This window comes from Streptomyces sp., from assembly GCF_031181555.1.
Taxonomy (GTDB): domain Bacteria; phylum Actinomycetota; class Actinomycetes; order Streptomycetales; family Streptomycetaceae; genus Streptomyces; species Streptomyces fimbriatus.
The window spans coordinates 1-45,477 of the sequence record NZ_JAPSKQ010000036.1; the positions used below are offsets into that span (position 1 = coordinate 1).

At 71.8% G+C, this 45,477-nt stretch carries 35 protein-coding genes, 2 pseudogenes and 1 riboswitch; of the genes and pseudogenes, 25 read left to right on the forward strand and 12 right to left on the reverse strand.

The annotated features are described in order from the left end of the window. The coding region (locus RIM90_RS10630; RefSeq protein ID WP_309060370.1) for a vitamin B12-dependent ribonucleotide reductase at nt 1–1,831 on the forward strand (1,831 nt) is incomplete at its 5' end. Nucleotides 1,832–1,936: 105 nt separating this feature from the next. Here the strand turns inward: RIM90_RS10630 and RIM90_RS10635 are convergent. Next, the gene (locus tag RIM90_RS10635) at nt 1,937–3,157 is read right to left on the reverse strand and encodes a hypothetical protein (RefSeq protein WP_309060371.1); all 1,221 of its coding nucleotides are present in this window, start codon (nt 3,155–3,157) and stop codon (nt 1,937–1,939) included. 417 nt (nt 3,158–3,574) lie between these two features. After that, nucleotides 3,575–4,108, reverse strand: a complete 534-nt coding sequence (locus tag RIM90_RS10640; RefSeq protein ID WP_309060372.1) for a TerD family protein — start codon at nt 4,106–4,108, stop codon at nt 3,575–3,577. Nucleotides 4,109–4,264: 156 nt separating this feature from the next. On the opposite strand from RIM90_RS10640, the gene RIM90_RS10645 reads away from it, so the two are divergent. From RIM90_RS10645 to RIM90_RS10655, 3 genes are all read left to right on the forward strand, one after another. Beyond that, nucleotides 4,265–4,870, forward strand: a complete 606-nt coding sequence (locus RIM90_RS10645; protein ID WP_309060373.1) for a YdbC family protein — start codon at nt 4,265–4,267, stop codon at nt 4,868–4,870. A gap of 118 nt (nt 4,871–4,988) precedes the next feature. Next, nucleotides 4,989–5,648, forward strand: coding sequence for a histidine phosphatase family protein (locus RIM90_RS10650; protein WP_309060374.1), 660 nt, complete (start codon nt 4,989–4,991; stop codon nt 5,646–5,648). Nucleotides 5,649–5,660: 12 nt separating this feature from the next. After that, entirely contained in the window at nt 5,661–6,569 is a 909-nt protein-coding gene (locus tag RIM90_RS10655) for an ADP-ribosylglycohydrolase family protein (protein ID WP_309060375.1), read from the forward strand. 436 nt (nt 6,570–7,005) lie between these two features. Here RIM90_RS10655 and RIM90_RS10660 read toward each other — a convergent pair whose 3' ends face one another. Then, nucleotides 7,006–8,553: an MFS transporter gene (locus RIM90_RS10660; protein ID WP_309060376.1), complete on the reverse strand. Its 1,548-nt coding sequence runs from the start codon at nt 8,551–8,553 to the stop codon at nt 7,006–7,008. A gap of 184 nt (nt 8,554–8,737) precedes the next feature. On the opposite strand from RIM90_RS10660, the gene RIM90_RS10665 reads away from it, so the two are divergent. The 3 genes from RIM90_RS10665 to RIM90_RS10675 all read left to right on the forward strand — a co-directional run bounded on the left by RIM90_RS10665 (nt 8,738) and on the right by RIM90_RS10675 (nt 10,842). Next, nucleotides 8,738–9,361, forward strand: coding sequence for a TetR/AcrR family transcriptional regulator (locus tag RIM90_RS10665; protein ID WP_309060377.1), 624 nt, complete (start codon nt 8,738–8,740; stop codon nt 9,359–9,361). A gap of 81 nt (nt 9,362–9,442) precedes the next feature. Then, nucleotides 9,443–10,144, forward strand: a complete 702-nt coding sequence (locus RIM90_RS10670; RefSeq protein ID WP_309060378.1) for a ribonuclease HII — start codon at nt 9,443–9,445, stop codon at nt 10,142–10,144. 68 nt (nt 10,145–10,212) lie between these two features. Further along, nucleotides 10,213–10,842, forward strand: coding sequence for a hypothetical protein (locus RIM90_RS10675; protein ID WP_309060379.1), 630 nt, complete (start codon nt 10,213–10,215; stop codon nt 10,840–10,842). Between the two features lie 232 nt (nt 10,843–11,074). Here the strand turns inward: RIM90_RS10675 and RIM90_RS10680 are convergent, their stop codons facing one another. After that, on the reverse strand, nt 11,075–11,689 hold the full coding sequence (locus RIM90_RS10680; RefSeq protein ID WP_309060380.1) for a hypothetical protein: 615 nt from the start codon (nt 11,687–11,689) through the stop codon (nt 11,075–11,077). 356 nt (nt 11,690–12,045) lie between these two features. Here RIM90_RS10680 and RIM90_RS10685 point away from each other — a divergent pair, with 356 nt between their 5' ends. The 8 genes from RIM90_RS10685 to RIM90_RS10720 all read left to right on the forward strand — a co-directional run bounded on the left by RIM90_RS10685 (nt 12,046) and on the right by RIM90_RS10720 (nt 23,682). Continuing rightward, a complete protein-coding gene (locus tag RIM90_RS10685; protein ID WP_309060381.1) occupies nt 12,046–14,205 on the forward strand; it encodes a DEAD/DEAH box helicase in 2,160 nt (719 codons plus the stop codon). Between the two features lie 128 nt (nt 14,206–14,333). Beyond that, the gene (locus RIM90_RS10690; protein ID WP_309060382.1) at nt 14,334–14,657 is read left to right on the forward strand and encodes a hypothetical protein; all 324 of its coding nucleotides are present in this window, start codon (nt 14,334–14,336) and stop codon (nt 14,655–14,657) included. Between the two features lie 66 nt (nt 14,658–14,723). Next, nucleotides 14,724–16,460 (forward strand): DUF4192 domain-containing protein, encoded by a 1,737-nt coding sequence (locus tag RIM90_RS10695; protein WP_309060383.1) that lies wholly within the window; start codon nt 14,724–14,726, stop codon nt 16,458–16,460. A gap of 253 nt (nt 16,461–16,713) precedes the next feature. Continuing rightward, the gene (locus RIM90_RS10700; protein ID WP_309060384.1) at nt 16,714–17,472 is read left to right on the forward strand and encodes an NUDIX hydrolase; all 759 of its coding nucleotides are present in this window, start codon (nt 16,714–16,716) and stop codon (nt 17,470–17,472) included. 124 nt (nt 17,473–17,596) lie between these two features. Next, complete coding sequence (locus RIM90_RS10705) at nt 17,597–19,699, forward strand: ABC transporter ATP-binding protein (RefSeq protein WP_309060385.1); 2,103 nt, start codon at nt 17,597–17,599, stop codon at nt 19,697–19,699. Nucleotides 19,700–19,862: 163 nt separating this feature from the next. After that, entirely contained in the window at nt 19,863–20,750 is an 888-nt protein-coding gene (locus tag RIM90_RS10710) for an FCD domain-containing protein (RefSeq protein WP_309060386.1), read from the forward strand. Between the two features lie 426 nt (nt 20,751–21,176). Next, the gene (locus RIM90_RS10715) at nt 21,177–22,706 is read left to right on the forward strand and encodes an RNA polymerase sigma factor (protein WP_309060387.1); all 1,530 of its coding nucleotides are present in this window, start codon (nt 21,177–21,179) and stop codon (nt 22,704–22,706) included. A 154-nt stretch (nt 22,707–22,860) separates the two neighbouring features. Further along, nucleotides 22,861–23,682: a serine protease gene (locus RIM90_RS10720; protein WP_309060388.1), complete on the forward strand. Its 822-nt coding sequence runs from the start codon at nt 22,861–22,863 to the stop codon at nt 23,680–23,682. Between the two features lie 175 nt (nt 23,683–23,857). On the opposite strand, the gene RIM90_RS10725 is transcribed toward RIM90_RS10720, so the two are convergent. Beyond that, nucleotides 23,858–24,088, reverse strand: a complete 231-nt coding sequence (locus RIM90_RS10725) for a hypothetical protein (protein ID WP_309060389.1) — start codon at nt 24,086–24,088, stop codon at nt 23,858–23,860. Between the two features lie 442 nt (nt 24,089–24,530). Between RIM90_RS10725 and RIM90_RS10730 the strand changes: the two genes are divergently transcribed. The 3 genes from RIM90_RS10730 to RIM90_RS10740 all read left to right on the forward strand — a co-directional run bounded on the left by RIM90_RS10730 (nt 24,531) and on the right by RIM90_RS10740 (nt 28,800). Continuing rightward, complete coding sequence (locus tag RIM90_RS10730) at nt 24,531–26,654, forward strand: DNA topoisomerase IV subunit B (RefSeq protein WP_309060390.1); 2,124 nt, start codon at nt 24,531–24,533, stop codon at nt 26,652–26,654. Nucleotides 26,655–26,755: 101 nt separating this feature from the next. Beyond that, nucleotides 26,756–27,211, forward strand: coding sequence for a DUF485 domain-containing protein (locus RIM90_RS10735; protein ID WP_309060391.1), 456 nt, complete (start codon nt 26,756–26,758; stop codon nt 27,209–27,211). Then, complete coding sequence (locus tag RIM90_RS10740; RefSeq protein WP_309060392.1) at nt 27,208–28,800, forward strand: cation acetate symporter; 1,593 nt, start codon at nt 27,208–27,210, stop codon at nt 28,798–28,800. Before RIM90_RS10735 ends, RIM90_RS10740 begins: the two co-directional genes overlap by 4 nt. An 80-nt stretch (nt 28,801–28,880) precedes the next feature. Here RIM90_RS10740 and RIM90_RS10745 read toward each other — a convergent pair whose 3' ends face one another. From RIM90_RS10745 to RIM90_RS10760, 4 genes are all read right to left on the reverse strand, one after another. Further along, nucleotides 28,881–29,561, reverse strand: a complete 681-nt coding sequence (locus tag RIM90_RS10745; RefSeq protein ID WP_309060393.1) for a response regulator — start codon at nt 29,559–29,561, stop codon at nt 28,881–28,883. Next, entirely contained in the window at nt 29,561–31,231 is a 1,671-nt protein-coding gene (locus RIM90_RS10750) for a sensor histidine kinase (RefSeq protein ID WP_309060394.1), read from the reverse strand. Before RIM90_RS10750 ends, RIM90_RS10745 begins: the two co-directional genes overlap by 1 nt. Before the next feature lie 69 nt (nt 31,232–31,300). After that, complete coding sequence (locus RIM90_RS10755; RefSeq protein ID WP_309060395.1) at nt 31,301–32,239, reverse strand: sucrase ferredoxin; 939 nt, start codon at nt 32,237–32,239, stop codon at nt 31,301–31,303. A gap of 24 nt (nt 32,240–32,263) precedes the next feature. Beyond that, nucleotides 32,264–33,553 (reverse strand): citrate synthase, encoded by a 1,290-nt coding sequence (locus tag RIM90_RS10760; protein WP_309060396.1) that lies wholly within the window; start codon nt 33,551–33,553, stop codon nt 32,264–32,266. A 110-nt stretch (nt 33,554–33,663) separates the two neighbouring features. Between RIM90_RS10760 and RIM90_RS10765 the strand changes: the two genes are divergently transcribed. Then, nucleotides 33,664–34,821: a citrate synthase gene (locus RIM90_RS10765; protein WP_309060397.1), complete on the forward strand. Its 1,158-nt coding sequence runs from the start codon at nt 33,664–33,666 to the stop codon at nt 34,819–34,821. A gap of 137 nt (nt 34,822–34,958) precedes the next feature. Here the strand turns inward: RIM90_RS10765 and RIM90_RS10770 are convergent. Beyond that, nucleotides 34,959–35,192: pseudogene (locus RIM90_RS10770) on the reverse strand (hypothetical protein); the annotation flags it as partial. A gap of 123 nt (nt 35,193–35,315) precedes the next feature. Here RIM90_RS10770 and RIM90_RS10775 point away from each other — a divergent pair. After that, complete coding sequence (locus RIM90_RS10775) at nt 35,316–36,371, forward strand: GTP-binding protein (protein WP_309060398.1); 1,056 nt, start codon at nt 35,316–35,318, stop codon at nt 36,369–36,371. A 116-nt stretch (nt 36,372–36,487) separates the two neighbouring features. Here the strand turns inward: RIM90_RS10775 and RIM90_RS10780 are convergent, their stop codons facing one another. After that, complete coding sequence (locus RIM90_RS10780; RefSeq protein ID WP_309060399.1) at nt 36,488–38,944, reverse strand: DNA topoisomerase IV subunit A; 2,457 nt, start codon at nt 38,942–38,944, stop codon at nt 36,488–36,490. Between the two features lie 647 nt (nt 38,945–39,591). On the opposite strand from RIM90_RS10780, the gene RIM90_RS10785 reads away from it, so the two are divergent. From RIM90_RS10785 to RIM90_RS10800, 4 genes are all read left to right on the forward strand, one after another. After that, nucleotides 39,592–40,965, forward strand: coding sequence for a pitrilysin family protein (locus tag RIM90_RS10785; RefSeq protein ID WP_309060400.1), 1,374 nt, complete (start codon nt 39,592–39,594; stop codon nt 40,963–40,965). After that, a complete protein-coding gene (locus RIM90_RS10790) occupies nt 40,962–42,350 on the forward strand; it encodes a pitrilysin family protein (protein ID WP_309060401.1) in 1,389 nt (462 codons plus the stop codon). Before RIM90_RS10785 ends, RIM90_RS10790 begins: the two co-directional genes overlap by 4 nt. Nucleotides 42,351–42,548: 198 nt before the next feature. Then, nucleotides 42,549–42,747, forward strand: a riboswitch (cyclic di-AMP (ydaO/yuaA leader). Nucleotides 42,748–42,759: 12 nt separating this feature from the next. Then, nucleotides 42,760–43,533, forward strand: a complete 774-nt coding sequence (locus RIM90_RS10795; RefSeq protein WP_309060402.1) for a M23 family metallopeptidase — start codon at nt 42,760–42,762, stop codon at nt 43,531–43,533. A gap of 213 nt (nt 43,534–43,746) precedes the next feature. Continuing rightward, a complete protein-coding gene (locus tag RIM90_RS10800) occupies nt 43,747–44,451 on the forward strand; it encodes a GntR family transcriptional regulator (RefSeq protein WP_309060403.1) in 705 nt (234 codons plus the stop codon). Between the two features lie 230 nt (nt 44,452–44,681). Here RIM90_RS10800 and RIM90_RS10805 read toward each other — a convergent pair whose 3' ends face one another. Then, on the reverse strand, nt 44,682–44,963 hold the full coding sequence (locus RIM90_RS10805) for an HPr family phosphocarrier protein (RefSeq protein ID WP_030342958.1): 282 nt from the start codon (nt 44,961–44,963) through the stop codon (nt 44,682–44,684). A 178-nt stretch (nt 44,964–45,141) separates the two neighbouring features. Here RIM90_RS10805 and RIM90_RS10810 point away from each other — a divergent pair. Next, nucleotides 45,142–45,477 (forward strand): annotated as a pseudogene (locus RIM90_RS10810) (acyl-CoA synthetase); the annotation flags it as partial.

The window sequence follows — 45,477 nt, forward strand, 5'->3', positions numbered from 1 at the left end:
CGGCCGGATCACCGCGTCGAACCCGTGCAGCGAGTACATGCACCTGGACAACACGTCCTGCAACCTGGCCTCGCTGAACCTGATGAAGTTCCTCAAGGACGACGGCAAGGGCAACCAGTCCTTCGAGACCGAGCGCTTCCAGAAGGTCGTCGAGCTGGTCATCACGGCGATGGACATCTCGATCTGCTTCGCGGACTTCCCGACGCAGAAGATCGGCGAGAACACGCGCGCGTTCCGCCAGCTCGGCATCGGCTACGCCAACCTCGGCGCCCTGCTGATGGCCACCGGCCACGCCTACGACTCCGACGGCGGCCGTGCCCTCGCCGGCGCCATCACCTCCCTGATGACGGGTACGGCCTACCGCCGCTCCGCCGAGCTCGCCGCGGTCGTCGGCCCGTACGACGGCTATGCCCGCAACGCCGACGCCCACAAGCGCGTCATGAAGCAGCACGCCGACGCCAACGGCACCGCCGTGCGCATGGACGACCTGGACACCCCGGTGTGGGCCGCCGCCACCGAGGCCTGGCAGGACGTGCTGCGCCTCGGCGAGAAGAACGGCTTCCGCAACTCCCAGGCGTCCGTGCTCGCCCCGACCGGCACGATCGGCCTGGCGATGTCCTGCGACACCACCGGCGTCGAGCCCGACCTCGCGCTGGTCAAGTTCAAGAAGCTGGTCGGCGGCGGCTCGATGCAGATCGTCAACGGCACCGTCCCGCAGGCCCTGCGCCGCCTGGGCTACCAGGAGGAGCAGATCGAGGCGATCGTCGCCCACATCGCCGAGCACGGCAATGTGATCGACGCCCCCGGTCTCAAGCAGGAGCACTACGAGGTGTTCGACTGCGCCATGGGCGAACGTGCCATCTCCCCGATGGGCCACGTCCGCATGATGGCCGCGATCCAGCCCTGGATCTCCGGCGCCATCTCCAAGACGGTCAACATGCCGGAGACGGCGACCGTCGAGGAGGTCGAGGAGATCTACTTCGAGGCCTGGAAGCTGGGCGTCAAGGCGCTCGCCATCTACCGCGACAACTGCAAGGTCGGCCAGCCGCTCTCCGCCAAGACCAAGGAGAAGGAGAAGGCCGAGATCACCGAGAAGGCCGAGGAGACGATCCGTACCGCGGTCGAGAAGGTGGTCGAGTACCGCCCGGTCCGCAAGCGTCTCCCGAAGGGTCGTCCCGGCATCACCACTTCCTTCACGGTCGGCGGCGCCGAGGGTTACATGACCGCCAACTCCTACCCGGACGACGGTCTCGGTGAGGTCTTCCTGAAGATGTCCAAGCAGGGCTCGACCCTCGCGGGCATGATGGACGCCTTCTCCATCGCCGTCTCGGTCGGCCTCCAGTACGGCGTGCCGCTGGAGACGTACGTCTCGAAGTTCACCAACATGCGCTTCGAGCCGGCCGGCATGACGGACGACCCGGACGTGCGGATGGCGCAGTCGATCGTCGACTACATCTTCCGCCGCCTGGCGCTGGACTTCCTGCCCTTCGAGACGCGCTCCGCGCTCGGCATCCACTCCGCCGAGGAGCGCCAGCGCCACCTGGAGACCGGTTCGTACGAGCAGTCCCTCGACGACGACGAGGTCGACGTCGAGGGCCTGGCCCAGTCGGCGCCGCGGGCCCAGGAACTGAAGGCCGTCGCCACGCCGAAGGCCGGGACCGAGGTGGCCAAGCCCGCCCCGAAGCAGGCCCACACCAGCGCCGAGCTGGTGGAGATGCAGCTGGGCATCCAGGCCGACGCCCCGCTGTGCTTCTCCTGCGGCACGAAGATGCAGCGGGCCGGCTCCTGCTACATCTGCGAGGGCTGCGGCTCGACCAGCGGCTGCAGCTGATCCCGGGCGCGCCGAAGGGGCGCTGACCGAGTGGTGAGGCGGGGAGACCTCGACGAGGTTTCCCCGCCTCGCGGCATCTGTCCCCCGGCGTGCTCTGCGGCGGTCTCACAGCCGTCGGGCCTCTTGCTCCATCTCCGCCTTGAGCTCGGGGACGGGCTCCCTCGCCGCGGCGGCGAGGAGGACCCGGCGGGCCGCAGGAGGAACGAACTCGGTCGGCCAGCCCCTGAGCGCCCGGAGCGCCGTGCGGCGATTCCTGCTCGTTCGGTTGTTGAGGGCGGTTTCTATCAGTTCCCAGCCGTGGCCCGGGTGGCCGCCCAGCCGGCTCACGATGATGTCGAGGATCCCGTCGAGCTCGTACTCCGTCCCCAGACCCAGCCCGGTCGTCGGACCGGTTCGCAGGTCCCGGAGGGGCAGGAGGCGTGCCGCCGCCTCGACGACCGCCGAGATGTCCTCGCTCGGGCAGTCGTCGACGAGCAGGAACCAGAGGGTGCTGTCGTGAGGCTCCGACTCCAGCCCTCGCAGGAGGGCCGGGCGGGCCGGGAGGTTCATCCACCTTGCCGCCCATGCCGCAAGACGACGCGTGCCCGGCTCCTCGGCGGTGAGGCCGGCGAGTACGACGTCCCGTGACGCCGGATCGGCGACCAGCTCCGCGAGTCGGTGCCGAACGCGCCGCCACTCGTCGTTCCCCCGGCAGCTCGCGCCCCCGTGCGTCTCGTTCAGGAACCGGTCGATCGGCAAGAGGCTCCGGAGCCGCCGCAGCGTGATGCCTCCGGCCGTGGAGTGGAGCAGGTAACCGTTCAGCGCGCGTGCCGCGCCGTCGTACGACGTCAGCGCCGGCCCCGGTCCGTCGACATCGGTGAGCGCCCGGAGGATCCTCCCGGCGCCGTCCAGGGTCTCCTCGTCCAATGTCCCGCGGGCCAGGACACCGGCGAGATCACCGACTCTCGCGGCGGTCAGGGCGAAATAGCCGTCCAGCACGTCGCCCGTGCACGCCTCACGGATCAACCACTCCCGGATCTCGGGATCGGACGCCCCTTCGAGCCGACGGACGGCATCGACGCGAGCCCAGCCCTCCGCCTGCCGGGCCAGTTCGAACAGGGCCCGGCAGGGGTCGGTCCGGGAGCGCGCCAAGGCCTCGCGGGCCTCGGACGAGAACGCCCAGAGGGCACCCGGAGTCTTCAGGACGTCGCTGTCGTCGTCGGTCCCGGCCATGCCCAGCAGCAGGATGCCGAACCGGACGGCGTTGGGGTGCTCACCGTGTGTCGCGAACCACCGGCCCAGCCGGCGCACGCGGTCGGAGGGAAGGGACCGCTCGCGCAGGGTCACCCCGAGGGTTCGCTCGTGATCCCGCCACACGATGCGCCGGAGCTGTCTGTCCAGGACGGACGCCGCCCGGCGATCGGGACCGGAACGGATCAGCCGCGTGGCGGTGGCGGCTATCCGCGCGGCAGCGTCCTTCGAGAGGTTGGCGCGGCGGCTCGGCCGGGGCTGCTTGTAAGGAAGCCGATGGCGTGGTTGCCCCGGGTGCTGACGCTCGGCCGCCAGGGCACGGCTGTAGAGGGAAGGCCGGCCACTGAGGGTCCCGCCCAGGTCCCACGACTGCGGGCGGCTCACCGGACGGGGACCCGGGTGTCCTTTCGCTTGTTCATGCGGTGATCTTCACAGGTGGGCCGGGACCGTGCAAGAGCCGTGCCACCGGTGAGTACGGCACGCAGGGGCCGGGCTCGGGCACCAACCGCCGGGTCAGGGCCGGCGCGCCGCTCCCATCACGCGGGCGAAGATCGCCGGGTCGCCCTCGAAGCCCTGGACACCGGGGTGGAAGTCCCAGGCTCCGGAGCCGTCCCGGACGAACTCCGCGACCGTCGCCGCCGTGGCCCCCGGGACACCGCCGAAGTCGTCCTCGGCCAGGACGGTGTACCCCTCGCGGATGCGCAGACCCGGGTTGCCCACACCGGAGAACGTGCGCCGCGCCTGGTGCTGCTGTATGACGACGCCGACCACCACGCGCGCGTACCGCCCGTCGAGGCGGTCCAGCTCCAGCGTCATGACCTCGTCGAAGCCGAAGCCCCTGCCGTCCTTGCTGTCCCGGTTGAGCGTGATGGTGCCGTCGGGGGAGCGGCTGTCGAAGTGCACCACGTAGGCGGGATCGCCGTGCGGGTCGCTCGCCGGATAGGGCGCGGCGACGAGATCCAGGTCGGTCGACGGCTCCCCCGAGGGACTCGGGTCCCACCTCAGCGCGATCTCGACCTTGCGGATGCCCTTGTTGAGGCCGTTCACCAGTTTTCCCCTTCCCCGTGGCCGTCCTGCCGCCCACCCCAACCACCGGGCGGTCCCGGCGGGTTGTCCATCCTGCCACGCACACGGTGGCACGCGCGGGAAAGCAGTCCACCCGAGGGTGACCGACGCCACGCTTCCTGGCCTTACGATGGCGCGGTGCTGGTCAAGTGGATTCGCTGCACCGTGGTGGACCGCCGCGGGTTCGAACGGGGGCAGCGGAAGTGGGCGGGGCTTCTGGGGGAGCCGGGGTTTCGCGGACAGGGCGGGGGCTGGAGCCGGGGGCGGCCGGACGTGGCGCACATCTTCTCCTTCTGGGAGAGCCGTGCCTTCTACGACTCCTTCATGGCGCGCTCCCACGACCGGCTCGCCTCGGCCCAGTCGGGCACCTTCAAGGACGCTCAGGTCAGGCTCTTCGACCACCGCTTCGACGTGAAGACCGGCTTCGAACCGCGCTTCACGGACGCCGACCTGCTCAGAGCGGCGCTGTGCCGGGTCCGCGAGGAGCGGGCGGAACACTTCGTGCTGATGCAGGAGAAGGTCTGGAACCCGGCGATGGCCGGCTCGCCCGGGATGGTCCGCGGGCTGTTCGGCGAGGCGCCCGGGAACGAGTTCCTGGTGCTGTCGATGTGGCGGTCCGCGGCCGAGCACGGCAAGTACCGCACCGAGAGAGTGGAACGCCTCGCCCTGCGGGCGCAGACGGAGGCCGACGTCGTGGCCCTCACGGGGGACGTCGTGGACATGGAACCTGCCTGGACGGTTTGATTCCCGGACGCCCGGAGGCGCGCCCTCGTGCGGCCCGTGACGCGGGACATGTGTGAACTGTGCCGTAAGGGGCCCGTACGAGTGCTCGCCGACGCGTCACCCGATCTAGGGTTTTGGCATGGCACGACCACGGCGCATCGTCCTTGTCCGGCACGGCGAATCAACGGGCAATATTGACGACTCCGTCTACGAGCGCGAACCCGACCACGCCCTGGCCCTGACCGAGCGGGGATGGCGGCAGGCGGAGGACACGGGCAGGCGGTTGCGGGAACTGTTCGGCCGGGAACGCGTCAGCGTCTACGTCTCCCCGTACCGCCGGACGCACCAGACGCTGAGCGCCTTCGGCCTCGACCCGGGGCTCATACGCGTGCGCGAGGAGCCGCGGCTGCGCGAGCAGGACTGGGGCAACTGGCAGGACCGCGACGACGTACGTCTGCAGAAGGCCTACCGGGACGCCTACGGGCACTTCTTCTACCGCTTCGCCCAGGGCGAGTCCGGAGCCGACGTCTACGACCGGGTCGGCGGCTTCCTGGAGAGCCTGTTCCGCAGCTTCGAGGCGCCCGATCATCCGCCGAACGTCCTCATCGTCACCCACGGTCTGGCCATGCGGCTGTTCTGCATGCGGTGGTTCCACTGGACCGTGGCGGAGTTCGAGTCGCTGTCGAACCCGGGGAACGCCGAGATGCGGGTGCTCGTTCTGGGGGAGAACGGCAAGTACACCCTCGACCGCCCCTTCGAGCGCTGGCGAGATCCGGAACCGTACGGGATCACCGGATAGAGTGGCAGGGCGATGACCGCTGATTCCTCTCCCGCCGGGCGCCTGGAGCGCGCCCTGGCCAGCCTGCGCGGACTGTCGGTGGGGGACGCGCTCGGCTCGCAGTTCTTCGTTCCGGTGAACTACCCGCTGCTCAAGCGCCGCGAACTGCCCCACGGACCCTGGCAGTGGACCGATGACACCGAGATGGCCTGTTCCGTCGTGGCCGTCCTGGCCACCCACCACCGGATCGACCAGGACGCCCTCGCGCAGTCCTTCGCCGAGCACCAGGACTTCGACCGGGGTTACGGCCCCGCGGTCGGCCGGCTGCTGCGACTGGTCCGTGAAGGGGGCGACTGGCGCGAGCTCGCCGCCGCGCTCTTCAACGGACAGGGTTCCTGGGGCAACGGCGCCGCGATGCGGATCGCCCCGTTGGGCGCCTGGTACGCGGACGACCCGGAGCAGGCCACTCACCAGGCGGAGATCTCGGCCTACCCCACCCATCAGCACCGCGAGGCCGTGGTCGGTGCCATGGCCGTCGCCGCGGCAGCCGCATTCGCCGCCGCCCCCGGCGGGCCGCCCGGCGCGGAGGCCCTCCTCGACGGGGTCATCGCACTGGTGCCCACGAGGAGCGCGGTCGGCGCCGGGCTGCGCCGGGCCCGGGACATGCTCGACTACGGTGACGCGGCCACCGTCGCCGCCGTGCTGGGCTGCGGACGGCGCACGACGGCCCATGACACCGTGCCGTTCGCGCTCTGGTCGGCCGCCCGGGCACTGGGCGACTACGAGCGGGCCTTCTGGACGACGGCACAGGCGGGCGGGGACGTCGACACGACCTGTGCCATCGTGGGCGGGGTGATCGCCGCCGGGAAGGCGGGGGCACCGCCCGCCGAGTGGGCCGACCGGGTCGAGCCGCTGCCGGACTGGATGCCGACCTCGGTCTGAGGGCCTGTCCACCGGCTCACCCCGGTCGCAGGCCGCCCGAACGGTGCCGGTGAGCTCCGGGACGGCCGGCACGAGTCCCCGGCGTCGAGAACTCTCCGTGCGGTCCCGGGAACTCTCCGTGGCCGCCCGCGCGTTGTCGGGACATCCGCCGTGTGAGCCATGAGGTCCGGCACATGCAGGCGGGGTGCGAGGAGCGTCGTCGAAGAGTGCCGTCGGGGGAATCGTGAAAGCACTGCTCACTGTGTTGCTCGCCCTGAGGGCTGCGGTGGCGCGGTCCGGTGTCCCGGCCGGGGCACCCGGGCGGTGGTGCCGGCCCTCCGGGCGCCGGCGCGGGTCCGGCCGGCGCCGGCCGGACAGGGGGCGGCCCGGCGCTCTCCGACCGATCCCCGTGACCTCCGTCGGTGAGCTGCCGGGCCGGACCCGTGGCGTTCCCCTGTCAGCCGATGCCCGGACCGGCCGAGCCGGAGAGCGCCTCCAGGTCGCTCTTGCGGACCCGGATGACCAGCCACGCGGTGGCCAGGGCGAGCGCGGCCATCGCGGCAGCCGGGACGAAGGCCGTCGAGATGCCCTGCGCGAGCACCTCGTGCCCCCAGGGGGCGGGCAGCTGCTGGGTCTGCGCGAACTCGGCCTTCTGCTCCGGCGTCCCTTCGGCGAGGAAGTTCGGGACCTGCTTCTCCGCCTCGTCCCTGCTGGCCGTGCCGAACACCGTCGTCAGGAGGGCCAGTCCCACCGACCCGCCCACCTGCTGGGTCGCGTTGAGCAGCCCGGACGCCGCGCCGGCCTCGTGCTGGGCCACACCGGAGACCGCGGTGAGCGTCAGTGTCACGAAGTTCAGGCCCATGCCGAAGCCGAAGATCAGCATCGGGCCGAGGACGCCGCCGGCGTAGGAGCTGTCGGAACTGATCAGCGTCTGCCAGGCCAGTCCGGTCGCGGCGAGTGCCGAGCCGATGAGCATGAACGGCTTGGGCCCGAAGACGGGCAGGAACCGCTGCGACAGTCCTGCTCCGAGCGCGATCACGACGGTCACCGGCAGGAAGGCCAGACCGGCCTCGATCGGGCTGTATCCGAGCACGTTCTGCACGAAGAGAACGATGTAGAAGAACATGCCGAACATCGCCGCGGCCAGGCTGAGCATGATCACATACGTGCCCGAGCGGTTGCGGTCGGCGAACATCCGCAGCGGGGTGATCGGCTCCTTGGCCCGGGACTCGATCAGCGCGAAGGCCACCAGCAGCACCACGGAGGCCGCGAACGAGCCGATGGTCACACCGTCCCGCCAGCCCTCCTCCGCCGCGCGGATGAAGCCGTAGACGAGGGATGCCATACCGGCCGTCGAGGTCACCGCGCCCGCGATGTCGAAACGGCCGGTGTGCCGCTCGGACTCGTTGATGTACATCGGGGTGAGTACGGCGATCAGCACACCGATCGGCACGTTGACGAAGAGCACCCACCGCCAGTCGAGCCACTCGGTGAGCATGCCGCCCGCGAGCAGACCGATGGCGCCGCCGCCCGCGGAGACCGCGGCGAAGACACCGAAGGCCCGGTTGCGCTCGGGACCCTCCGGGAACGTGGTGGTGATGAGCGCCAGCGAGGTGGGCGACGCGATCGCGCCGCCCACACCCTGCAGAACGCGCGCCGCCAGCAACTGCCACGGCTCCTGGGCGAATCCGCCGAGCAGCGAGGCGAGGGTGAACAGCAGGATGCCGGTCATGAAGACGCGGCGGCGGCCGAGGATGTCACCGGCCCGGCCGCCGAGGAGCAGCAGGCCGCCGAAGGTCAGGGTGTAGGAGCTGACCACCCAGGTGAGGTCGGTGGTGCTGAACTCGAGAGCGTTTTGAATGTGCGGCAGCGCGATGTTCACAATCGTCGCGTCGAGTACCACCATGAGTTGGCAGGCCGCGATGACGGTGAGCGCGATGCCGGGATGTCCCTCCCGGCGGGCCGCACCTGGCTTCTGGTCCTGGATCAACGGAGAGGTTGTCACTATGGGTCCCCCACGAATGCGTCAGTGAACGCTCGCGTTCACTGTTGCGTCAACGGTAGGAGCCCCCGACAGTGAACGCAAGCGTCCACTAAATGTGATGTCGCTCGGCATGTCCCCCGTAGGTGCCGCGCGGCCCGTGCCCATCCCCGAATGCCCGCTTCCTCTGCTCGTTGGAGAGAGTCAGATGGTTACTTCGAGCTGGGCGGCCGCCCACGCTCAGACGGCCGCCTCCCGTCGGCGCGGTGCCGTGCTGGAACGCGCGATCCTCAATGCCGCCCTGGAGCAGCTCAGCACGGTCGGCTGGAGCGGCCTGACGATGGAGGGTGTCGCCGCCGGCGCCCAGACCGGAAAGGCCGCCGTCTACCGCCGCTGGCCGTCCAAGGAGGACCTGGTCGTGGACGCCCTGCGGGCCGGCCTGCCGCGTTTCGACGCGGCACCCGACCTGGGGAGCGTGCGCGAGGACCTGCTGGCGCTGTGCCGCCGGGCGCGCGACGCGATGTTCTCCCGGCCGGGAGTCGCCTTGCGTTCAGTGATTCACGAGTGCGACACCGTGCAGGCCGAGCGCTTCCACGCGGTGATCGTCGAGGGGGTCGTGGAACCGACCATCCAGATGCTGCGCGAGGTGATCGAGCGCGGAATCGAGCGGGGGGAGGTGCGTCCCGACGCCGCGAACGCATATGTCTTCGACGTCATCCCCGCGATGATGATGTACCGCTCCAAGATGTGCGGAAGTGAATGGACGGATGCCGACCTGGAGGAAATGATCGACCGGTTGATGGTTCCGCTGCTGCGGCCGAGCGGCTCCTGACCGGATCCCGCCGAGACGATGACGCCGCTCGGGGAACCGGGGTGTCGCGGGCCGTTCCGGGCGGCGTACGCTAAGGGCGCCATGCCGTACGAACCACCTACTCACACCGTCGAGCGCTCTCTCCGCGCCACGACCGGGGCGAAGATCGTTGCAGGTGTCGACGAGGTGGGGCGCGGCGCGTGGGCCGGCCCCGTCACCGTCTGCGCGGCGATCACCGGACTGCGCCGGCCCCCCGAGGGGCTCACCGACTCCAAGCTCCTCACCGTCAAGCGGCGCGCAGAGCTCGCCGAGACGCTGCGGAGTTGGGTGACGTCGTACGCGCTCGGGCACGCGTCTCCGGGGGAGATCGACGACCTGGGGATGACGGCCGCGCTGCGGCTGGCGGCGGTGCGGGCGCTGGAAGCGCTGCCGGTCCGGCCCGACGCGGTGATACTCGACGGCAAGCACGACTACCTCGGCACGCCCTGGAAGGTCCGTACGGTGATCAAGGGCGACCAGTCGTGCGTGGCGGTCGCGGCGGCCTCGGTGATCGCCAAGGTCCAGCGCGACAAAATGATGGCCGAACTGGGCGTCGACCATGCAGACTTCGGTTTCGCGGACAATGCCGGGTATCCGTCGCCCGTGCACAAGGCAGCCCTGGAGGTCCGGGGACCCACCCCGCACCACCGGTTGTCGTGGGCGTATCTTGATGCGCTGCCCCAGTGGCGGCACCTCAAGAAGGTCCGCAGCTGGGCGAACGGAAGTGTTCCGGGAATCGAGGGTCAGCTCGGCTTCGATTTCTGACGGTTCCGCTCGCACTCATGCGCCACCCGGCGGCGCGAGCCGTACCAACGTTTGATAAAAATCAGCTCATGCCTCTCATTCCCGAGGAGCCTCAGATTCACGAGAGTGCCCAGGGTCCCCGCGCCACTCCGGCCAGCGGCCGTACCGCGCCGACCCCCCGCCCCGTACCCGGTCCCCGCCCCGCGGCTCCGTCGCGTCCCGGCCGCCCCGGCCCGCCGCGGCCCGCTCCGCCGGTGCAACGTACGCCGCGTGACGCGGCCGCTCCGGCCAAGCCCGGCCCCTCGGGTCCGGCCGCGCCCGCCGGGGGCACCCCGCAGATCCAGCTGATCCCGGCCTCGGTCCAAGGGGCGCTCGACGCCGCCGAGGAGGCCGTGGACCTGCTGCTGGACTCGGGCCGTGCCCCCGGCGACGTGCTGGTGATCACCACCGGCGAGCCGCACCCGTGGGCCACCCACGAACTGTCCTTCGGCGAGGCCTCCTACTGGGCCCAGCACGATGCCGGTGACGACGTCTTCTACACGGACGCCGGCGTCGCGGGGCGTGCCGGTGCGCGGCCCGTCGTGGTGGTCGCCGTCAACGGTGGCTCCGAGTCCGTGGCCGCCTCCGCCCTGTCGGTGGCCCACGCCAAGGCCGGCGCCCTGCTGATCGTCTGCGGCGATCCGCAGCGGATCAACTCGGTCCTGGGCGCGGGCGTCTGAACCGGCACCACGGCGTCGGGACGGACGCCGAGGGGTGACGCGAGCGCCCCGGTCGCGGCGTCCGCACGCCCGGGGGCTCGGCGTATCCGCAGGACCGGCTGGGCCGGTGGGCGCACAGCCGTGCTGTTCCGTGCCGGGCCGAGCCCGGCGTCGTGCGGGCGTGCTGTGCCGTTCCGCCACTCGCCCCGTCCCGGGGAGCGGGCCGGAGAGGCCGGGCGGTCCGTGCGCGGCGTCAGCGTGCCGCCGCGCGGCGCAGGACCTCCGAGGGGGCGCCGCCGGTGCGCGGTATTCGGGGCGGCGCCTCGGACGTGGCGAACGGCTCCGGTGCCGAGCCGGCGCTGGGGTGGCGCCCGCCGCGGCCTTCACCGAGCACCTGCCAGCCGTCACGGGTCAGCGTGATGTACGCCCCGCAACGCAGCCCGTGCAGTGTGCAGGCGTCTCGCAGCCCCCACATCCACGCGCCGTCCTCCTCGGTCCAACGCGCGTCACCGTCGCGGCAGTAGAGCAGCACGGCGGTGCGTACCGGGGTGCGGCGCCGGAGGTCGTGCGGGATGACCCGGCGCAACTGGGCCAGCAGCACGTTGCGGAACATCCAGCCGTCCGCGGGGGCGGGGCGGCGGGTGAACGAGGCGCTCGCCCGCAGCCGCTCGTCCGGGTCGAGCACGGCGACCACCGCGGTCGCCGGCCCGGGGCGGTGCCGGACATGCAGTCCGCTGACGACCTCGCGAGGGTTGCGCAGCAGCGGAATTCCCGCGGCGGCCCACTCCGCAGGTTCGAGCACACGGGTGGCGGAAGCGGCGGACGTCGACAGCGATGCCGCCGAGGACGGAGCGAATCCGAAGGTCACGGTCCTCCCTTCGGCTACGCCCACACTGCGGGCGGGGTCGGATTCGGGGGAGCGCGCACGCAACAGAGCCCTACCTGATCGGCGGACGAGCCGTGCGGGTGCGGACTTCAATTCTTCCTGTCGAACTTGGATGCGGCAACGAGCAATCGGAGCAGCCGACCGTTATCGGGTGAAGTACGGCTTATATCCCCACACGCTGCCCCTCCGGGGCGCGCATGCGGCGTTCGACCACGACACGTTCGTACGTCATGGGAGGGCGGTTTTCCAGAGGGGTGCGCTCTCGAGGAGCGTTCGTGAGCGGATCGTCACACGGGGTGAGGTGGCCGATTGTCAGTGCCGTCGGGTTGCATGGGGGCATGGACGACCTGGAGCTCCGCACCGAAGCCGATGCCATCCTCGCCGAGCTCGTCGGAGCCCCGGAGGGCTCGGCGCGGTTGCGGGAGGACCAGTGGCAGGCGGTGGCGGCCCTGGTGCGGGAGCGCCGGCGGGCACTGGTGGTGCAGCGCACCGGCTGGGGCAAGTCGGCGGTGTACTTCGTGGCCACCGCCCTGCTGCGCCGGCGCGGCTCCGGCCCGACGGTGATCGTCTCGCCCCTGCTGGCGCTGATGCGCAACCAGGTCGAGGCGGCGGCGCGGGCCGGCATCCGGGCGCGCACCATCAACTCGGCCAACCCGGAGGAGTGGGACGCCATCCACGAGGAGGTCGAGCGCGGCGGGACCGACGTTCTCCTCATCAGTCCGGAACGCCTCAACTCCGTGGATTTCCGCGAGCAGATGCTGCCCAAGCTCGCGGCCACGACCGGCCTGCTGGTGGTCGACGAGGCGCACTGCATCTCCGACTGGGGGCACGACTTCCGGCCCGACTACCGTCGGCTGCGGGCGATGCTCGCCGAACTCGCCCCCGGCGTGCCGGTGCTCGCGACGACGGCGACCGCCAACGCGCGGGTCACCGCGGACGTGGCCGAGCAGTTGGGTACCGGCGCGGGCGAGGCCCTGGTGCTGCGGGGCCCGCTCGAGAGGGAGAGCCTCCGGCTCGGAGTCGTCCGGTTGCCGGACGCCGCGCACCGCCTGGCCTGGCTCGCCGAGCACCTGGACGAGCTGCCGGGGTCCGGGATCATCTACGCCCTGACGGTGGCCGCGGCCGAGGAGGCCACCGCCTTCCTGAGGCAGCGCGGTTTCCGGGTGGCCTCCTACACGGGTCGTACGGAGAACGCCGACCGGCTGCAGGCCGAGGTCGACCTGCTGGAGAACCGGGTCAAGGCGCTGGTGGCGACATCGGCGCTGGGCATGGGCTTCGACAAGCCGGATCTGGGCTTCGTGGTCCATCTGGGCTCGCCGTCCTCGCCGATCGCCTACTACCAGCAGGTGGGGCGTGCGGGCCGCGGTGTGGCCCACGCCGATGTGCTGCTGCTGCCGGGCAAGGAGGACGAGGCCATCTGGCGCTACTTCGCGGACACCGCCTTCCCGCCCGAGGCGCAGGTCCGCCAGACCCTCTCGGCCCTCGCCGATGCGGGACGGCCCCTGTCCGTACCGGCACTGGAGGCGGCGGTGGACCTTCGGCGCACCCGTCTGGAGACGATGCTGAAGGTGCTCGATGTCGACGGCGCGGTCAAGCGGGTGAAGGGCGGCTGGACGGCCACGGGAGCCGACTGGGTGTACGACGCCGAGCGCTACGCCAGGGTGGCGCGGCAGCGCGCCGCCGAGCAGCAGGCCATGCGCGATTACGTGAGCACGACCCGGTGCCGGATGGAGTTCCTGCGCCGGCAGCTGGACGACGAGGGAGCGGCCCCGTGCGGCCGTTGCGACAACTGCGCGGGCGCCTGGGCCGACCCCTCGGTTTCGGCGGAGGCGCTGACGGGAGCGGTGAAGGAGCTGGACCGCCCGGGGGTGGCGGTCGAGCCGCGCCGGATGTGGCCGACGGGGATGCCCGCACTGGGCATCGACCTCAAGGGCCGTATCCCGGCCAGGGAGCAGTGCTCCACCGGGCGCGCCCTGGGACGGCTCTCGGACATCGGCTGGGGCAACCGGCTGCGCCCGCTGCTGGCCGAGGGCGCGCCGGACGGACCGGTCCCCGACGATGTCCTGCGGGCCGCGGTGACGGTCCTCGCCGACTGGGCGCGCTCTCCGGGGGGCTGGGCGACGAACGACCCGGACGCCCTCGCCCGGCCGGTGGGCGTCGTCGCCGTGCCGTCCCTGACCCGCCCCCTCCTGGTCGCGTCCCTGGCTCGGGGAGTGGCGGACATCGGGCGCCTGCCCTTCCTGGGCACCCTGGCGTACACGGGGCCGAGCGGCGCGCACGCGGCGCGGCGGAGCAACTCCGCCCAGCGCCTCCGGGCGTTGTCCGGAGCCTTCACCGTCCCCGGGGAACTGGCCGGAGCGCTGGCCGGCGCCTCCGGGCCCGTCCTGCTCGTGGACGACTGCACGGACTCCGGCTGGACCCTCGCGGTCGCCGCCCGCCTGCTGAGGCAGGCGGGGGCCGACCAGGTTCTGCCGCTGGTGCTGGCCACGGCGGGCTGACCGCCTTCCCCCTGTGCCGGGACAACCACTTCACCGCCCGGGACCTGGACTTCCTCGATCCGGGCGACCTGGCCGGCCGCCACCTCGACCGGCTCCCCGGCGGCCGGCGGCGGCGCACCCATGTCGCCATGGTGCCGGCCCAGGACACCCGCTACGCGCTGCTCGACGAGTCGCTGAACAACCTCGACATCAGGCACGCGGTCCGGATGGCGGAGCAACTTCGCTCCGCCGCCGACGGGTTGAACAAGACCGTGGTCCCGGTGGTGCACGACATCGACATCGCGGCCGGATACTCCGGCCGTGCCAACGCGCTGCGGGACGGCGCGATCGTCGCCAACGGCTCCCCGGCCGAGCTGATGGACCCGACCTCCTCACCCGGATCTTCGACACCCCGGTCCAGGTGCACGAAGTCAACGGCCGCCCGCCGGCCGTCCACCACCGCTGACACGTGATGTGTCCCTGATCGGACTTATCCACAGGGTGAAGCGGAGTCTTGGATTCTGCGAGATCGTCTTCGCATGACGAACCACAGCGAAACGGCTGGATCCTCCGAAAACGGTGACATCTCCGGGCGTGACGGGAGCAAGCGCACCGACCTTCCGGAGTGCTACGAACCCGCGGGCCGCACCGAGCCCACCGGTCCCCGTGGGCGCGGCGACGAGGAAGGCCGCGTACCGCGCGCCGCGGACATCACCTGCACCGCGTACGACAACCACGGCGACGCGCAGCAGGTCACCCTGCGCACCCCGGCCGAACTCGCCGACGCGCTGCCCTACTTGCTCGGGTACCGCCCCGAGGACAGCATCGTGCTGGTCGCACTGCACGACAAGGACGGACGGGGCCGGTTCGGCGGCCGCGCCCGGCTCGGTATCCCCGCGAAACCGGACGACTGGCCCTCCGCCGCCCGGCAGCTGGCCCACGGCCTGGTGACGGGCGGCGAGCGCCGAGGCGCCCGGCCCGAGCAGATGGTCGTCTTCCTCTGCCACGAGCCGGCCGAGGGCGAATCCGGTCGGCAGGTCAAGGAGCGGCTCGGACCACTCGCCCACGCGCTGCGCCTGGAGTGCGGCGCCCTCGATGTCCCGGTGGTGGAGGCCCTGTGCCTCTCGGGCGGCCGCTTCTGGTCCTACTGCTGCGACAACGAGGGCTGCTGTCCGGCCGAGGGGACGCCGATGGGCCTGCCCGGCACCTCGGTCCTGGCCGCCGCTGCCGCCTACGCGGGGATCCAGGTCCGCGGCACTCTGCGCGAGCTGCGCGCCAGGCTCCTGCCGTGGGAGAACTCTGCCGCCCTCGAACAGGAGGCCGCCCTGGACGCCGCCGGCCTGGCGCTGGTCCCCAGGATCCTCGACGCGGCGGGGCGGCAGGAGGTCGCCGAGGAGACGTTGACGCTCGCCGAGCGGGTCATGGGCCGTCTCGCCGGCGTCCCGCCTGTCACCGGCGTGCTCCAGGCGGACCGGCGGGACGACGCCCTGCTCGGACACGACGAGGCCGCGGCCCTGATCCTCGGCCTGCAGGACCGCACGACGCGCGACCGTGCGGCCGAGTGGATGGAGGGTGACGCAGCAGGCGCCGCCCTCCGTCTGTGGCGGGCCCTGGCGCGCCGCTGTGTGGGAGCGTACGGCGAACACGCGGCCGCCCCCCTCACCCTCGCCGGCTGGGTCGCCTGGTCCACCGGCGACGAGCTGGAGGCCCGGGAGGCACTGGCCATGGCCCTGGGCGCCGACCCCGACTACCTCTTCGCCCGTCTCCTGCACCAGGCGTGCAACGAGGGCCTCGACCCGGAGTCGATCCGCCGCTGCCTGCGCGCGGGACGCGAGGAACGTGGGCAGGCGGCATCCGACGGACCGGCCACGGGCGCCACGGGCGCCACGGAGGACAGCGGGTGCGAATCCAGGGCTCCGGAGCCCGCGGGTTCCCCACCCGCCGCGTCCGAGCCCGCCGCGCCCGAACGTGCGGCTTCCGGTCCGGGGATGACCTCCTCACGCCGTCGACGCCGCACGCGTGTCCCCGGCTCCGGCGACTGTCCCCCTCTCCGGGGACGGACGGAGAGGACCCGCCGGAGCACACGGGTTCCGCGTCCGCGCGCGTCGGCGGGGAGCACGCGCCCCGGAGCCGGGGACCGTACGCGTCCGGGCGGCGCGCGTCCGGGCACGGCGGAGCCGGACGCCGCACGCCGTCGCGCTGCTTCACCGGGAGGCGCACGGTCCGACGGGCGGGGCGGCGAAGGGGACGGAGGAAGGGGCCGGGAGAACCGGTGATCGAAAGGGGCGGGCCCAGGAGGGGCGCCGGAAAGCAGCCGGCTCGGTCTTGCCACGGACGAAGAAAATGCCGATGAGCCGCGGCCGGCGGTGTGGCCAGACGAGCCGCGGCCGGCAGTGTGACCAGGTGGGCGCGGTACCGCCGGGCGGCCCGCAGCGCACGCCGAGGACCGTGCCGGACCGAAGCACATCAGCCGTCGATGCGGACGGTGAAGGGAGTGTTTATCGTCAGGCAGACGACTATGATCGCCGCATGCCCTACGATCCGTCAGCCTTTCCGCCCTTTGCCGTCACCGTGGACCTGGTCGTGCTGACCGTGCGCCGCCATGCTCTGTGTGCGCTGGCGGTGCGCAGGGGAGAACCCCCCTTTCAGGGGCGCTGGGCCCTTCCCGGCGGTTTCGTACGGGCCGACGAGGACCTGGCACAGGCGGCGGCGCGGGAACTGGCCGAGGAGACGGGGCTGCGTGTGCACGATCCGGCCGTCCCCGCCCAGGACAACGGCGCTCACCTGGAACAGCTCGCCACGTACGGCGATCCCGGACGCGATCCGAGGATGCGTGTCGTCAGCGTCGCACACCTGGCCCTCGCCCCCGATCTGCCCGCACCCCGGGCGGGCGGGGACGCCAGCAACGCACGCTGGGCGCCGGTCGAGGAACTGCTGCAGCAGGGCGGTTACGGCCGGGACGGCGAGCCGGTCGCGCCGCTCGCCTTCGATCACGCCCAGATCCTGGCGGACGGAGTGGAGCGTGCCCGGTCCAAGATCGAGTACTCGTCGCTCGCGACGGCCTTCTGCCCGCCCGAGTTCACCGTCGGCGAGCTGCGCCGTGTCTACGAGGCGGTGTGGGGCGTGGCCCTCGACCCGCGCAATTTCCACCGCAAGGTGACCGGCACACCGGGCTTCCTGGTCCCCACCGGTGGCACGACCACCCGCCAGGGCGGTCGTCCCGCCCAGCTCTTCCGAGCCGGCGGAGCCACCCTGCTCAACCCCCCGATGCTGCGCCCCGAGGTCTGACGCACGGAGCGCGGCCGCGCGGGGAAATGAACGGCGAACACGGGTTTGACAGGGCCGTTCTCCCCGTCGACAGCGGGCCCTGCGGTGCCCGAAAAACCCGATATGGCACGCTATCTTGCTTCGGGTGATCCAGGCCATCGGACTGACCAGCAGCCCTCGCAAAGAGCTTCCGCCCGCCGTCGACGACGTCTCCTTCGAGGCTCATGCGGGTCGCGTCACCGCGCTGCTCGGAGCACCGGGGGCCGGCAAGACGACAGTGCTCAGACTCATGCTCGAACTCCAACCGGGCCGTGGAATCACTCACTTCAGGGGGCGCCCGCTGCACCGCATCGCCCATCCCGCACGTGAAGTCGGCGTGCTGCTGGGCGACGTGCCGGGTCATCCCGCCCGCACGGTCCGCGGACACCTCCGCATGCTGTGCGCCGCCGCGGGCGTCCCGGCCCGACGTGCCGACGAAGTCCTCGAAGCGGTGGGGCTGGTGAGCCTGCGCGACGAACGCCTCGGCACCCTGTCGCGCGGCACGGACCGCCGGCTCGGACTGGCCTGCGCGCTGCTGGCGGACCCGCACACGCTGGTGCTCGACGAGCCCGCGCACGGACTCTCCGTCCGCGAGAACCGGTGGCTTTACGGCATGCTCCGGGCGTACGCGGCCCAGGGGGGCACCGTCCTGTGCACGACGGCCGATCCCAAGGAGGCCGCGCGGATCGCGGACCGCGTGGTCACGCTGGAGCGGGGAAGGCTCGTTGCCGACCAGGAGGCCGGGGACTTCTCGCGCACCCGGCTGCGCCCCCGCGTCGCCGTCCGCAGCCCGCACGCCACTCGCCTTTCGGCGCTGCTCGCGAAGGAGGCGCGCACCGCACGGCGCTCCGTGGAGATCGTGCCGGAAGGCGGCAACCGCCTCCATGTCTACGGCAGTACCTGCGCGGAGGTCGGTGAGACCGCGTTCCGGCACGGCATCGTCGTGCACCAACTCGCCGACGAGGTCGGAGACATGGGGCCTGGCGCGGGCGTCGCCGACCTGCCCCGGGCCGCCGGTGAGGACGCGCGGGCCCGAACCGACCCCCCGCGACGGACCACAGACGAACCGGTGGCTCCGGCCACCGGCGCACCAGCGGCTCCGATCACCGGCGCAGATGCGGCCCCAGCCGCGGACGCACCTGAGCTCCCCGTCGCGGACGCACCTGAGCTCCCCGTCGCCGGCGCACCATCGTCCTCCGCGGTGGAAGCGGCGGAGCAGGCGACGGGCGGCCGGCGATCAGACCCCTCCGCCGCGTCACGGCACCACACCGGCGCTCCGGCCGACAACGACTCGCCCGCCTCCGCACCCTCCGACCGGCAGGCGTCAAAGGCTGCTGCCGCCAGGGAAGCCCACCGCCCCGCCACAGTCCCCACGGGTCGGCCCGACCGCACCTCCGACGCCCGGGCGGAGCTCCCGCCTCCCCTCTCCGTCCGGCCCGCTCCCAGCCCTCTCCGTCCCCTTCGCTATGAGATCCGCCGCGCCACGGGCGTCGGTACGGGGTTCCTCATCGGGACCGGTGTACTCGTCGTGTCCGCGCTCACCGCCGTCCTGCTGGCGCGTATCGGGCACACTCCGCAGCCACGCCTGCTGGCCGCATGGCCGCGGGAGTTGCCGCTGCCGCCCGCGGCGCTCGGGGCGGGGCTGCTCGGCGCGCTGGCCTTCGGCGACGAGTTCCGCCACCCCGCCCTGGCGGCGGACCGCGGCACCGTGCCCCGGCGGCTGGGGCTGCTGGCCGCCAAACTCCTCGTCGCCTCGGCCACCGCGCTGGTGCTGGCCGTCCTGACCGTCGGGTGCGATGCCGAACTGCTTTATCTCGTCTACGGACCGGAGGTCGTGGAGGTTCCCGCCGACTGGTTCTCGCTCGGTGCCGGCTGGCTCGGACTCGTGATCGGGTGCGCCTGCGCCGGTGTACTGGCCGCAGGTGTCTTCCGGTCCACCACCGCCGGGCTCGCCACGGTCGTCGCCGTGCCCCTCCTCGTCGTACCCCTCGTGCGCAAGGCGGCGGAAGGGCCGTCGGCACCCGCTGCGACCGGGTTCCCGGCGCGGGTGCGGGAGGGGTTGCCGCTCCGGTGGCCCTTCGGGGGAGAGCGCCATCTGGAGGCGGTGCTGCGGGTGGTCGCCCAACCCGTCGGCGGCGCTCTGGTGTTGTCGTTGGCGGTGCTGCTCTGCGCCTATCTGCTCACCACCCTGCGGAGCAGGGTTCGATGACGACCGTCCGTGCTTGGATCGGCGCGGTCGTGGTCGCAACTCACCGGAAATGGCCCGTTTCTTTCCGATAAGGCGTCAATTGCGACGGGGTGAGCGATCACCCTTTCGTGTGCTTTTCACCAAAGACCTCAAGGGAGTTGGGAGCGGCGCCGACAAAGGATGCGTGAGTACCCTTGCGCACACCATGATGACCGCCGCCCGCTCCGCAGACTCCGGCCTCGCGAGCCCGGGCGAACTCGACCGCTATCCCTATGGCGAGGCGCCCGCCGCCGACCGCGTCGGGGCCCCTGTCTGGGACGGAGCGGATCCGGAGCTGAGCCGCGTGAACCGGCGTGCCGCGGGCAGCCGCGGACGCGGGCTGCACGGCCAACTCGTCCAGCAATTGGGTCAGATGATCGTTTCCGGCGATCTGGGCGCCGACCGCCCGCTGGTGCCCGAGGAGATCGGCCAGCGCTTCGAGGTCTCCCGCACCGTCGTCCGCGAGTCGCTCCGCGTCCTGGAGGCCAAGGGCCTGGTCAGCGCGCGCCCGAACGTCGGCACGCGCGTGCGCCCCGTCAGTGACTGGAATCTGCTCGATCCGGACATCATCGAGTGGCGGGCCTTCGGGCCACAGCGTGACGACCAGCGACGTGAGCTCAGCGAGCTGCGCTGGACGATCGAGCCGCTCGCCGCCCGCCTGGCGGCCGGCCACGGGCGCGAGGACGTCCAGCAGCGCCTGTCCGACATGGTGGAGATCATGGGCCACGCGATGGGGCAGGGGGACGCGCTCACGTTCGCCCGTGCCGACTCCGAGTTCCATTCGCTGCTCATCCAGATCGCCGGCAACCGCATGCTGGAGCACCTCTCCGGGATCGTGTCCGCCGCGCTACAGGTCTCGGGCGGCCCGGTCACGGGCTGTGAGCGGCCCAACGAGGCGTCGCTGGCGCACCACGGCAGGATCGTCGACGCCCTCGCCGGCGGCGACGGCGCGGCGGCCGAGGCGGCCATGCGCCAGCTCCTCACGATCCATCCCGAGGTGGAACGCGTGGTGCCCGCCCCGCGCGAGCACTGACCGCGTTCCGCGGACGGCGCGGTCCGGCATGCCATCCCCCTCCTGTGGCGGTGCCCCACCGATGAGCCGTCCCCCGTCGGACCCCGCGGGATCATCGAGGATCCCGCGGGGTCCGACGGCGAGTAGGGGGTGCGAGGCCCGAAGAGGTACCGCCCTCACTCCTGAATGAAAGTTTTTGCCCTTGTTTGACGGCTTCTGAATGCTTACGGGGTGTGACTCGGGCCACGCGGATTGGGCGTAACGCTCCTGGGAAGAACGCGATGACCTAAGAGGTGACAGCCGAGGAGGGAATACGGACGCCGTCGAAGGCGCTGTGCATCTCCCGGCCCCCGCCCGCGCCGTCGGCCCATCCCCAAGCCGGCGGTCGGCTCCTGTCCACTGTGGACGGGGCCGGAAGCCGTTTTCCAACGTTCCGAGAGGTTGTTCGTGTCGGCCAGCACATCCCGTACGCTCCCGCCGGAGATCGCCGAGTCCGTCTCTGTCATGGCGCTCATTGAGCGGGGAAAGGCTGAGGGGCAGATCGCCGGCGATGACGTGCGTCGGGCCTTCGAAGCTGACCAGATTCCGGCCACTCAGTGGAAGAACGTACTGCGCAGCCTCAATCAGATCCTCGAGGAAGAGGGTGTGACGCTGATGGTCAGTGCCGCAGAACCCAAGCGCACCCGCAAGAGCGTCGCAGCGAAGAGTCCCGCCAAGCGCACCGCCACCAAGACGGTCGCGGCCAAGGCGGCGACCACCCGGAAGACCACCGCCACGGCCACGCCCGCGGTGCCCGCCGCCGACCCCGCCGTCGAGGAGGAGGCACCCGCCAAGAAGGCGGCTGCCAAGAAGACCACCGCCAAGAAGGCGACGGCGAAGAAGGCCACGGCCAAGAAGGCGACGGCGAAGAAGACCACCGCCAAGAAGGACGACGTCGAGCTGGTCGACGAGGAGGTCCTCGAGGACGCCAAGGTCGCGGAGGAGCCCGAGGGCGCCGAGAGCGCCGGTTTCGTGCTCTCCGACGAGGACGAGGACGACGCGCCCGCCCAGCAGGTCGCCGCCGCCGGCGCCACCGCCGACCCGGTCAAGGACTACCTCAAGCAGATCGGCAAGGTCCCCCTGCTCAACGCCGAGCAGGAGGTCGAGCTCGCCAAGCGCATCGAGGCGGGTCTGTTCGCCGAGGACAAGCTGGCGAACTCCGACAAGCTGGCGCCGAAGCTCAAGCGCGAGCTGGAGATCATCGCCGAGGACGGGCGCCGCGCCAAGAACCACCTCCTGGAGGCCAACCTCCGTCTGGTGGTCTCCCTGGCCAAGCGCTACACCGGCCGCGGCATGCTCTTCCTGGACCTCATCCAGGAGGGCAACCTCGGTCTGATCCGCGCGGTCGAGAAGTTCGACTACACCAAGGGCTACAAGTTCTCCACGTACGCCACCTGGTGGATCCGTCAGGCGATCACCCGCGCGATGGCCGACCAGGCCCGCACCATCCGTATCCCGGTGCACATGGTCGAGGTCATCAACAAGCTCGCGCGCGTGCAGCGCCAGATGCTCCAGGACCTGGGCCGCGAGCCCACCCCGGAGGAGCTGGCCAAGGAGCTCGACATGACCCCGGAGAAGGTCATCGAGGTCCAGAAGTACGGCCGCGAGCCCATCTCGCTGCACACCCCGCTGGGTGAGGACGGCGACAGCGAGTTCGGTGACCTCATCGAGGACTCCGAGGCGGTCGTCCCGGCCGACGCGGTCAGCTTCACGCTCCTGCAGGAGCAGCTGCACTCCGTCCTCGACACCCTGTCCGAGCGCGAGGCGGGCGTCGTCTCCATGCGTTTCGGTCTCACCGACGGTCAGCCGAAGACCCTCGACGAGATCGGCAAGGTGTACGGCGTCACGCGTGAGCGCATCCGCCAGATCGAGTCCAAGACCATGTCGAAGCTGCGCCACCCGTCGCGTTCCCAGGTGCTGCGCGACTACCTCGACTAGGTCTCGTTCGCAACGACGCGCGGGCGTACGACGCAGCCACGAAAGGCCCGGTTCCCCTCTCGGGAACCGGGCCTTCGCGCTGCGCGCGGGTGCGGGCCGCGGCGGGGTGAATCACTCTGGGTGTCCCACGATCACCCCAGTGTGAGGAGTGTTCATGCGTCGTCGTCTTGTCCGGGCCCGGGCCCGGCCTCTGGCCGTCGCGGCCGCCACGGCCGTCATACCGATGGCCTCGGCCGCCCCGGCGGCCGCCGACAGCATCGTCGTCGGCGGCTTCCCGGTCGAGGTGGTGGAAAGTCCGTGGACCGTGGCGCTGTCCAGCCGTGACCGGTTCGGGGGTACGAGAGCCGGGCAGTTCTGCGGAGGTGTGGCGGTCGGCCGGACCACCGTGCTCACGGCGGCCCATTGCATGGGCGAGGAGGTGCTGGGGACATCGCCGGACCGGGTGCCCGATCTCAGGGTCATCACGGGACGCACGGACCTGCTCTCGGACCGTGGCCAGGAGATCGCCGTGCGCGACACCTGGGTGAACCCGGATTACGACGGTGCCACCAACTCCGGCGACTTCGCCGTGCTCACCCTGGCCGAGCCGCTCCCCTCGAGCTCGGTCATCGCCATGGCCGGGGCGGGCGACCCCGCGTACCGGGCGGGTACGCGGGCCACCGTCTACGGGTGGGGGGACACCACGGGCTCCGGTGCCTACGCGGGCAGCCTGCACGCGGCACGCGTGCGTGTGCAGCCCGACACGCTGTGCGAGAGGGCTTATCCGGGCGGTCCCCAAGGGACGTACCGCGCCGAGACGATGCTGTGCGCGGGGGAAGCGGCAGGGGGCAGGGACGCCTGCCAGGGGGACAGCGGCGGGCCGCTGGTGGCCCAGGGGCGGCTGATAGGCCTCGTGTCCTGGGGTGCGGGCTGCGGCTGGGTGGGCAGCCCCGGGGTGTACACGCGGGTGTCCGACATCGTGCGGGCGCTCGGGTAGGCGCGGGCCCGCCGAGAGGGCCGCACAGGACGCCCGGTCCGCCGGGTCCGAGGCGGTCCCGGCGGGCTCCTCAGCGCGAGACGGGCGGCTGCCTCCCCTCTTTCCGGGAGGCAGCCGCCCGTTCGCCGGCCTGTGCCGGGCTGGCTCGTCGTCGGACGCGAGTGTCGGCGCTCTGTCAGCGCTCTTCGTCGGAAGCGGCCGCTGGAGGGGCGGTCAGCCGCTCCGTCTCGTCCTGTATCTCAGCGGCGATCTTCTTGAGTTCCGGCTCGAACTTGCGGCCGTGGTGGGCGCAGAAGAGCAGTTCTCCGCCGCTCAGCAGGACGACGCGCAGGTATGCCTGGGCGCCGCAGCGGTCGCAGCGATCGGCGGCCGTCAGCGGGCTCGCGGGGGTCAGAACAGTAGTCACGTCGCCTCTTCTCTAGCTCGACGAGCTGTCGTACCAGGGTCAACATCCAACCAGCCCCAAAACGTTCCCGCTCGTGGCTTCTCTTTCGAAAAAATCTTTCCGAGGTGGCTGGTCGTTGCCGGTTGGCGGCGAATGTGCCGTAGTGCGTGTCTGATGTGTCGTACGGATTCGCGTTCGTATGGGTGGTCCGCCCTCCCGGCTGGGTTGCCGGTTGTTCATGAGGACGTGCCCGGAGCCTAAATGGTTCATGCCTGGAAGGGAACGTGATGTGTGCTTCACTCCATCGAGGGATCGAACAAGCATACGACTCTCGACTAGGGTGAGCTCCGACGAGGGTGGCGTTTCAACGGCTCTACCAGGCCTCGGTACCCTCTCATCGGTGACTGAAGCCGCGCCCTTACCCACAAGGGCCCCATCTGAAATTCAGCGAGGAGCGAACCGCGTGACCGCCGAGACGTCCGTGCCGTCCACAGCGCTGCTGGCAGGAGCAGACCGGGACGGTTCCAACTACACCGCGCGGCACCTGCTCGTCCTCGAGGGGCTCGAGGCCGTGCGGAAGCGCCCCGGTATGTACATCGGATCGACCGACAGTCGCGGTCTGATGCACTGCCTCTGGGAGATCATCGACAACTCCGTGGACGAGGCTCTCGGGGGCCACTGCGACCACATCGAGGTGGTCCTCCACGACGACGGCTCGGTGGAGGTCCGGGACAACGGCCGCGGCATCCCGGTCGACGTCGAACCCAAGACCGGCCTCTCCGGTGTCGAGGTCGTCATGACCAAGCTGCACGCGGGCGGCAAGTTCGGCGGCGGCTCGTACGCCGCCTCCGGCGGTCTGCACGGCGTCGGCGCGTCCGTCGTCAACGCCCTGTCCGCACGGCTCGACGTCGAGGTGGACCGCGGCGGGCACACCCACGCGATCAGCTTCCGGCGCGGTGTCCCCGGCGCCTTCGCCGCCATGAGCCCGGACGCGAAGTTCGAGGCCAGGAGCGGGCTGCGCAAGACCAAGAAGATCCCGAAGACCCGCAGCGGCACGCGCGTGCGCTACTGGGCCGACCGCCAGATCTTCCTCAAGGACGCCAAGCTCTCCCTGGAGACGCTGCACCAGCGTGCCCGCCAGACCGCGTTCCTGGTGCCCGGCCTGACCATCGTCGTCCGTGACGAGTACGGGCTCGGCGAGGGCGGCAGCAAGGGCGAGGAGTCGTTCCGCTTCGACGGCGGCATCAGCGAGTTCTGCGAGTTCCTGGCCACCGACAAGCCCGTCTGCGACACCCTCCGTTTCACCGGACAGGGCACCTTCAAGGAGACCGTCCCCGTCCTCGACGAGCACGGCCAGATGACGCCCACCGAGGTCACCCGTGAACTCGGTGTCGATGTCGCGCTCCGCTGGGGGACCGGCTACGACACGACGGTCAGGTCGTTCGTCAACATCATCGCCACCCCCAAGGGCGGCACCCACGTCGCCGGCTTCGAGCAGGCCGTCGCCAAGACGATGAACGAGGTGCTGCGCGCGAAGAAGCTGCTGCGCGTGGCCGAGGACGACATCGTCAAGGACGACGCCCTGGAGGGCCTCACGGCGGTGGTCACGGTCCGCCTGGCCGAGCCGCAGTTCGAGGGCCAGACCAAGGAGGTCCTCGGCACCTCGGCGGCCCGCCGCATCGTGAACACCGTCGTCTCCCGCGAGCTCAAGGCCTTCCTGACCTCCACCAAGCGGGACGCCGCCCAGCAGGCGCGCGTCGTCATGGAGAAGGCCGTCGCTGCGGCCCGGACCCGCATCGCAGCACGTCAGCACAAGGACGCGCAGCGCCGCAAGACGGCTCTGGAGACCTCCTCGCTGCCCGCCAAGCTGGCCGACTGCCGCAGCGACGACGTCGACCGCAGCGAGCTGTTCATCGTCGAGGGCGACTCCGCGCTCGGTACGGCGAAGCTCGCCCGGAACTCCGAGTTCCAGGCGCTGCTGCCGATCCGCGGCAAGATCCTCAACGTTCAGAAGTCGTCCGTGACGGACATGCTGAAGAACGCCGAGTGCGGTGCGATCATCCAGGTCATAGGAGCGGGGTCGGGGCGGACCTTCGACATCGACGCGGCCCGCTACGGCAAGATCATCATGATGACCGACGCCGATGTGGACGGTTCCCACATCCGCACCCTGCTGCTGACCCTGTTCCACCGCTACATGCGGCCCATGGTCGAGGCGGGCCGGGTGTTCGCCGCGGTGCCGCCGCTGCACCGCGTCGAGCTCATCCAGCCCAAGAAGGGCCAGGAGAAGTACGTCTACACGTACTCGGACCGGGAGCTGCGCGACACGCTCATGGAGTTCCAGACCAAGGGCATCCGGTACAAGGACTCGATCCAGCGGTACAAGGGCCTCGGCGAGATGGACGCCGACCAGCTGGCCGAGACGACCATGGACCCGCGTCACCGCACCCTGCGCCGGATCAACCTCACCGACCTGGAGGCCGCCGAGCAGGTCTTCGACCTGCTCATGGGCAACGACGTCGCCCCCCGCAAGGAGTTCATCTCCAGCTCCGCGGCGACCCTGGACCGGTCCCGCATCGACGCGTAGCGGTTGCGCCGGGCGCGCTCACGGCGGGCCGATTCACCTGATGGGGTGAAGCGGAACGGGAAGAAGAATCAGAGATCTTCCCGTTCTGCCCATCCTTGGGCATGCAGCAAAGCAACTCGGGGGACGTGAGGTACGACGATCCCTGGTACGACGCCCTGGCTTCGGGCTGGGGCGAGTCGGCCGACGCGGGGGTGCCGCCGGCGCGGCGCGAGGAGAGTGCCGTGGCAGCCGCCGACGTCTACCTCGAAGTACAGCGCAGCGAGGCCTTCCGGGAGGTGCGCAGCCGGTACCGGAGGTTCGTGGTCCCGGCGGTCGCGCTCTTCCTCACCTGGTACGTGGCGTACGTCGTGACGGCCACGACCGTACCGGAATGGATGGCACGGCCCGTGGCGGGCGCCGTGAACGTGGGGATGCTGGCGGGGCTCGGGCAGTTCCTGACCACCTTCCTGCTCACCTGGGCCTATGTGCGGCATGCACGGCTGCGCAGGGACCGGGCGGCGCTGGAACTGCGCTGGGACACCCAGGAGCTGGCGCGGGGGAGGGACGGCGCGGCATGACGGCCGACCATCAGATGCTGGCCCTGCTGCTGTTCAGCGCGTTCGTCGCGGTCACGCTGGGCATCACGACATGGGTGAGCCGCCACCGGCACGGCTCGCCGGAGGAGTTCTACGCGGGCGGCCGGCTCTTCTCGCCGATGGAGAATGGTTTTGCCATCGCGGGCGACTACATGTCGGCCGCCTCCTTCCTCGGCATCTCCGGACTCATCGCGCTCGTCGGCTACGACGGGATGCTCTACTCGGTGGGCTTCCTGGTGGCCTGGCTGGTCGTCCTGTTCCTGGTCGCCGAGCTGGTGCGCAACTGCGGCCGGTTCACACTCGCCGACGTGGTCGCGGCGCGCATGCGGGAGCGTCCGGTGCGCATCGCGGCGGGAACCTCGTCGGTCACGGTCTCCGTTCTCTACCTGGTGGCGCAGATGGTGGGCGCGGGCAGCCTCGTCGCGCTGCTGCTCGGCGGCACCGGCGAGGCGGCGCAGGCCTGGACCGTCATCGGGGTCGGCGCGCTCATGGTCGTCTACGTCTCACTGGGAGGCATGCGGGCCACCACGTGGATCCAGATCGTCAAGGCGGTCCTGCTGCTCGGCGGCACCGTCGCGCTGACCGTCCTGGTCCTGCTGCGGTTCCACGGCGACTTCAACCGGCTGCTGCTCACCGCGGCCGAGCGCAGCGGTCACGGAGAGGCGTTCCTGGCGCCCGGGCTCGCCTACGGCGGGGACTGGACCGCGCGGTTCGACTTCATCAGCCTGGGACTCGCGCTGGTCCTCGGCACGGCCGGGCTGCCGCACATCCTGTCCCGCTTCTACACCGTCCCCACGGCGCGGGCGGCACGGCGCTCGGTGGTCTGGGCGATCGGGCTCATCGGCGGGTTCTACCTGATGACGATCGTGCTCGGATTCGGTGCCGCCGCCCTCCTCGGACCGGAGGCCGTGCGCGGCTCGAACGCGTCCGGGAACACGGCGGTGCCCCTGCTGGCGCTCGAGCTGGGCGGCGGTGCCGGCTCCACGGGCGGAACGGTTCTGTTCGCGATCGTCGCCGCGGTCGCCTTCGCCACCATCCTCGCCGTGGTCGCCGGGATCACGCTCGCTTCCTCGGCGTCCGTCGCCCACGACCTGTACGCCTCCCTGCGGCGCCGGCGCGGTGAACCGCGCAGCGAGGTGGCCGTGGCCCGCCTCGCCGCCGTCGGCATCGGCGTGGTCGCGATCGCCCTCGGCCTGCTGGCCCGCGACCTCAACGTCGCGTTCCTCGTGGGCCTCGCCTTCGCCGTCGCCGCGTCGGCCAACCTGCCCGTGCTGCTCTACTCCCTGTTCTGGCGCGGTTTCACCACACGCGGTGCCGTGTGGGCCGTCTACGGAGGTCTGGTCCCGGCCGTGGTGCTGGTGCTGCTGTCCCCCGTGGTGTCCGGCAGCCCCGGGGCCCTCTTCCCCGGCGCCGACTTCCAGCTCTTCCCGCTGCAGAACCCGGGCCTGGTCTCCATCCCGCTGGGCTTCCTCGCGGGCTGGATCGGCACCGTCACCTCGGCCGAGGTCCCCGACGAGGCCAGGCACGCGGAGACCGAGGTCCGTTCGCTGACCGGCGCGGGGGCCGTGTAGGACACCGGCGGAGACAGATGGCGCCGGTATCCGTACGGAGGGAGGGCACGGTTCCTTCCCCCACCCCCCGGGCCGTGTCCTCAGGCGCGGGTCGCCCACACGTAACGGTGCTCCGGGCGGCCCGCGTCACCGTACTTGAGGGTCAGCGTGGCCCGTCCCGTGCGCTCCAGGAGCTTCAGATAGCGCTGGGCGGTCTGGCGGCTCACCCCGGTGCGTTCGGCGATCTCCTGGGCCGACAGCGGGCCGTCGGCGTTCATCAGGGACTGCCGCACCAGCTCCGCGGTGGTGGGCGAGTGCCCCTTGGGCAGCTGGGGGTCGGCCGGCGCCGACAAGGCACCGAAGATGCGGTCCACTTCCGCCTGCTCCGCCTCGCCGCCCCCGTCGAGGGTGCGGCGCAGGTCCGCGTACGCCTCCAGCTTGGCGCGCAGGCCGGCGAAGGCGAACGGCTTGACCAGGTACTGCAGGGCACCGTGGCGCATCGCCGCCTGCACGGTGGACACGTCACGTGCGGCCGTCACCATGATCACATCGGTCTGGTGGCCGCGCCGGCGCATCTCCTGGACGACCTCGAGCCCCGTCCCGTCGGGCAGATAGTGGTCCATGAGAACAAGGTCCGGCCGGGGCGGCGTCTCCAGGCCGGCGAGCGCCTCGGCCGCGCTGTGCGCCTCTCCTGCGACGTGGAAGCCGGGCACCTTCTCGACGTAGGCGGCGTTGACCCGCGCGACCCGGACGTCGTCGTCCACGACCAGGACCTCGATCATCACGCCTCCTCCGTGGCGGTCCGCGGAGCGGAAGCCCCGGTGAGAGCGGGTTCCGCGTCCGGCTCGGTCAGTGCCTCGGGCAGGACGACGGTGAACTCCGCGCCCCCGCCGCGGGCCTCTCCCACGGTCGCGCTGCCCCCCTGCCGCTCCGCGAGCCTGCGCACCAGGGGCAGCCCGATGCCTCGCTCGCGGTGTGCCGGAGGCTCCTTGGTCGACCAGCCCTCGGTGAAGATCAACTCGCGGTGCTCCCGCGGAATTCCGGGCCCGGTGTCCCGCACCACCAGCACCGCCGTACGTCCTTCCGCGCGCAGTTCGACCTCCACGCGCGCGTGCGGCGTGCCCGCGACGGCGTCGAGGGCGTTGTCCACCAGGTTGCCGACGACGGTGACGAGCCCCCGGGGGTCGATCAGCCGGTCCGGCAGCCGCGTCCGGTCCGAGACCCGCAGGGCGACCGAGCGCTCGGCCGCGACCGTGGCCTTGCCCACCAGCAGGGCGGCCAGCAGGGGGTCCCGGACCTTCTCGGTGACCTGTTCCGCCGTGGCCCGGTGCTCGCCGACGACCTCGCCGACGAACTCCACGGCGTCGTCGTACATCTCCAGTTCGAGCAGCCCCAGCAGCGTGTGCATGCGGTTGGCGTGCTCGTGGTCCTGGGCGCGCAGTGCGTCGATCAGGCCGCGGGTGGAGTCCAGTTCCCGGCCCAGCCGGTCCAGCTCGGTGCGATCGCGCAGGGTCGCGACGGCGCCGCCGTCGTCGGTCGGCATGCGGTTGGCGACCAGGACGCGCTGCCCCCGGACGGTGAGCAGGTCGGTGCCGGTGACCCGGCCGGCCAGCACATCGGCCGTACGCCCCTCGCCGAGCGCCTGATCGGGGGACCGGCCCACGGCCTTCTCGCCGATCCCCAGCAGGCGCTGCGCCTCGTCGTTCAGGAGGCGGATGCGACCGTCGCGGTCGAGGGCGACGACGCCCTCCCGGATGCCGTGCAGCATGGCCTCGCGCTCCGCGAGCAGCGCCGAGATGTCCGAGAAGGCCAGGTCGCGGGTCTGCCGCTGCACTCGCCGGGAGATGAGCCAGGCCGCGAGCGCGCCGACGGCCAGGGCGCCGCCCGCGTACGCGAAAAGCCCCGGGATGGCGTGGATCAGCCGGGCCCGGACGCTGTCGTAGGAGATACCGACCGACACCGCCCCGACGATCTCGCCGTCGTCGTCGCGCAGCGGTACCTTGCCGCGCGCGGAGCGGCCCAGGGTGCCGTCGTCGATCTCCATGACCTCGCGCCCGGCCAGGGCCTCGCCCGGATCGGTGGAGACCAGGCCGCCGATCCGCCGGGGGTCGGTGTGCGACCAGCGCACCCCCCGCCGGTCCAGCACCACGACGTACTCGGCCCCGGTGGCCTTCCGGATCCGTTCCGCCTCCTGCTGCACCGGTCCGTCCGGCGACGGTGCCGTGCTCCGCAGGTCGTGGGCGATCTGCGGCTGCTGGGCGGTGGTCTGCGCGATCGCAAGAGCCCGCCGCATCGCCTGGTCGTCCAGCTGGTCGCCGAGCGGCGCCAGGAACAGCCCGGTGGCGAGCACCGCGACTCCCGCGGCGATCGCCAGCTGCATCAGCAGGACCTGCGAGAACACCCGCCGCGGCAGGCCGAGGCGCAGGCGGCGTGCGGGGGGAGTGGGGCTCATACCCATGACGGTACGTGGGCGGGTGCGGGGTGCCGTAGAGGTGTGGCGTGGATCTCGTGCGCGGGGAGGTCAGCTCGCCAGCGCCGTCATGGTCACCTCGCGGACCGCCACCACGTCCATCCGCGCGGGCGAGCCCAGCACCGACCCGCAGCTCTCCGGGCGGGGCGGAAGGGACGCGCCCTGGGCGACCTCGACCAGCCACCGGCGCCCGTCCGCGTGGGCGACGGTCACCTCCCAGCGCCCGGCCGCGCCGTCCGTCCGCACGACGCTCAGGGACTGTGCGGCGTACTCGCCGACCGCGCCGCGCACGGCCAGCTCGGCCGCCTGGCCGGGGCGCTCCCAGGCGGAGCTCCCGCGGCACCCCTCGACCACGATCCGGCCCTCCTGGGCGCCGCGCAGCACCTCCTCGACGGCATGTGCACCGGCCCTGCCGTACGCGTAGCCGTACGGCAGGACGAGCACCGTGGGGGAGAAGCGGTGACCGCCCAGATGAGTGACCTCCCAGACGCCCTCGACCCCGGAGGCGGCGAGTTCGGCGGCCAGGGGCCGCCCGAGGAGGGCACAGCAGCGGTCGCGCTTGCCGTTGGTGCAGACGAGGGCGAGGGGGGCGCCTTCGTGGGGCCGTCCGCCGAGCGCCGTGTCGAAGGTGGCGGGCTCGCCCCTGCCGAGTGCGGCGAAGTCGAGGCCGAGCAGCCGTTCGGGGTCCGTGGTCGTGGCGGCGTGCAGCCATGCGTGTCCCGGAACGGTGTGGCCCACGTACACCCGGCGCGCGGTGGGTACGCGGCAGTCCGCGTGACGTCCCGGACGGCGTATGAGCGCGATGCGCACCCCGGTGCCCTTCGCGGCCGCCTCCAGGGCGCGGCCCAGCGCGGGATCGAGGTGGCTCGACGTGAGCGCCTTGGCACCCCACGGGCCGGGCTGCTCCAGCAGCAGCCAGGTCCTCGCGGTGGCCGCGGTTCCCGCGACCGGCTCGTCGAGCTCGCGGGAGACGGTTGAGCACGTACTCACAGAGGTGAGCCTAACCTGACTTGCTCACGGCTGACTTCTCACCCCGCTCGTGTCCTGCTCCGGCAGCGGCCGGGGCGGCTTCGGTCCCACGTACTGCCCACTGGGACGCATGCGCAGGGGGCGCTCGCCGTACTCCTCGAGGGCGTGCGCGATCCATCCCGCCGTACGGGCGACGGCGAAGATCGTCTCTCCCGCGGTGGCCGGCATTCCGCACGAGGCGGTCAGGACGGCCAGGGCCAGGTCGACGTTGGCGTGCAGAGGGGTGTGGCGGGCGGTGGTGGCCACGATGTCGCGGGCCGCGGCGAGGGCGGGCGCGGCGTGCGGGATCTCCTCCAGGAGGGAGAACAGGGCACGCGCGCGGGGGTCCTCACCGGCATAGAGACGGTGGCCGAGCCCCGGGATGCGGCGGCCGGCCCGCAGCTCGTCGGCGATCACCGGTGCCGCGCTGCCCTGGTCGAGCACCTCGAGCAGCAGCTTGTGCGCGAGCCCGCTGGCCGCGCCGTGCAGCGGGCCCTCGAGCACCCCGAGCCCCGCCGAGACGGCCGCGTAGGCGTGCGCGCGGGCCGACGCGGCGACCCGGACGGCGAGCGTGGAAGCCGCCAGGTCGTGGTCGACGAGAAGGGCGAGGGCCGTGTCCAGGACGCGCAGATGCGCCTCGTCGGCCTGCCGGCCGGTCAGCCGCGCCCAGAGGCGGTGGGCCAGCGGACCGGTGTCGCGGTGGTCGAGCCGCACCGGCGGGAGGGCGGCGACGAGGGTCGGGATGAGCGTGCGGGCCGTGCCGAGCACGGCGTCCTCGGACAGGTCGAAGCGCAGCGGGTCGGCGGTCGCGGCGGCGATCGCGGCGACCCGCAGGCGGTCGGTGGGGGTGGTGTGTTCGGGCAGCGCCGCCGCGGCGCGACGCGCCACGGCGACCGAGGCCTCGGGTGCGGTGAAGGAGGCCCCGGGACGGAGCCGGCCCGTCCACAGCCACTCGGCGACCTCCTCGTAGGTGTGCCGGCCGGCGAGTTCGACGGCGTCGACGCCCCGGAAGTAGTACCGGTCGGTGTCGATCAGGGTGAGGCGGGTCCGTACGGACAGCTCGCCACCGGGGCCGCCCGCGCCGCCGCTGCTCTCCCGTCTGTTGCGCCGCGCGAGCGCCTCCACCTCCTCGGCGTCGAAGGTGCTGCCCCGCCCGCCCGCTGCCCGTCGGCTGCTGAGCAGGCCGCGGCTCACGTAGGCGTACACGGTCTCCGGTTTCACGCCGAGCAGCTCGGCGGTCTCCTTGGTGCTCAGGCGCCGGTCCGTGTCGACGGGGGAGGGGTCTTGATCGCGCATGGGATCACGGTATCCGTCCTGTCTCGACTGAACTGAGTATTGATTCAATCAAGATTGACAGCCATCAATCAAGCATGGAGAGTCGAATCAAGTTTCCGAGGAGGTAACCCATGTCCGTTCAAGGGGCTGTGGCCGCACGCGTGGACGTGCCACGGGGTCTGGCGGGTGTCGTCGTCACCGACACCCGGGTCGGCGACGTCCGTGGCGCCGAAGGCTTCTATCACTACCGGCAGTACTCGGCCGTCGACCTCGCAAAGACCCGCGGCTTCGAGGACGTGTGGCATCTGCTGGTGCACGGCGACCTGCCCGACGCGGAGCGCGGCGCGGCCTTCGCCGCCGAGACCGCCGCGCTCAGGAGGCTGCCCGAACAGGTGCGGGCGGCACTGCCCGCCATCGCGGCGGCGGGCGGGCGCTCGGGTCCGCTCGCCGGGATGCGGACGGCGCTGTCGTTGCTCGGCGCGGCGAAGGGGTTCCGGCCGGTGTACGACGTCGACGCCGACCGGCGCCGACGGGACACGATCGAGGCGGCCGCCGCGGTGCCGACGCTGCTCACCGCGCTGCACCGGCTGGGGAGGGGGCTGGAGCCGGTGGAGCCGCGTGAGGATCTGTCGTACGCGGCCAACTACCTCTACATGCTGACGGGTTCGGAGCCGGACGCGGACCGGGTGCGGGCGATCGAGCAGTACTTGATCTCCACCATTGACCACGGCTTCAACGCGTCAACCTTCACGGCCCGGGTCATCGCCTCGACGGGCGCGGATGTGGCGGCATGCCTCGCCGGGGCGGTGGCGGCGCTGTCGGGGCCGTTGCACGGAGGCGCGCCGAGCCGGGCACTGGACACCCTGGACGCGATCGGGACGCCGGAGCGCATCGATGCCTGGATCCGTGAGCACGTCCTCGCGGGGGAGCGGATCATGGGCTTCGGGCACGCGGTCTACCGCACGGAGGATCCCCGCTCGCGGATGCTGCGCGAGGTGGCGCAGCGGTTCGGCGGCCCCCGGGTCGACTTCGCCGTGGAGGTCGAACGGCGCGTGGAGGCGATCCTGGCGGAACTGAAGCCGGGGCGGGAGCTCCACACCAACGTGGAGTTCTACGCGGGCGTCGTCATGGAACTCTGCGGTCTGCCGCGCGAGATGTTCACTCCCACGTTCGCGGCGGCGCGGGTGGTGGGGTGGAGTGCCAACATCCTGGAGCAGGCGGAGGACTCCAAGATCATCAGGCCGGTGGCCCGGTACGTGGGGGAGTCCCCTCGCCCGTTGCCCCGGTGAGGTCGACCGGTGCCGCCGCGATGTGCCCACCGGCGGACCCGCGGCCGCCGGGCCGGGCGCCCCGCGTCCACCGGGCCCTGCGCGCGGCGGAGCGGCGACGGGCCCTGGGAGAGGGGGTTCATACTTCGGGAAGGTCGTGCTTCGGGGATGTCCGCCCTGGCGCGCAGCAGGGTTTCCCGGCTGATGACGACGATGCGTTCGTCATCGGCGCGTGCGGCGTCCGGAGGGAGCTCGCTGCCAAGAACGGCTGTGGCCTCGGTACCGATGACAGCGAAGTTTCCGTCGCTCGGCTCGAAGAGGTCGGGGCATGTCTGCCCGGTGGCGCTGCCGCGCTCCCGGGGTGAGGCGCCGACTCGACGCACGATCTTCAAGTCCGTTAGCAATCGTTCACTTCGCGGTCGTTCTCGTCGCTCGTATCCTGGGGCGTCGGTCGGTTCTCGTCCGTGTGCCGGGGCGCGAGCCGGTGTACGCGTGGGTGTGAAAGAGGTCGTGCGGTGGAGCGGAGCAGCGGTCGGCAGATTCCGGTGGTCGTCCTGGCCGGATTCCTCGGCTCCGGGAAGACCACCGTGCTCAACCACCTCCTCCACCACAGCGGTGGAAGCCGCATCGGTGCCATCGTCAACGACTTCGGTGCCATCGAGATCGACGCCATGGCCGTGGCCGGCGCGCTCGGGGACTCGACGGTCTCGCTCGGGAACGGATGCCTGTGCTGTGCCGTCGACGGCAGCGAGCTGGACGTGTACCTCGAGCGGCTGGCCCGGCCGTCCGCCGGCGTCGACGTCATCGTCATCGAGGCGAGCGGTCTCGCCGAGCCGCAGGAACTCGTGCGGATGGTGCTCGCCAGTGAGCACCCCGGGATCGTGTACGGCGGGCTCGTCGAGGTCGTGGACGCCGCCGAGTTCGACGACACCCGGGCCAGGCACCCGGAGATCGACCGGCACCTCGGCCTCGCCGACCTCGTCGTCGTGAACAAGCTGGACCGGGTCACGGACGCCTCGCGCGTGCCGGCGCTGGTCCGGTCGCTCGTGGACCGTGCGGCCGTCGTCCCCGCCACGCACGGCCGTGTCGACCCCGAGCTCCTCTTCGACTGCAGGCCGAGCGAGGAGCGCATCGGGCAGCTGTCGTTCGACGATCTGCCCCGCCGTGACCGCGGGGAGGAGGAGCACGCCGGGCATCTGCACGCCGCGTACGACAGCCTCTCCTTCGTCTCCGCGCATCCGCTGGATCCACGGCGGTTGATGCAGTTCCTGGACAGCCGCCCCGAAGGGCTGTACCGGATCAAGGGGTACGTCGACTTCGGGCCGCACGACACCCGCAACCGGTACGCCGTGCACGCCGTGGGGCGGTTCCTGCGGTTCTACCCCGAGGCCTGGGCGGCAGGCGAGGAGCGGCTCACGCAGCTCGTCCTCATCGGGGCGGACATCGACGTCACCGCCCTCCGCAAGGAGCTGGAGGAGTGCAGGAGCGACGGCACCCCGCACGCCGACGAGCACGGCATGTGGGGCGTCCTGCGCTACGTGCAAGAGGCCGGTGATCCAGCGGACCGGTGACGTCCCCGCGCCGGACCGGACGTTCGACTCCCGTGCCGGCGGGAAGCCACGGGCTCCACCGGTGGGCGGCGCGCGGTCGCCGCCCACCGGGCCGCGGGCGGTGACCGCGGGTCCGGTCAGACGGGGCCCGCCACCACCGACACCGTCTTCGGCAGCGACACGCCCGAGCCGTCGCGGCGCGGGTCGGGCTCCGGCAGGCTCACCGGCGTGCCGTTCTTCTGGGCGGCACGGGCCGGAGTCGGGCCCGCCCAGGCCAGGGCCAGACAGTCCTCGCCCTTCAGGAACCGCTGGCAGCGCACGCCGCCGGTGGCCCGGCCCTTGCGCGGGAACTGGTCGAACGGGGTCAGCTTCGCCGTCGTCTGGACGGAGTCGTCCAGCGTGCCGCGCGAGCCCGCGACCGTGAACACGACCGCGTCCGCCGCCGGATCGACCGCCGTGAAGGTGATGACCTTCGCGCCCTCCGCGAGCTTGATGCCCGTCATACCGCCGGCGGGCCGGCCCTGCGGACGGACCTGCCCGGCCGGGTAGCGCAGCAGCTGCGCGTCGTCGGTGATGAAGACCAGGTCCTCCTCGCCCGTACGCAGCTCGACCGCGCCGACGATCCGGTCGCCCTCCTTGAGCGTGATGACCTCCAGCTCCTCCTTGTTGGAGGGGTAGTCGGGCACCACGCGCTTGACGACACCCTGTTCGGTGCCGAGCGCCAGGCCCGGCGACGACTCGTCGAGCGTCGTCAGGCACACGACCTGCTCGTCGTCCTCCAGGGAGATGAACTCGGCCAGGGGCGCCCCGCCCGAGAGGTTCGGCGTCGGCATCGTCTCCGGGAGCAGGGGGAGGTCGACGACGTTCAGCCGGAGCAGGCGGCCGGCCGAGGTGACCACGCCCACCTCACCGCGGGCCGTGGCCGGCACCGCCGAGACGATCACGTCGTGCTTGACCCGCTTGGCGGCGCCGTCCTGCGCGAACGGCTCGTCGTTCACCGTACGGGCCAGCAGGCCCGTGGAGGACAGCAGCACGCGGCACGGGTCGTCCGCCACCTGCAGCGGTACGGCGGCCGCCGGGGTCCCGGCCGACTCCAGCAGGAGCGTACGGCGGTCATTGCCGAACTTCTTGGCCACCGCGGCCAGTTCGCCGGAGACCAGCTTGCGCAGCTCCGCGTCCGACTCCAGGATCCGGGTCAGCTCCGCGATCTCCGCGGTCAGCCGGTCCCGCTCCGCCTCCAGCTCGATGCGGTCGTACTTGGTCAGACGGCGCAGCGGCGTGTCCAGGATGTACTGGGTCTGGACGTCACTGAGGGAGAAGCGCTCCATCAGGCGCTGCTTGGCCTGCGCGGAGTTCTCGCTGGAGCGGATGAGGCGGATGACCTCGTCGATGTCCACCAGTGCCGTGAGCAGGCCCTCGACCAGGTGCAGGCGGTCGCGCTTCTTGCTGCGGCGGAACTCCGAACGCCGGCGTACGACGTCGAAGCGGTGGTCGAGGTAGACCTCCAGCAGTTCCTTGAGGCCCAGGGTGAGCGGCTGGCCGTCCACCAGCGCCACGTTGTTGATGCCGAAGGACTCCTCCATCGGCGTCAGCTTGTACAGCTGCTCCAGGACCGCCTCCGGCACGAAGCCGTTCTTGATCTCGATGACGAGCCGCAGGCCGTGCTCGCGGTCGGTGAGGTCCTTGACGTCGGCGATGCCCTGGAGCTTCTTCGACCCGACCAGGTCCTTGATCTTGGCGATCACCTTCTCCGGGCCGACCGTGAAGGGCAGCTCGGTGACGACCAGGCCCTTGCGGCGCGCCGTCACGTTCTCCACGGTGACCGTCGCGCGGATCTTGAAGGTGCCGCGGCCCGTCCGGTACGCGTCCCGGATGCCGGACAGGCCGACGATCCGGCCGCCGGTGGGCAGGTCGGGGCCCGGGACGTGCTTCATCAGGGCGTCGAGATCGGCGTTCGGGTACCTGATCAGATGACGCGCGGCCGCGATGACCTCGCGCAGGTTGTGCGGCGGCATGTTGGTGGCCATGCCGACGGCGATGCCCGACGCGCCGTTCACCAGGAGGTTCGGGAAGGCGGCGGGCAGCGCGACCGGTTCCTGCTCCTGGCCGTCGTAGTTGGGAGCGAAGTCGACCGTGTTCTCGTCGATGGACTCGGTCATCAGGCTCGTGGCCTCGGCCATCCGGCACTCGGTGTACCGCATGGCGGCGGGCGGGTCGTCGTTGCCCAGCGAGCCGAAGTTCCCGTGGCCGTCGACCAGGGGCACGCGCATCGAGAACGGCTGGGCCATGCGCACCAGGGCGTCGTAGATCGAGGCGTCGCCATGGGGGTGCAGCTTGCCCATGACCTCGCCGACGACGCGGGCGCACTTCACGTAGCCGCGCTCGGGCCGCAGACCCATCTCGTTCATCTGGTAGACGATGCGGCGGTGCACCGGCTTGAGGCCGTCGCGCGCGTCCGGCAGGGCGCGGGAGTAGATGACCGAGTACGCGTACTCGAGGAAGGAGCCCTGCATCTCGTCGACGACGTCGATGTCGAGGATCTTCTCCTCGTACGAGTCGTCGGGCGGCGGGGTCTTCGTGCTGCGGCGGGCCATCGCTGCCGGCTCCTTGCTGAAGCGTGTGACGGGATCTGACGCGGACCATTGTGGACCGTCGCACTGACAAGCGGGACCAGGACCCGGCTCCGGCCGTCCGGCGCGGGCGGGGTGTGGCGGCGCGAGCAGGGTACGCGCACGTGCCGCGGACGCCGCGAGCGGGGGCTCCGGCGGGCCGGGCGGCGAGGCGGGGCCGGTGGCGCGGACGTCGGCCGCGCCACCGGCGCGCGCCGACGGCCGTTGCGGCACGAACCGGGCCGAAGGCCACCGGTGGGCCGCCCCGCGCGGGGCGGCCTCGCGGCCCGCCGTGCGCGGGGGCGGGGCCTTGTGGGTCTGCCGTGCGTCGGGGCGGGGCCTGCAGATCGGCCGGGTGCCGGGGCCGGGGTGCGCGACCCGGTCGTGCGGTGGTCCGTGCCCGTGCGGTCCGGTGCCCGTCGGCGTGTGCGACGCGCCCGGGCGGTGGCGCCCCGGATGTCTCGTCCGCCCCACGGCTCGCACCGGCATCGTCACCGGCCTCACAGCTTCTCGCTCTCGGCGTAGTCGGCCCCGTCCGGGAACTTCACCGGCGGTCCGCACGCTTGCATACAGTGGCAGGACCGGCAGAAACGGCGGTTTCGACGACCGCCTCCGCGATCGAAGGGACGTACATGCCCATGGGTCACACGGCCACAGCCCAGGCAGGCTCCGGCGGCCTGACAGCGACCGAGCACCGCCTGGCCAACGGCCTGCGCGTGGTGCTCTCCGAGGACCACCTGACCCCGGTCGCCGCGGTGTGCCTGTGGTACGACGTCGGTTCACGCCACGAAGTCAAGGGGCGTACCGGCCTGGCTCACCTTTTCGAGCACCTCATGTTCCAGGGTTCCGCCCAGGTGAAGGGCAACGGTCACTTCGAGCTGGTGCAGGGCGCCGGCGGTTCGCTCAACGGCACCACCAGCTTCGAGCGCACCAACTACTTCGAGACCATGCCCGCCCACCAGCTGGAACTCGCCCTCTGGCTGGAGGCCGACCGCATGGGCTCCCTGCTGGCCGCCCTGGACGAGGAGTCCATGGAGAACCAGCGGGACGTGGTCAAGAACGAGCGCCGCCAGCGCTACGACAACGTGCCCTACGGCACGGCCTTCGAGAAGCTGACCGCCCTCGCCTACCCGGAGGGCCACCCGTACCACCACACGCCGATCGGGTCGATGGCGGACCTGGACGCGGCCACCCTGGAGGACGCCCGCCAGTTCTTCCGCACGTACTACGCGCCGAACAACGCCGTGCTCTCCGTCGTCGGCGACATCGACCCGGAGCAGACGCTCGCCTGGATCGAGAAGTACTTCGGCTCCATCCCGTCCCACGACGGCAAGCCCGCGCCCCGCGACGGCTCGCTGCCCGACGTCATCGGCGAGCAGCTGCGCGAGATCGTCGAGGAGGAGGTCCCCGCGCGGGCGCTGATGGCCGCCTACCGGCTGCCGCAGGACGGCACGCGCGCGTGCGACGCGGCGGACCTGGCGCTCACCGTCCTCGGCGGCGGCGAGTCCTCGCGGCTGTACAACCGGCTGGTACGGCGCGACCGTACGGCCGTGGCGGCCGGGTTCGGCCTGCTGCGGCTGGCCGGGGCGCCCTCCCTCGGATGGCTGGACGTGAAGACGTCCGGTGACGTGGAGGTGCCGGTGATCGAGACGGCCATCGACGAGGAGCTCGCCCGGTTCGCCGAGGAGGGCCCCACGGCCGAGGAGATGGAGCGCGCCCAGGCACAGCTGGAGCGCGAGTGGCTGGACCGCCTCGGCACGGTCGCGGGCCGCGCCGACGAACTGTGCCGGTACGCCGTCCTGTTCGGCGACCCGCAGCTCGCCCTGACCGCGGTCCAGCGCGTCCTCGAGGTGACGGCGGAGGAGGTGCAGGAGGTCGCCAAGACCCGCCTGCGCCCCGACAACCGCGCGGTGCTCGTCTACGAGCCCCTCGCCCCCGAAGCGCAGGACGCAGAGGAAGCCGCCGCAGTCGCCGGCACCGACGAGAACGAGGAGGCGGCGAAGTGACCGAGCTCGCCACGATGGACTTCCACCCCCAGCCGCAGCCGGGCGAGGCCAGGCCCTGGGCCTTCCCGGCCCCCGAGCGCGGCACGCTCGGCAACGGCCTGACCGTCCTGCGCTGCCACCGCCCCGGTCAGCGGGTCGTCGCCGTCGAGGTGCTCCTCGACGCCCCCCTCGATGCCGAGCCGACCGGACTCGACGGTGTCGCCACGATCATGGCGCGGGCCTTCTCCGAGGGCACCGACAAGCACTCCGCCGAGGAGTTCGCCGCCGAACTGGAGCGCTGCGGCGCCACCCTGGACGCGCACGCCGACCATCCCGGTGTCCGTCTGAGCCTCGAGGTCCCGGCCTCGCGGCTCGCCAAGGGGCTCGGGCTGATCGCCGACGCCCTCCGGGCGCCCGCGTTCGCCGACAGCGAGGTCGAGCGGCTGGTCCGCAACCGCCTCGACGAGATCCCGCACGAGCTGGCCAATCCCTCCCGCCGGGCCGCCAAGGAGCTCTCCAAGGAGCTGTTCCCGGCGAGTTCGCGCATGTCGCGTCCGCGCCAGGGCACCGAGGAGACGGTCGCCGGCATCGACTCCGCGGCCGTGCGCGCCTTCTACGAGAAGCACGTCCGTCCCGCCACGGCGACCGCGGTGGTCGTCGGCGACCTCACCGGTGTCGACCTGGACGCGCTGCTCGGCGACACGCTCGGCTCCTGGACGGGCTCCCCGGCCCGGCCCCGGCCCGTTCCGCCGGTGGTCGCCGACGACACCGGCCGGGTCGTGATCGTGGACCGTCCGGGCGCCGTCCAGACGCAGTTGCTGATCGGCCGCATCGGCCCGGACCGGCACGACCGCGTGTGGCCCGCGCAGGTGCTCGGCACGTACTGCCTCGGCGGCACCCTCACCTCCCGCCTGGACCGCGTCCTGCGCGAGGAGAAGGGCTACACCTACGGCGTCCGGGCCTTCGGACAGGTCCTCAGGTCCGCCCCGGACGGCACGGGCGCGGCGATGCTGGCCATCAGCGGCTCCGTCGACACCCCGAACACCGGCCCCGCCCTGCAGGACCTGTGGACGGTGCTGCGCACGCTCGCCGCGGAGGGGCTCACCGACGCCGAGCGGGACGTCGCCGTGCAGAACCTGGTGGGCGTCGCGCCGCTCAAGTACGAGACCGCCGCGGCCGTCGCGAGCACCCTGGCCGACCAGGTCGAGCAGCACCTGCCCGACGACTACCAGGCCCAGCTGTACCGGCAGCTCGCCGCGACCGGCACCGTGGAGGCGACCGCCGCGGTCGTCAACGCCTTCCCGGTGGACCGCCTGGTGACCGTCCTCGTCGGTGACGCGGCGCAGATCAAGGCGCCCGTGGAGGCTCTCGGGATCGGTGAGGTCACCGTGGTGACGGCCGAGTAGGCGGTCGGGGGGACACACGCGCGGGGCCCTGGTGACTCATGTGTCACCAGGGCCCGCTCATGCCCGAATTGGGGTGGAGGTTGCCTGTCTGCCCTGTGGGATGCGCTACAAAACCCGGGTTCCGTTTGGGAATGGGAAGATCCCCCGCTTAGCGTCTTCCGGGCTGTTCGTCGGGCAGTGCGCCGCATCCGCGGCACCGGACAGCCATCGCCGAGTCCCCGTACGGCGCGAGCCAGGGGAGCCGGGGACCCGCCCTCCTGCCGCCGCCTTCGCGGCTGGAGGGGCCCAGCAGTCCCTGGGGTGAATCGGACGCCCGCGCGTGTCGCGAGGGGGTCCGTAGGAGACCTTCCTGCTCCGAACCCGTCAGCTAACCCGGTAGGCGAGAGGGAAGGAAAGGACCAGTCTGTACATGGCGTTCACCCGCGCCACCGGGAAGCATCGTCGTCCCAGCCGGATCGAGCGCGGCACCGCCCGTGCGGCGGGCGTCGCGGCCCTCACCACCACCGGCGTCGTCGGTTCCTTCGCGGCCCCCGCGCTCGCCGCCGAACCCGCCGCCGCGCAGACCGGCCTCACCCCCGTCATCACCCTGGGCGACGCGGTCGCCGCCAAGATCGACGCCCAGGCGGCCGCCCAGCACGAGGCCGCGCGGGAGGCCGCCGAGGCCGCCGCGCGGAAGGCGGCCGAGGAGGCCGCGCGCGAGAAGGCGGCCGAGGCGGCCGAGGAGGCCCGCGCCGAGAAGGAGCGCGCCGCGCGGGAGGCCGAGCGCAAGCGCCTCCACACCTTCGTCTCCCCGATCCCCGGCTCGTACGTCTCGACCGGCTACAAGAGCGGCGGCGCCGTCTGGTCCTCCGGCAGCCACACGGGCGTCGACTTCCACGCCGCGAGCGGCACCCCCGTCCAGTCGGTCGGCATGGGCACCGTCGTGGAGGCCGGCTGGGGCGGCGCGTACGGGAACCAGGTCGTCATCAAGATGCACGACGGCACGTACACCCAGTACGGTCACCTGTCGTCCATCGGCGTCTCGGTGGGCCAGCAGGTCACTCCCGGGCAGCAGATCGGCCTGTCCGGCGCCACCGGCAACGTCACGGGCGCGCACCTGCACTTCGAGGCCCGGACCACCGCCGAGTACGGCTCCGACATGGACCCCGTCGCCTATCTCCGCGCGCACGGCGTGAACCTCTGACGCGCGTCCGCCTTCGCACCCTTCCGCACGGCGCACGCCGCCGCTTCCCGGCCCCGGCTTCCGAGCCGGGGCCTTCGGCGTCGGAAGGGACCGGTTGTCCAAAAAATACGCATGGATTCCGGCCCGCCGTCGGAAATTCCCGCCGACTGCAATAGAGTCACGGAACACACGTCAATCGTCGGCGTTTCACGGGGATTAAGCCGGAGGTCGGTCATGCGTATTCCCGCGCACTCGGTGTGCACGGCGATCCGGGACGACATCGTCGCGGGGATCCACGAGCGGGGCAGCCGGCTCACCGAGGAAGTGCTCGCCCGCCGTTACGGCGTCTCCCGCGTCCCCGTCCGGGAGGCCCTGCGCACGCTGGAGGCCGAGGGGTTCGTGGTGACCCGGCGGCACGCGGGCGCGTGCGTCGCGGAACCCACCGAGCAGGAGGCCGCCGACCTGCTGGAGATGCGCCTGCTCCTCGAGCCGCTCGGCGCCTCCCGCGCGGCCCAGCGCCGCACCGAGGCCCACCTGAAGGTGCTGCGCGGTCTGGTCCGTCTGGGGCAGGAGCGCGCCCGCCGGGGCAACAGCGACGACCTGCGCTCCCTGGGCGGATGGTTCCACGAGACGCTCGCCCAGGCCTCCGGCAGCCCGGTGCTGACGTCGACGCTGATCCGGCTGCGGCACAAGATCGCCTGGATGTACGCCGTCGAGGGGCCCTTCGACCCGGTGGAGTGCTGGGCGGAGCACGGCGCGATCGTGGACGCCGTGGCGCGCGGCGACGGCGAGCGCGCGCGGGCCGTCACGGCGCAGCACGCCGAGCGCGCGACCGCCGCGCACCGCCTGCGGTCCGTCCCCGGCGCCGACCGGACGGACCGCGCGGAGCGTGTGAGGAACTCGCAACATCCCGTAAACATGCCGAGCCTGCGGTATTAACACGAGGGCCGTATACAAAGAGAAAGAAACGGCGGGGACTTCTTTTCGCTGCCCTTTTCCGGGTGTGCGGAGAATTCACGGCCGCCCTCTTGCGGTCGCGCCTTTCGGGTGCCCGCGCAAAAGCAGGCGCGGAAATCGGTTCGCCGGACGGGGGATGGGACCGGCACGAAAACGCCGGAGCCGCGTCGCCCGGAACGGACGACGCGGCCCCACCGCTGTCGCGAACTCGCTCAGACGGTCTCGGGGAGCTCCTCGAGACCCTCGGAGACCAGCTTCGCCAGACGGTCCAGGGCGGCGTCCGCGCCCTCCGCGTCGGAAGCGAGGACGATCTCCTCACCGCCCTGGGCGCCCAGACCCAGAACGGCCAGCATGGAGGCCGCGTTGACGGGGTTGCCCCCGGCCTTGGCGATCGTCACCGGGACGCCTGTGGCCGTGGCGGCTCGGACGAAGATGGAGGCGGGGCGGGCGTGGAGACCCTCGGCCCAGCCGACGTTGACGCGGCGCTCAGCCATGTGTTGCTGCCCTTCAGTCTTCAGGGTTGTCTAGACCAGTTTCCCACATCGTGAAGCATGCCGGGAGCGCACCTGCTCCCGCTCCCGGGCGGGTTCCGGACCGCGGCCTCGGTCCGGCTCGTCGCCCTCCACAGACTGCCTCGCGCCGTTGTCGTGCGCGAGCCGTACTCTGGGGCCCATGCAGACCTCGTCGGACCGGCACGAGTATCCCGCCCACTGGGAGGCCGACGTGGTGCTGCGCGACGGCGGCACCGCGCGCATCCGCCCCATCACCGTCGATGACGCCGAGCGCCTGGTCAGCTTCTACGAGCAGGTGTCGGACGAGTCGAAGTACTACCGCTTCTTCGCGCCCTACCCGCGCCTGTCCGCGAAGGACGTCCACCGCTTCACGCACCACGACTTCGTGGACCGGGTGGGACTCGCGGCCACCGTGGGCGGCGAGTTCATCGCCACCGTACGCTACGACCGGATCGGCGCCGACGGAACGCCCGCGTCCTCCCACCCGTCGCCCGCC

Bases quoted from the DNA above. Each gene is read 5' to 3' on its own strand.
- RIM90_RS10650 (WP_309060374.1), top strand. From the start codon at position 4,989: ATGGCACGACCACGGCGCATCGTCCTTGTCCGGCACGGCGAATCAACG.
- RIM90_RS10655 (WP_309060375.1), top strand. From the start codon at position 5,661: ATGACCGCTGATTCCTCTCCCGCCGGGCGCCTGGAGCGCGCCCTGGCC.
- RIM90_RS10665 (WP_309060377.1), top strand. From the start codon at position 8,738: ATGGTTACTTCGAGCTGGGCGGCCGCCCACGCTCAGACGGCCGCCTCC.
- RIM90_RS10670 (WP_309060378.1), top strand. From the start codon at position 9,443: ATGCCGTACGAACCACCTACTCACACCGTCGAGCGCTCTCTCCGCGCC.
- RIM90_RS10675 (WP_309060379.1), top strand. From the start codon at position 10,213: ATGCCTCTCATTCCCGAGGAGCCTCAGATTCACGAGAGTGCCCAGGGT.
- RIM90_RS10685 (WP_309060381.1), top strand. From the start codon at position 12,046: ATGGACGACCTGGAGCTCCGCACCGAAGCCGATGCCATCCTCGCCGAG.
- RIM90_RS10690 (WP_309060382.1), top strand. From the start codon at position 14,334: ATGGTGCCGGCCCAGGACACCCGCTACGCGCTGCTCGACGAGTCGCTG.
- RIM90_RS10695 (WP_309060383.1), top strand. From the start codon at position 14,724: ATGACGAACCACAGCGAAACGGCTGGATCCTCCGAAAACGGTGACATC.
- RIM90_RS10700 (WP_309060384.1), top strand. From the start codon at position 16,714: ATGCCCTACGATCCGTCAGCCTTTCCGCCCTTTGCCGTCACCGTGGAC.
- RIM90_RS10720 (WP_309060388.1), top strand. From the start codon at position 22,861: ATGCGTCGTCGTCTTGTCCGGGCCCGGGCCCGGCCTCTGGCCGTCGCG.
- RIM90_RS10735 (WP_309060391.1), top strand. From the start codon at position 26,756: ATGCAGCAAAGCAACTCGGGGGACGTGAGGTACGACGATCCCTGGTAC.
- RIM90_RS10740 (WP_309060392.1), top strand. From the start codon at position 27,208: ATGACGGCCGACCATCAGATGCTGGCCCTGCTGCTGTTCAGCGCGTTC.
- RIM90_RS10745 (WP_309060393.1), bottom strand. From the start codon at position 29,561: ATGATCGAGGTCCTGGTCGTGGACGACGACGTCCGGGTCGCGCGGGTC.
- RIM90_RS10750 (WP_309060394.1), bottom strand. From the start codon at position 31,231: ATGAGCCCCACTCCCCCCGCACGCCGCCTGCGCCTCGGCCTGCCGCGG.
- RIM90_RS10760 (WP_309060396.1), bottom strand. From the start codon at position 33,553: ATGCGCGATCAAGACCCCTCCCCCGTCGACACGGACCGGCGCCTGAGC.
- RIM90_RS10765 (WP_309060397.1), top strand. From the start codon at position 33,664: ATGTCCGTTCAAGGGGCTGTGGCCGCACGCGTGGACGTGCCACGGGGT.
- RIM90_RS10780 (WP_309060399.1), bottom strand. From the start codon at position 38,944: ATGGCCCGCCGCAGCACGAAGACCCCGCCGCCCGACGACTCGTACGAG.
- RIM90_RS10785 (WP_309060400.1), top strand. From the start codon at position 39,592: ATGCCCATGGGTCACACGGCCACAGCCCAGGCAGGCTCCGGCGGCCTG.
- RIM90_RS10795 (WP_309060402.1), top strand. From the start codon at position 42,760: ATGGCGTTCACCCGCGCCACCGGGAAGCATCGTCGTCCCAGCCGGATC.
- RIM90_RS10800 (WP_309060403.1), top strand. From the start codon at position 43,747: ATGCGTATTCCCGCGCACTCGGTGTGCACGGCGATCCGGGACGACATC.
- RIM90_RS10805 (WP_030342958.1), bottom strand. From the start codon at position 44,963: ATGGCTGAGCGCCGCGTCAACGTCGGCTGGGCCGAGGGTCTCCACGCC.